Source organism: Trinickia diaoshuihuensis (assembly GCF_003390925.1).
Lineage (GTDB): Bacteria > Pseudomonadota > Gammaproteobacteria > Burkholderiales > Burkholderiaceae > Trinickia > Trinickia diaoshuihuensis.
Genome location: NZ_QUBS01000088.1, coordinates 57672 through 114820 on the forward strand (window position 1 = coordinate 57672; position 57149 = coordinate 114820).

The window sequence follows — 57149 nt, forward strand, 5'->3', positions numbered from 1 at the left end:
GGCGGCCGCATCGTCGGTCAATTCGCCGAAGACGAGCAAGACCACCTCCGTCTTTGCGTCCGCCAGGATCGCGGCGGCGGCCACGGCTTGCCGCGCGTGTTCGTCCAGTGCCCCGCGGTCGCTGTGCGCGACGGCCAGCAGCGTGCGCAGGCCCGCTTCGTAGACGCGCTTGGGCTTCGGCGCCGCCGCATGCGCGCCACGCAAGGCCGCGAATTCGGCCGCATCGACCAGGCCGGCGGCCCGCTCGTCCCCGAGCGTAATGCGCCTAAGCCCCGACGCGGCGATGACGAAAGGCCGGCGCGGATCGATTCGTTTGACGGTGTTCATCGGTCATCACTCCAAGGCGCTAGCCACGAGTTCGGCAACGTCGAGCACTTCCGGGCGCGGCCCCACGACGCCTTCGAGCATCGCCGTGCAGTTCGGACAGCCGACCGCGACCACTTCGGCGCCGACCGCGCGCGCATCGGCCATGCGGATATCGGGAATGCGCGCCTTGCCGGGGATATCGGTCAACGGTGCGCCGCCGCCTCCGCCGCAGCAGCGCCCCCGCATGCCGTGGCGCTCCATCTCGATCACCTTGATGCCGATCGATTTGAGCGCGCGCCGCGGCGCTTCGATTTCGCCGTTATAGCGCCCGAGGTAACAGGGGTCGTGATAGGTGATGCGCTTATCCGCCAATGCCGCCGATGCCTTCGGCGATACGCGCCCCGATTGCACGAGTTCCGCCAGGAGGCTCGTGTGGTGCTGAACCTCGTAGCGCGCGCCGAACGCGCGGTACTCGTTGCGCAGGCTATGCATGACGTGCGGATCGGCCGTGACGATCCGTTTGAAGCTGAGCGCGTCCAAGGTACCGATCATGCGCCGCGCCATCGCACGAAACGTCGCTTCGTCGCCGAGACGCCGCGCGACGTCGCCCGTGTCGGCCTCGTTGCCGCCCAGCACGGCGTAATCGACACCCGCTGCATTGAGGACCTTGACGAGCGCGCGTAGCGTGCGTTGGTAACGCATGTCGAATGCGCCTTCGCCCGCGATCAGCAGTACATCGACAGCGACGCCGGGTTGCGCCACGCGCGCGTTCAGGTCGACCGCCCAGTCGTAGCGCGCGGCGATGTCATAACCGCCAGCGCTGCCCGTCTCGCGCAGGTTGGCAAGCACCTCGGGCGCCTTGCCCGGGATATCGCCCTCGGTCAGCGTGCGATTGCGGCGCATGTCGACGATCGCATCGACGTGTTCGATCAGCATCGGGCACTCTTGTACGCAGGCACGGCACGTCGTGCACGACCAGATCGTGTCCGCCTCGATCAACCCCGACACGATCGGTCCGTTGGGGCCGCCGCCGTGACGGCCGACGGCGATACCCGGCGTCGGACTACCCGCATAGGCGGCATCGGTGCCGCCGACCATGCCGACGACGAGATCCTGAATCAGCTTCTTTGGATTGAGCGGCTGCCCCGCGGCGAACGCGGGACACGCGGCTTCGCATTTGCCGCATTGCACGCAGGCGTCGAAGCTGAGCAACTGGTTCCAACGAAATTCGACCGGCTTGGCGACCCCGTATTCGCGGTGCTCGAGGTCCGGAGCCTTCAGCGCGGTGGGAGGCGTGGCGTCGCCGCTACCCGTGTAAGCCGCGCGCGTGGCCGCGAACCGCTCCTGGCGCGGGTGAAACGCGAGATGCAGCAAACCGGCGATCGCGTGTTTCATCGGTCCGCCCTTTGCAGCGCCCAACGTCATCGCGAATGCCCCCATGCCGATCAACACCGCGCAAACCACGGCGAACGCACGCGACATCGCCGCGGCCGGCGCCACGGTGAACAGCAGCAATCCGAGCGCGAACGAGCCCAGCAGCCACGGTAACGCATTCCACGGGCCGCGGGAAAGCCGCGCCGGAGCTTGACCCGCCCGCCGGCGGCGCCATACGAACACCGCGCCGATCAACATCGCGAGCGCCGCGAGAAAGATGAGTTTATCGAGCCATGGCGAATAGATGGCTAGACCGTAGTTGACGAACACCAGCGCCAGCGCCGCGATCGCACCGCCCGCGGTGGCGACGTGGGTTTTGGCGATGTAGGGATCGCGCGCCACGACATGATGCAGATCGACGAAATACCGCTTGGGGATGGCGAATAGATTCGTCACGCCGAAAGCGCCGGGCGCCGTGGCCCGCCCGAGCCGCCAGTAGGCCGAGCGCTTGGCGACGGCAAACGCGAGCCCCGCCACCGAGAGCCACAGCAAGGCCGTGATCAGAAATGCCGGGCTCATGATTAGAAGTCCTTACAAAGCCGCAGCGCATCGTAAATCGCGCCGTGGATGTTATGCATGGAGATGCAATCGCCGACGCGGAACAGCAGAAAGCATCCGTTGCCGAGCGTCTCCGAAAGCCACGGCTGCGGCTCGGCGGCAAAGAGCTTGTGCACGTCGGTTTGCCCGCGATTGACCGATTCCGGCTTGAGCTTCCAATAAAGCGAATCGTTGGGCGTACTGCCGTTTTCGATCACGACTTGATCGACGGCGCGCTCCTCCTGCTCCTCGGTGTACTCGTTGCGCAGCACGGCGATCGTCTTGCCGTCTTCCTCGTAGACGCGGTCGAGCCAGTAGTTCGGCGTATGGACCACGCCCTGGGCATAGAGGCGTCGATAGAAAATCGGGAACGTCGTGCCGCCGCAATCGTCGGCAACCTTCACGTCGGGCGTCACGATCTCGACGTTCGACCCGCGGCTCGAAATGAAATCGGCGACGCCGGCGCCCGCGTGGGTGCTGACGCCGTCATAGACGAGCACGTTCTGCTTCGGCGCGACGCGGCCCGAGAGGATGTCCCAAGAACTGACCGCGATGCCTTCGGACACGCCCCAGGCGGCGACCTGATCGGAGAACGCGCGCCCTCCCGTGGCGAGCACCACGATGTCCGGCTTCTCGGCCATGATCGTATTCGCATCGGCTTGCATGCCGAGACGCCGGTCCACGCCGAGGCGCTTCGTTTCCATATCGAACCACCGCACGATCCCGGCCATCTGCTCGCGCTGCGGGGCCTTCGCGGCCAGATTGATCTGCCCACCCACCTCCGCGTTCTTCTCGAACAGAACGACGTCATGGCCGCGCGAACGCGCGACGCGCGCCGCCTCGAGTCCGGCCGGCCCCGCGCCGACGACCACCACCTTGCGCTTCGGCCCGCGCGATTTTTCGATGACGTGCGGCATCGTGGCCTCGCGCGACGTCGCCGCATTCTGCACGCACAGCACGTCCAGGCCGTTGTATTGCCGATCGATGCAATAGTTGGCGCCCACGCACTGTTTGATTTCGTCTTCACGCCCGTCGCGGATCTTGATGACCATGTGCGGGTCGGCGATCTGCGCGCGCGTCATGCCGACCAGATCGATCATCCCCGAGGCGAGCAAACGCTCGGCCTGCCCCGCGTCGCGAATGCTTTGCGCGTGCATGACCGGAACCTTCACGACCGATTTGATACCGGCCGCCAGGTGAACGAACGGCTCGGGAGGCAAGGCCATCGGCGGCATGCAGTTGGCCAGCGTGTTATGCGTATCGGCGCCCGATCCGATCACGCCCAGATAGTCGATGAGCCCGGTCTCCGACATCGCCTGGGCGATCTCCTTCAGTTGCTCGTGATCGAGGCCGTCTTCATGAAATTCGTCGCCGCACATGCGCAGCCCCACGACGAAATCGGGCCCCACCGCCTCGCGCACGGCCCTCAACACCTCGACGCCGAAGCGCAGCCGATTCGCAAGCGAGCCGCCCCATTCATCGGTCCGGAAATTCGTGCGGGGACTCCAGAATTGATCGATCAAGTGCTGATGGGCGGCGGAGATTTCGATACCGTCCATGCCCGCTTGCTGAACGCGCTTGGCCGCCGCCGCGAAATCGCCGATGATGCGGCGGATCTCTTCGACTTCGATCGTCTTCGCATTACCGCGGTGAACGGGCTCGCGCACCCCCGAGGGCGTCATCAAATGCGGCCAATGCTCGCCGTGAAAGGCGGAGCGGCGTCCCATGTGCGTCGCCTGAATCATGATCTTGGCGCCGTGGCGATGCATGGCCTCGGCGAGCCGGTTCAACGGATCGACGATGCGATCGGTCGAGAGATTGACCGACTTCCACCATCCCTGCGGGCTGTCGATCGACACGGGACTCGAGCCGCCGCATACCGCCAAGCCGACGCCGCCCTTCGCCTTTTCCTCGTAGTACCGGATATAGCGATCGCCGGGCAGCCCACCTGGCTCCGCGTAGACTTCCGCATGCGCCGTGCTGACGATGCGGTTGCGCAGCGTCAGCTTGTTCAGCGTCATCGGTTTGAACAAATGGGGATAGCGCATGTCGATCGACCTCGAACGTATTCTTTGACGAGCCGTATTGCTAAATCGCGGTGCGGCGTAGCGTTGCCGGCTAATCGGCCAGCGGCGAAACTTCGAATACGCAGTAGGCGTGGCCCTCGCCCGCGCACTGCGTTTCCTTCGATTGCGAACGCGGAGCGTGGCCGCCCGCACCCGCCGTATCGTTCACCCAGTCCATCGCGCCTGCGAACCAGCCGGCAAACATGTAGCAAAGCTTGCCTTCCTTCTCCGGCTGCGCGAGAACGAACGAGGAATGGCGCAACTCGATGCGCGCGTGCGCGCGCGCGGGGTCGGCCTCGGCAATCGTGAACAGCCCCCATCCGCGTTGCGAGAGGCGCTTCAGGTAGTGCTCGAACACGGCCATGCCCACGAGGCCGTGCTGCTTGGCTTCCTTATCGCACCAGTGGTAGGCCGATTTGTAGCCGGCGCGATAAAGAATCTCGGCATAGGCGTCGCGTCCGAGCGCTTCTTCCACGGCAACGTGGTTATTGGTGAAAAAATGGCGCGGCACATACAGCATCGCCAGCGCGTCGGTCGTCCATACGCCCGTGTTGGGATCGACGTCGATCGGAAGTTGCGGTTGCATCGGATGGTCCTCGTTCGAATTCAATTGCGGTGCGTTATGCGCCCCATACTTCGCCGAATACGCGCACCCAGTTCTCGCCCATGATCTTGCGGATGCGCGTCTCGCTCCATCCGGCGCGTTCCATCGCCGCCGTGAGGTTCGGAAACTCGCCGATCGTGCGAATGCCCTCCGGATTGACGACCTTGCCGAAGTTCGTCAAGCGGCGGTAACGGCCCTTGTCATGCGTGAGCCAATCAAAGAAATCGACGCTATAGCCTTGCGTGAAATCCGTGCCGATCCCGACGGCGTCCTCGCCGATCAGGTTCACGACGTAGTCGATCGCTTCGATATAGTCCTCGACGGTCGCATCGATACCGCGCTTCAGAAACGGAGCGAACATCGTGACGCCGACGAAACCGCCGGCATCGGCGATCTCTTTCAGTTGGGCATCGGTTTTATTGCGCGGATGCTCTTTGAGCCCCGACGGCAGGCAATGTGAATAGCAGACCGGTTTTTTGGAAAACGCGATCGCCTCCGAGGACGTGTTGCCACCCACATGCGACAGGTCGACCATGATCCCCACGCGGTTCATCTCGGTGATGACTTCACGGCCGAAGTCGGACAACCCGCCGTCGCGCTCGTAGCAACCCGTGCCGACGAGGTTCTGCGTGTTGTAGCAAAGCTGCACGACGCGTACGCCCATGTCGTGGAACGCCTCGATGTAACCGATGTTGTCCTCGAAGGCATGGGCGTTTTGAAAGCCGAGGATGATCCCCGTTTTGTTCTCTTGCTTGGCGCGCAAGATGTCGGCCGTCGTGCGCACGAGCGTCAGGATCTCGCCGTACTCGCGGATTTGCTGTTTCATCAGCGCAATGTTGTCGACGGTTTTCGGGAAGCTCTCCCAGACGGACACCGTGCAGTTCGCGGCCGTAATGCCGCCTTTGCGCATGTCTTCGAACACCGAGCGTTCGAATTTGGAGATATTCAGACCGTCGATGACGATACTGTTTTCGTGAAGAGTGGACATCGATTGCTCCTGGCGTGGATGATGGGTACCGGTCAATAGATCGGGAACCGCTCGCACAGGGCGAAGATCTCGCGCCGCACGCGTTGCTCCGTTTGCGCGTCGCCTTCGGGGTGACGCGTCAATGCCTCGAACACCTCGAGAATCAGCCTGCCGATTTGCTCGAATTGCGCGACGCCGAAGCCGCGCGTCGTGCCCGCCGGCGTGCCCAGACGAATGCCCGAGGTCACCGTCGGCTTCTCGGTATCGAACGGAATGCCGTTCTTGTTGCAGGTGATGCCCGCGCGTTCGAGCGCGGTCTCCACCTGCGTGCCCTTCAAACCCTTCGGCCGTAGATCGACGAGCAGCAAATGGTTGTCGGTGCCGCCCGTGACGAGATCGACACCGCCTTCGCGCAGCACGGCGCCGAGCGCCTGTGCGTTGGCCAGAACGCGATCGACGTAGCCCTTGAAGCCGTCTTCGAGCGCTTCGCCGAAGGCCACCGCCTTGCCCGCGATGACGTGCATGAGCGGCCCGCCCTGCAAGCCCGGGAAGACGGCCGAGTTGATCTTCTTGGCGACGTCTTCGTCGTTCGTCAGAACGAAGCCGCCGCGTGGGCCGCGCAGCGTCTTATGCGTCGTCGAGGTGACGACATGGGCATGTTCGATCGGGTTAGGATGGCGCCCGGCCGCGATGATCCCCGCGATGTGCGCCATGTCGACCATCAGCTTCGCGCCGACGCTGTCGGCAATGGCGCGAAAGCGCGCGAAGTCGAGGACGCGCGGATAGGCGGAGAACCCCGCGATGATCAAACTCGGGCGGTGTTCGGCGGCCAGCGCCTCGATCTGGTCGTAATCGATCCGCATCGTGTCCCGGTTCACGCCGTATTGCACGGCATTGAACCACTTGCCCGAGAGCGCCGGCTTGGCGCCGTGCGTCAAATGCCCGCCCGCATCGAGCGACATCCCCAGCACCGTATCGCCGGGCTTGGCGAGCGCGAGCATGACAGAACCGTTGGCTTGAGCGCCGGAGTGAGGCTGGACATTCGCATACGCCGCGCCGAACAGCCGCTTCACGCGCTCGATCGCGAGCGCCTCCACCTCATCGACGAATTCGCATCCGCCGTAGTAGCGCTTGCCCGGATAGCCTTCCGCATACTTATTGGTCAGCACCGAGCCTTGTGCTTCGAGCACGGCGCGCGAAACGATGTTCTCCGATGCGATCAACTCGACCTGCGACTGCTGGCGCTCGAGTTCGCGAAGCACAGCCGCGCGCACGGGGGCGTCGCGGTCGGCAAGCGTCTGCGTGAAAAACGGCTCTGAATTCGACATGGCGTATCCGTAGTGAGGGCGCGGCGCACTGTGCGGCTCGGCGCCGCCGGCGTTCGTTGGCGACGGCTCTATTCTTGTCTTTCGCCTTTTTTGCGGATTGACGAATTCAGACGCGTTCTTTACCTTTTCCGACACGCGCGTCCGTTTTGGACAAGTCGGATGCGCGACGCCGATGCGACGGCGGCAGCTACGCACGCGCCGAACGTGACGCGTTGCGCCGCCGTTCCGCCGTCGTATCGCAACGCAGCACGAACGCACCGTCGTCATGCCGGAAACGGCCCGGGTTGGGGCACGGCGCACGGCCGCGGTGCAATATCGGGCGCCGTATCAGCGCGGTATAGGGTTAAGCCGTATGGCATGCTTGTTGCCCTGGAATCCACAATGAAACGCGCCGGCTCGGCGGTAGCCGTAGCAGCTTTAGATCGGATTCCAAGGAACGCCCCATGTCCCCTGACCGCACTGCATCGCTGTCGAACTTCGCGTTCATGACCTTGCCGAACTTCACGATGATCGCGTTCTCGAATGCGGTCGAAGTGCTTAGGATGGCTAACTATCTGAGCGGACAGACGCTTTATCGATGGACCGTGGTCAGTCCGGACGGCGGGCCCGTCATGGCCAGCAACGGTCTGGCCGTCGAAACGGTCCCGGTGACGTCGCTGGAACAGCAACCCGACGTCGTCTTCGTTTGCGGCGGCATCGACGTGCAGCATTCGACGACGAATGCGCATTTGTCTGAACTGCGCCGCTTCGCGCGTTCGGGCATTGCGCTCGGCAGCCTGTGTACGGGCACCTATGCTTTGGCCCGAGCGGGTTTGCTCGACGGCTACGCGTGCGCGATCCACTGGGAAAACATGTCGGCGTTGAAGGAGGAGTTCCCCGGCACGCGCTTCCTGAAAGAGCTTTTCGTCGTCGATCGCGACCGCATCACCTGCACGGGCGGCGTTGCGCCGCTCGACATGATGCTCCACCTGATCGCGCCGCGTATCGGCACGCCTCGGGTCACCCAAATCGCGGAACAGTTCATCGTCGAGCACGTGCGCGATACGAGCGCTCAGCAGCGGATGCCGCTCGTCGCCCGCTTGGGCTCGGCGAACAAGTCGTTGTTCGAAGTCATCGCGCTGATGGAAAACAACATCGAAGAGCCGCTATCGCGCGAGGAGCTGGCGCGGCTCGCGAATATGTCGCAACGCCAGTTGCAGCGGCTATTTCGAGAGCATCTCGGCATGACGCCGACGCATTACTATTTGACGCTTCGCTTGCGCCGCGCGAGGGAACTGCTGTTGCAGACGGATATGTCGATCATGCACATCACCATGGCATGCGGCTTCCAATCGGCATGCCACTTCAGCAAGAGTTATCGCGATGCGTTCGGCACCGCGCCGACGCGCGAACGACGCAAGCAGGTGGCACCGCTCGCGCGCCCCGTGGCGGCGCCCGCGGTTCCCGCGTTGCATGTATGAACGCGGTTGGGCTTAAACCGTTTTTGGATTAGTGGACGAACTTAAGCAGGCCAACGATCAAACCTGTCATCCCGAGCATCGTACCGACGTACCACTTGATAAGCTCAGCCTTCGTTTCAGCCAATCGCACGGCAACGCTGGCATCGAGCGCGGCGATGTCCTGCTCCAGCGCTGCAATGTCTTGTTTGGTGGCGATCTGATTGTCGACGATCTCGCGCAGTGCGTGCGCCTGCCCCTTGGCTTGTTGGGGGGTAAAGCCCACCGACTCAAGCTTTTCAGCGTAAGCAAGGGTGTCAAAAACGATGGCGGTCATGCGTTGGCGAGAAAGGGCGTTGATGTGAGTCATCATATCGCTCGCTCAAAACAAATGCAATGCCTATGTTGCATTTCGCTGCACCGTAAGCACCAACCCTCGATAAGCGTCCGCTTCTTTCGGGGGAACGGTCGCGCCGGTTTTTTCATATCGGCCGATCTGCTGGCGCGTCAAGCCCCAGCGCTCCGCAAGCTCTGTCTGGGTCAATCCGGCTTTCTTGCGCAGGGCCTGCGCGTCTTCGCCGTAGAGCACGTCTACATCCCTCATGGTTCGTCGTCAGATGGAACGCGTATGTTCCATCCATCATACATCACGCTGTTTCAATAATGGTCGGGACCACACCGTCGTCAATCGGCGGCCCACGCCTCGCCCAGCCGCCGTACGATCGCGCCGGCCTCACGTAGCGAGGCCACGTTCGTAAATCCCATCAGTATGCCTTTCTCTCCAGCACGGGCGCTCGCATAGCGCTCCGACAGCGGCTGGCAGTTCAGCCCCGCCTGCTGCGCGCGGCGCGCAAGGGTTCGGTCGCTCACGCGCCCGCGCACGCGTACGATCAAATGCATGCCGCCGCGCGTCTGATCGATCTCGATCCGCTCGCCGAACGTGGTTCGTAACGCTTGAGCAAGCCAGTCGCGGCGTTTTGCGTAAAGCAAGCGCATCTTCTTCAAATGGCGCGCGAAGTGGCTTTGCGCGAGAAAATCGGCCGCGACCGCTTGCGTCATCCGTGCCCCGCACCCCGGCGCCGCGCGAACGGCTCTATCGACCCGAGGCACGAGCGCATCCGGCACGACGAGATACCCAAGCGATAGCGCGGGAAAAAGCGTCTTCGAAAAACTTCCCGCATAGAGCACCCGATCGCTCGAATCGAGACTCTTGAGCGCCGGCAGCGTCGGGCCCGCGTAGTGAAACTCGCCGTCGTAGTCGTCTTCGACGATCCAAGCATTCGCCTTCGCTGCCCATTCGAGCAACATCAGTCTGCGCGCCGCCGTCATCGAGACGCACAACGGCGCTTGATGCGAAGGCGTGACGACCGCCAAACGCGCATGCGGCGCGAGCGTTCTCCCCCGCGTTACGTCCAAGCCCTCTCGATCCACGGGAACAGGCGTCACCGCCATCGATGCGCATTCCAAAACGGCACGCGTGGGCGGATAACACGGGTCCTCGATCCATACCGCATCGCCCCGCTCGAGCAACGCAGCCGCTGCGAGCGCGAGGCTGGCACGATAGCCCGAGGTGACGAATATCTGCGCCGGCCGGCAAGCGACGCCGCGCGAGACGAGCAAATACGCGGCGATCGCCTGCTTGAGCGCGGCTTCGCCCGTCGGATCGCCATAGCCGAAATCGGCCGGCAGCGTAGCGCGAGCGCGGCGGCCCGCAAGCCTCGACCAGACCTTGCGCGGGAAAGCGTCCAAGGCAGGGATCCCGAGTTGAAGCGGCAGCGGGGGTGCCGATGCGACCGAGCGGGTCTCGCGTCCGTGGCTCGCGGCCGAAGCGCCGCCCAGGGCAAGACCGTGCACCTCGGGAACGCCGCGGGAGGATACCGGCAGGTTCGGCGAGACGATCGTCCCCGCCGGCCCGCGCGCCAATAAATACCCCTCTCCCGCGAGCCGTTGATAAGCCGCTTCGACCGTGCCACGGGCCACCCCCAGTTCGCTGGCCAGCACGCGAGCGGAGGCCACGCGCGCGCCGGGCATAAGCGCACGCGTATCGATGGCGGTGCGAATCCGATCGTAGATCTGCAGCGCGAGCGGGATCCGATTGCGCCGGTCGATGCGTGCGATCTGTCCGCTTTGGACCCCTGCGATTTTCGGCATCTTCGATGGCCTAGTCGTTTTCTTCATTTTTGGCTCTTCGCACTGGTGCATCCAAGCGACACACTGGCGCCAGTCTACAGCGGAGGATCCGACCATGAACGGAAAGGTACTTTTGGCCGGCGCGGCCGGAGCGATCGGCGTCGCGCTGACGCCGTTGCTCGTCAAGTTCGGCTACGAGGTCTACGGCACGACACGCCGACTCGAACGGATGGACGGCATTCGCGCGGCCGGCGCGCACCCCGTGCTCGTCGATATCTTCGACCGGGAAACCCTGACTCATGCGATCGAATCGATCGAACCGTCGATCGTCATTCATCAATTGACCGATTTGCCGCCCGGACTCGCGCCGCACTTGATGGGAGACGCGGTCGCCCGCAATGCGCGCATTCGCAGCGAAGGCACGGCCAATCTCGTCGCGGCCGCACGCGCGGCCGGGTGCGGCCACATCGTCGCCCAGAGCATCGCATGGGCCTATGCGCCGGGCGCCGCTCCCTATAGCGAATCGCAGCCGCTCGATCTCGATGCCCAGGGCGCGCGCGCCGTAACGGTGACCGGCGTGGCCGCGCTGGAACGCTGCGTACTTCAGATGAACGAAACGGGCGGGGTGGGCACCGTACTGCGTTACGGCAATCTCTATGGCCCGTGCACGGGGCGCGACGCCCCCGAAGGCGCGAGCCCCTTGCATGTCGAGGCCGCAGCGTGCGCGGCATTGCTCGCGGCGCAACGTGCCATAGGCGGCGCATTCAACTTCGCCGAAGACGGCGCGGAAGTGTCGAGCGAAAAAGCCAAGCGCGAACTGAATTGGCAGCCCGATATGCGCCTCTCCGGACTCGAACCGCCACGGGCGTACCACGCCGCCTAGCTCGCCCCGCTACTTCGGTTCGTGCCCGGGCATGCCGCCACCGCAAATCATCGCAACGGCGGCCTCGGCCATCGCTCGCAACTGGGCGCGATCGTCGCCGGCGCGGGCGCGCACCCCCATCGAATGCAGGATGGCCGATGCGATTCTCGACAGCAGCGCCGCGTCCGCATTCGCGGGCAACTCGCCGCTGCCCCGGGCACGCACGAGCCGCGCTTCGAACGCCCGGTCGAACACGCGCAATCCCTCGCCGAGAATCGTGCGTACTTGCTCGTCGTCGACCGCTTCGGCCACCGCCGTGCCGGTTAGGAAACATCCGGTCGGCGCGTCGGCCGAGCGGTAGTAGAGCGCCAAAGCAAGGTCGTATACGCGCACCAAAGCCGCCGCGAGCGGCAATTCGCTCGCGAGCACTTCGTTCATGGCTGCCTCGCTCACCTCGATATACCGCTCGAGCGTCGCCAAATAAAGCGCATGCTTATCGCCGAACGCGCCGTACAAGCTCGGCCGATTCATGCCCATGGCCGCGCCGAGCTCGTCTAACGTCGTCGCGCTATATCCGCCCTGCCAAAACGTGTCCCGCGCGCGGGCGAGCGCATCGGATGCATCGTAAGCACGCGGACGGCCGCGTGCGCGCCTGGGCACCGTCGTCTCGCCTTCCTTCTTTTTTTGTACCATATTGAACAAAAATTCTTGACCGCCAAATATTTTGTTCACTATAGTACAAAAACCAATCAACAGAGGGGATAGGAGATGGAACTGTACTTTTCGCCGCTCGCTTGCTCGCTCGCGACACGGATCGCGTTTTACGAAGCGGGTTATGACGCCACCTACCGGCAGGTCGACACCAAGCGCAAGCGGCTCGAGGACGGCAGCGATTTCCATGCGATCAATCCGCTCGGGCAAGTGCCCGTCTTACGCACCGACGACGGCGCGCTCTTGTATGAGAACGCCGCGATCCTGCCGTATGTGGCCGATCGGCTCGCTTCGGCCAATCTCGCGCCGGCTGGCGGGTTGGAGCGCGCTCGCTTGCATCAGTGGCTAGGCTTCATCGGCACCGAATTGCATAAGGCGATCTTCGTGCCGATGCTCGACCAGAATGCGAACGCCGAGGTCAAACGCTATGCGCGCGAGCACATTGCTCTTCGCATGCAGGCCCTGCAGGCGCATCTCGCGACGCGCGAGTGGCTGCTCGACGCCTATGGCGTCGCCGACATCTATCTCACGGTCGTGCTCAACTGGGCGCGCTTTTGCGAAATCGACCTGTCGCCCTGGCCCGCCGTCTTGGATTTGTTCAAGCGCGTATCGAAGCGCCCCGCCGTGACGCGCGCATTCGCCGAGGAATACGAGCTTTATCGCTTGCAATCGGAGCGCAGGGATCGTTAAGCGGTAATTCCCAAGCGGCGCAGGTGGGCGCCGTCGCGAATCAGTCGATCAGGTCTTGCACCGCGAGGCCGTGTGCTTCGCAGTACTGACGGTAGGCGGCCAATTGCGTCGCGGCGCCGACGCGGTTGCGCACGCTGCCGTCGGCGCCGATGAATTGGACCTCGCCGTACACGACGACCATCACGGTCAACGGCACGTCGCCCACGACCTTCCACCAATCGGTATTGCCCGGCGGCTCGAACACGTACTCGCCCGGGCCGATACGCTCCCCCGTGCAAAGCAAACGCTCGCCTTCGAGATTGAACGCGTGGATCGCGCCCGTGTGCCGATGCAGCGGCATGATCGCGCCCGGGCTCATCCGCATCAATTCCACGAAACCGCTGCCGTCGGAAAAAAACCGCAGCGGCTTCCACGACTTGACGGGCGATTCCGGTATCCAAGGCATATCGGGCGCACTCGCGATGCGCGCGGGAAGATACTCGATCGGCGATGCGGGCAAATTCGGCTCGACATAACTCATGACAGTAGCTCCAATGACGGCGAATATGAGGCCGTATGCAGCGTACTTTAACGGTACACTGGCTCTATATTCGATCCAGTTTCTATCCCATTTATGGAACCAGTTTTCGAGTTCCCGCTCGACCTTGGAAAGCTAGGTCCCGGGAGCCGAGTTCAGCGGCTGCATCAGCAATTGCGGGCCGCGATCGTCGAGCGGCGGCTTACCGCCGGCACACGCATGCCGTCCACGCGTCGCGTGGCGCAGGCCTACGGGGTTGCGCGCAACACCGTGATCGCCGCGTACGATTTGTTGCTGGCGGAAGGATTCATCGTCACGCGCGCCGGGGCGGCCGCCGAGGTAGCCGATGTCGCGACGCAATCGGTCACGAGCGGACGCAAGCGGCAGCCTCGGCTCGCACTGCGTGCGCCCGCGTACTCGTGGCACGAAGCCGCACCGGGCGAGGTTAGCCCCACCGTATCGATCGCGCGGAGCTTCGAATTAGGCATACCCGAACACCGCTGGTTTCCGTCGGACGTCTGGCGCCGCATGCTCCTGCGCTCGACGAGCCTTTCGCTTGCCGACGGCTTCGGTTACCCCGCCCCACAAGGACGGCCGCTGCTGCGCGCGGCGATCGCGCAGCACGCCGCCTACGCGCGCGCCGTCGTCTGCACCGCGAACGACGTGGTCGTTACCTCCGGTGCGCAGCAGGCGTTCGACTTGCTCGCGCGCGTGCTCGTCACACGCGGACAAACGAAAGTGGCTGTGGAGGACCCCGGCTACCCGCCGCTGCGCGCCGCGATGACGGCGGCCGGTGCGCAGCTCGTGCCGGTTCCCGTGGATGACGAAGGGCTCATCGTCGAACGATTGCCGTCCGACGTACGTATCGTCTGCGTCACGCCTTCTCATCAATTCCCGACCGGCGTCGCCATGTCGCTCGCGCGGCGGCGGGCGTTGCTCGAGTTTGCGCAACGCCATGGCGCCGTCGTCATCGAGGACGACTACGACGGCGAATTTCGTTATGGGACGCAACCGCTCGATGCCCTGCAAATGCTCGATCGCGACGATAAGGTCGTCTACGTCGGCACGTTTTCGAAAAGCATGTTTCCCGCGCTTAGACTCGGTTATGTCGTGGCGCCGCCATGGCTTATCGAAGCGCTGGTGGCCGCCAAACGAAGTGCCGACAATGGGAGCAACGTGGCTTCGCAAGAAGCACTGGCCCGCTTCATTCTCGACGGACACCTAGCCCGTTACACGCGGCAGATGCGCAAGCGTTATGCGCGGCGGCGAGATGGGTTGGTAGCCGCAATCGAGCGAGATTTGGGCGATTGGCTGGTACCGGTCGAGCCCAGCGCCGGCATTCATCTTTATGCCCGCTATCGCGACCGGCGCCACGCGAAGCGCATCGTGTCGCTCGCGGCGAACTATGCGATCGGCGCACAAGCTGCCGGCGACTTCCTGCTCGAGCGCCAAGCGCCCGCCCCGCTCGGCGCGGGCATCGCATTCGGGTTCGGTCGTATCGACGAAGATGAGATCGAGGCATCGATCGCGCACTTGGCTCGCGCGATCCAGCGCGCTTAAACGGCGCGCGGATCCGTTCGCAGCACGTCGCGCCAACTGACGATGCCAACGGGCCTGAACGCGCCGTCCACGATCGGGATGCACGAGATCGGATTGGCCAACAGCAGCGCGATCGCGTCGGCTACCGTCGCATCGGCCGTCAGCGTGACGGGTTTGCGCGACATGATTTGATGGACCCGCTTGCCGAGCGTGCCGACGTCGCGCGCGTTTTCGACGACGCTGTCGATGAACGGGCTCAGCGCCGACAGCAAATCGCGGTCGGATACCACCCCCTGCAGTACGCCGTCGTCCACCACCAATAGGTGATGGAAGTTCGCGTGATGAAAAATCTCGCGCACCGTCGCCAACGTTTCGTCGAAACCGACGGTCACGAGGCGCGTCGTCATCAATTCGCTTACGTACATGGTCATCGTCGTTCGTCTTCTCGCTCAATACGCGGATACCCGCACCCGGCGTGCGAACATTGTATCGCAGGCGTTTCGTCGCTCGATTCCTGCCATATTAGGATACCCCCCTACGGTATTTGCTATACTCCCGGCGACAGATGAAAGGGAGTCCCGGCATGAGCCATACGATTCGCGAAAAGCAAAAGCTGCTCAACCGCGTTCGCCGAATAAAAGGACAGATCGAGGCGATCGAACGCGCGCTCGAGGACGAACACGGCTGCATCGACGTACTGCAACGGATCACGAGTTGCCGTGGTGCGATGAACGGCTTGCTGGCCGTGGTCCTCGAAGACCACATCAGGACGCATCTGGTCGACGCGGAGCCTGCCGACGAACACGGCAGCGGCACCGAGCAACTGATCGAAGTCGTCCATAGCTATTTCAAGTAGAGCGAATATCATGAGTGAATTCGAGAACGTGGCGTTCGGCGCCGGGCATGACCATATCTTTTTGGGCGCGGCCCACGCCGAGAACGAACGCAGGACATGGATGGTCATCGCGCTATGCAGCGCGATGATGGTCGCGGAAATCGTGGGCGGAACGCTGTTCGGCTCGCTGGCGCTCGTCGCCGACGGCCTGCATATGTCCACGCACGCGGGCGCGATGTTGATCGCCGCGCTGGCCTATACCTATGCGCGCCGCCACGCGAGCGATCCGCGGTTCGCCTTCGGCACGGGCAAGCTCGGCGACCTCGCGGGCTTTTCCAGCGCCATCGTGCTGGCGATGATCGCACTGCTCATCGGTTACGAAGCCGTCGCACGCTTGTTCGCGCCTGTGCCGATTCGGTTCGGTCAAGCAATTCCGATCGCCGTGCTGGGTCTGCTCGTCAACGTCGCCAGTATTTGGCTGCTCCGCGGCGATCATCATGGGCATGGGCATCATCACGGACATGGACATGGACACGATCACGATCACGACGAACACGATCACCATGGCCATGAGCATGCCGACGAAATCCACGCGGCCACGATCCGCGATCACAACATCCGCTCCGCATACGTGCACGTAATTGCCGACGCCGCCGTCTCCGTGCTGGCGATCGTCGGGCTCGTCCTCGCGCGCGCATTCTCTTGGTACTGGATGGATCCCCTGGCCGGCGTGATCGGCGCGCTCGTGATCGCCAACTGGTCGTGGGGTTTGATGCGCGATACGGGCGGGATTTTGCTCGACATGAATCCGGACCGCCGCATGGCCGAGAACGTGCGCCGCGTCGTGGAAGAGCATGGCGACAGCGTGCTCGACTTGCACGTTTGGCGCGTCGGCCCGGGCCATCTCAGCGCGATCTTGTCGGTGACTACCTTTGATAACGCACGCACCCCGAGCTTCTATCACTCAGTGCTTACGAAATTCAGCGGGCTCTCCCATGTGACGGTGGAAGTCAACCGGAAACCCGAGCCCGCTTGATACGATCGTTGCCGCCGTTAGGCGGCCTTCAGCATTCCGTGCGGATCGATCACGAATTTGCGCGGCGCGCCGCCGTCGAACTCGCGATACCCTTCCGGGGCCTGCTCAAGCGAAATGACGGTGACGTTGACGATCTCGGCAATCGGCAACCGGTCCCACAAGATCGCTTGCATCAAGTTGCGGTTGTACTTCATCACCGGCGTTTGCCCCGTATGGAAAGAGTGCGACTTCGCCCAGCCGAGCCCGAACCGCAGACTCAAGCTGCCGCGCCGCGCGGCGGCATCCTTTGAGCCCGGATCGTCGGTGACGTAAAGTCCGGGGATCCCGATGGCGCCGGCCGGGCGCGTGATTTCCATCAGCGAGTTCAACACCGTGGCCGGCGCCTCTTGCGTATGGGCATCGCCGTGGCCATGCGCTTCGAAGCCGACGCAATCGACGGCGCAATCGATCTCCGGCTTGCCGAGAATTTGCTCGATCTGCTCGCCGAGCGACGCGTCGAGCGATAGATTCACCGTTTCGAATCCCATCGCCTTGGCGTGCGCGAGCCGCTGTTCGTTCATATCGCCGACGATCGTCACCGCGGCGCCGAGCAAGCGCGCCGACGCGGCCGCGGCCATGCCGACGGGCCCCGCGCCCGCGATATAGACGGTCGAGCCTGGCTTGACACCGGCCGTCACCGCGCCGTGATAGCCGGTCGGCAAGATGTCCGATAGGCAAGTCAGATCGCGAATTTTCGAGAGCGCTTGATCTCGGTCGGGAAACTTCAGCAGATTGAAATCCGCATACGGCACCAGCACGTATTCGGCCTGTCCGCCGATCCATCCGCCCATGTCCACGTAACCATATGCTCCGCCGGCCCGCGATGCGTTCACATTCAAACACACGCCCGTGTGCTGCTCCTTGCACATCGGGCAGCGGCCGCACGCGACGTTGAACGGCACGGAGACCAGATCGCCGATTTGCAGCGTCTCGACGTCGCGCCCTACCTCGATCACCTCGCCCGTAATCTCGTGGCCCAGCACGAGTCCTTCGGGCGCCGTCGTACGGCCCCTCACCATATGCTGGTCGGAGCCGCAAATATTGGTGCTGACGACTTTCAGAATCACGCCGTGCTGGATCGAGCGCCCGCTCGGATCGACCATTTTGGGGTAGTCGATCGATTGCACCTGCACCTTGCCCGCCCCCTGATACACGACACCTCGGTTGCTGCTCATCGTATGCGTCTCCTTTCATGTCTTGATCGCGAAAACGCGATCGCCGTTGCGGCAAGACCGGCGGCGCGGCGCGCTCGACGCGCGTTCGGCCGGTCTCATCGAGCTGCCGCTTGCAGCGTAGTCCGCAACGGCGGGCGGCGATCGTACAAAACGCGACACGCGCTTTGCTAGACCCGACAAGCAGGGCGCGATACCGCCCTTATCGATTGAACGCCGGCCGTAAAACGCCTATCGTTGGAGCCTTCGAATGACTGACGAAGCTTCTTGGAGAAAAGCCGATGATTCCGTCCTCCGTCTACGGTCCGCAGCGCCTGTTCATCGGCGGGGCCTACGTCGAAGCCACGTCGGGCGAGCACTTCGAGACGTTCGATCCCGCCACGGGCGAACGGCTGGCCGCCGTCGCGCAAGCGAGCCGGGACGACATCGAGCGCGCGGTGGCCTCGGCACGCGACGGGCAGCGCGAGTGGGCGGCCATGAGCGCCATGACGCGTTCGCGCATTTTGCGCCGCGCCGTCGAGTTGCTGCGCGAGCGCAACGATGAATTGGCCGAGCTCGAGATGCGCGATACCGGCAAACCCATCGCCGAAACGCGCGCCGTCGATATCGTCACGGGCGCGGACGTCATCGAGTATTACGCGGGCCTCGCCCCGTCGATCGAGGGACGCCAAATCCCACTGCGCGCCGACTCGTTCGTCTACACGCGACGGGAGCCGCTCGGCGTATGCGCGGGAATCGGCGCCTGGAATTATCCGATCCAAATCGCTTGCTGGAAGTCGGCGCCCGCGCTCGCCGCCGGCAACGCGATGATCTTCAAGCCCAGCGAGATCACGCCGCTCTCGGCGCTGAAATTGGCTGAAATCTACATCGAGGCCGGCGTGCCGCCCGGGGTATTCAACGTCGTTCAAGGCGGCGGTCAGGTCGGCGCCATGCTCGCCGAACATCCGGCCATCGCCAAGGTGTCGTTCACGGGCGGCGTGGAGACGGGTAAGAAGGTGATGTCGTTGGCGGGAGCATCGTCGCTGAAGGAAGTAACGATGGAGCTAGGCGGCAAATCGCCGTTGATCGTCTTCGACGATGCCGATCTCGAACGCGCGGCGGACATCGCGGTCACCGCGAACTTCTTTAGCGCCGGCCAGGTTTGCACGAACGGCACCCGCGTCTTCGTGCAACGCTCGGTCATGAAGCGCTTCGAGACGCTCGTCGCGGAACGCACGGGGCGCATCCGCATCGGCAAACCATCCGATCCCGATACGAACTTCGGGCCGCTCGCGAGCGCCGCCCAGCTCGACAAAGTGCTGGGCTACATCGAGAGCGGCAAGCGCGAGGGAGCCCGCTTGGTCGCGGGTGGGAAGCGCCTTATCGAAGGCCATTTCGCACATGGCCAGTACGTTGCGCCGACGGTATTCGCCGATTGCCGGGATGACATGCGCATCGTGCGAGAGGAAATCTTCGGCCCGGTCATGTGCCTGCTTGCGTTCGACCACGAGGAAGAAGTCATCGCGCGAGCCAATGCGACGCACTACGGTTTGGCAGCCGGTGTCGTCACCGAAAGCCTTGCGCGCGCACACCGCGTGATTCATCGGCTCGAAGCGGGCATTTGTTGGATCAATACGTGGGGCGAATCGCCGGCCGAAATGCCCGTAGGCGGCTATAAGCAATCGGGCGTGGGGCGCGAGAACGGCATCGACACGCTCGAGCATTACACGCAGATCAAATCGGTCCAGGTCGAACTCGGCCCCTACCGGCCCGTGTTCTGAAGGAGGTGCTCGTGAGTGCGAAGGAATACGACTACATCATCGTCGGCGCGGGGTCGGCCGGTAACGTGCTGGCCACGCGGCTAACCGAGGATGCCGGCGTCACGGTGCTATTGCTGGAGGCCGGCGGCCCAGACTACCGATTCGATTTCCGCACGCAGATGCCGGCGGCGCTCGCCTATCCGTTGCAGGGCCGGCGCTATAACTGGGCGTACGAGACCGAGCCCGAGCCGCATATGAACCACCGCCGCATGGAATGCGGCAGAGGCAAGGGGCTGGGCGGGTCGTCGCTGATCAACGGCATGTGCTATATCCGCGGCAATGCGCTCGATTACGACGGCTGGGCACAGAACAAAGGCCTCGAGAACTGGAGTTACCTCGATTGCCTGCCTTACTTCAAGAAAGCCGAAACGCGCGACGTGGGCCCGAATGCCTACCACGGCGGCGACGGGCCCGTCCACGTCACGACGAGCAAGCCCGGCAACAATCCGCTGTTCGGCGCGATGGTCGAGGCCGGCGTGCAAGCGGGCTACGCGCGCACCGACGATCTGAACGGCTACCGGCAAGAAGGTTTCGGCCCGATGGATCGGACGGTGACCGCGCACGGCCGCCGCGCAAGCACGGCGCGCGGCTATCTCGACCAAGCACGGCAACGGCCGAACTTGACGATCGTCACGCATGCGCAGACCGATCGCGTTTTGTTTTCGGGCAAACGCGCCGTCGGCGTGGCTTATCTGCATCACGAGACGCCCGTGACGGCCCATGCGCGGCGCGAGGTACTCGTCTGTTCGGGCGCGATCGCCTCGCCCCAATTGCTGCAACGCTCGGGCGTCGGCCCCGGCGAGTGGCTGCGCGAGCTCGACGTGCCGGTCCTGCTCGACCTGCCCGGAGTGGGCCGTAACCTGCAAGATCATCTCGAGATCTACATGCAGTACGAGTGCAAGGAGCCCGTCTCGCTCTACCCCGCGCTACAGTGGTACAACCAGCCCGCGATCGGATTGGAGTGGCTCGTCAACGGTACGGGCATCGGCGCGAGCAATCAATTCGAAGCGGGGGGCTTCATTCGAACGCGCGACGACGACCGCTGGCCGAACATTCAATACCATTTCTTGCCGATCGCCATCAACTACAACGGCTCCAACGCCATCAAGATGCACGGCTTTCAGGCACACATGGGATCGATGCGCTCGCCGAGCCGCGGCCGGATCAAGCTGCGTTCGCGCGATCCGCGCGCCCACCCGAGCATCTTGTTCAACTACATGGCCGAAGCGCTCGATTGGCGCGAGTTCCGCGACGGCATCCGCTTGACGAGGGAAATCATCGCGCAGCGCGCACTCGACCGGTATCGCGGACGCGAGCTGAGCCCCGGCGGCGAACTCAAAACCGATGCCGAACTCGATGCCTTCGTCCGGGCGCGCGCCGAAACGGCCTATCACCCTTCCTGCTCGTGCGCGATGGGATATGACGAGATGTCCGTCGTCGATAACGAAGGCCGCGTGCACGGTATCGAGGGGTTGCGTGTCGTCGATGCGTCGATCATGCCGCGTATCACGACCGGCAACCTCAATGCGCCGACGATCATGCTCGCCGAGAAAATCGCCGATCGCATTCGGGGCAGGTCGCCGCTGCCGCGTGTCGAGGTGCCGTATTACGTCGCGAACGGCGCACCCGCGCGAGCGGGGGGTTGCGCGCAGCCACGCAGTGCGCCCAATGCCGCGCGCTCGACTGCCCACGCCGCGGGCTAGCCCGTAGCGATTTTCATCGGCGTCTTACTCGGAGCCCATCATGCCGAAAGCCATATCCGCGACGCCGCTTCGCGCGAGCGCCGCCGCTCGCCTCGAACGTCTGCCGTTTTCGTCGTATCACCGCGTGATCTTCGTCGTGATCGCCCTCGCCTTTTTCTTCGACTCCGTCGATCTCGGCACGATGACGTTCGTGCTGGGCTCGATCAAAAAGGAATTCGGCTTGAGCAGCGCGGCGGCCGGTCTCGTCGCGAGTGCGAGCTTCTTCGGGATGGTCGCCGGCGCCGCTGTCGCCGGGTTGCTCGCCGACCGTTTCGGGCGGCGCCCCGTCTTTCAGTGGAGCATGGTGCTGTGGGGTGTCGCGTCCTATCTATGCTCGACCGCGCAAAGCGTCGATGCGCTGATCGTCTATCGCATCTTGCTCGGCATCGGTATGGGAATGGAGTTTCCCGTCGCGCAGGCATTGCTGTCCGAGTTCGTGCCGGCGGCCTCGCGGGGCCGTTTGATCGCGTTGATGGACGGCTTCTGGCCGCTGGGATTCATTACGTCGGGCATCGTCTCCTACTTCGTCCTGCCGAGCTTCGGTTGGCGTACGGTGTTCGCGCTGCTTGCGATTCCGGCCGTGTTCGTCTTGGTCGTCCGCCGCATCGTGCCGGAGTCGCCACGCTGGCTCGAGCACCGTGGCCGCCTGCGGGAAGCCGAGTCCGTGCTCGCGTCGATCGAGGCGAAAGTCATGCGTGCTTGCCGGCTCCGGTCGTTACCTGCACCGGTCGTCGAACACGTTGCCCCCGCGTTGCGAAACCAGGGCGCTTTCCGGGAAATTTGGAACGGCACCTACCGCAAGCGGACCATCGTGGTTTGGACGTTGTGGTTTTTCGCGTTGCTCGGGTTCTATGGCCTCACCTCTTGGCTCGGCGCGCTCATGCAGCAATCGGGTTTCGCCGTCGCCAAGTCGGTGCTTTATACGGTCTGGATTTCGCTGGCCGGCATTCCGGGGTTTCTTTGCGCGGCATGGCTCGTGGAACGCTGGGGACGTAAGCCGACCTGTGTGGCTTCGCTCGCGGGCGGTGCCGTGATGGCCTACGTCTACGGACAAACGGCGCTGCACGGCGCCGGCGTTGCGGTCGTGATCGGCGCGGGGCTCGCCATGCAGTTCTTTTTGTTCGGAATGTGGGCCGCGCTCTACACGTATACGCCCGAGCTTTACGGCACGGGAGCGCGCGCGACCGGCGCCGGGTTCGCTTCGGCGGTGGGGCGCATCGGGTCGTTGATCGGGCCGTATGCGGTAGGCGTCGTGCTGCCTACCTTCGGCCAAAGCGGCGTGTTCTCGCTTGGCGCCTGCTCCTTCGCGTTAGCCGCCGTCGCCGTTGCAACGATGGGCATCGAGACGAAGGGGCTCGCGCTCGAAGCGTTGGGGCGAAACGATGCTCGGGAGCAGGACGCCGACGGGTATGTCGCCGCGTTGGATGAGGCTCGGTGAGCCAGCGAACCGGTGGCGCCCCGACGCTAAGCGCCAGCGCTCTCTCTACCCGCCGCGCTTTCAGCCATAGGCCGAAATCCTTCATCACGGCCACCACGGGCTGAAGCCGCATGCCGTCTTCGGTAAGCTGGTATTCCACCTTCACGGGCACTTCCGGAAACACGGTTCGCCGGACGAGCCCGGCGTCCTCCAACGCCCGCAAATCGAGCGTCAACATCCTCTGCGAAATCCCAGGCACGTCCCTGCGCAACTCGCTGAACCGCTTGGGACCATCGAGCAAATAAGACACGAGCAGCAAACGCCACCGCCCACCCAACAGCCGCATTGCCTGCTCGACCGAACATCCGCTCACGCTAGTTTTCATCGGGTCGATTCATCTTCGGTATAAATTTCGGATCGGTTATGCATGAGGGTCCGGTGATCATGCAATATCTGACCGATCAACGCCCCGAGATCAGACTCGCGCCGCCGAACGGAACGATCGAGCGATACCGGTTGCAGGAACGGCTCAATTTCTTATCGACTGAAATTCATAAAGGATTCATTCCGCTTCTTTATGCCGTCGCCGCCGGGAAATACGTGGATACGCCAAGGCCCAAGCTCGAGAAGCGCTTCGAATGGATCGATCGCCAGCTCACCGATCGCCCGTATCTGATGGGCGATACATTTACGATCGCCGATGCCTATCTGTTTGCGCTGACCGGATGGGGCAAAGCAGCGTGGCTCAAGTCCGTCTATGGCGCCGAGATCGATTTGACCTCGTTCGATCATCTACGCGCGTGGTATGGGCGAGTCCGCGCGCGGCCGCACGTTCGAGACATACTGACGTCCGAGGGCCTAAACGAGTAAGTGTATGATCCTGGGCGTTAATTCATTAGCCGCTAGACGAAAATCCTTGTCTAACAGGGGCAATGCATGTCTGACACGCCACACACCAGCGCATCGACAGGCCGCGAAGCGTATTCTCAGTTCGCCGAGCGGTACGCCGAATTTGCGCCGACCAAAGCGCATAACGCGCTCTATGAGCGCCCCGCCACGATGGCGCTGCTTGGCGAAGTACGCGGATTGAGCGTGTTGGACGCGGGATGCGGTCCCGGCATCTGCAGCGAACATCTGGCGCGCCAAGGCGCATCGGTCCAGGCATTCGACGTCACGCCGGAAATGGTGGACCTTGCCCGAAAGCGGTGCGCCGGCCTGGACGTGAGCGTGGTCGAAGGCGATTTGTCCGCCCCGTTGACATGGCTCGCCGGCCAGTCGTTCGATAAAGTGCTCTGCTCGCTCGCCTTTGATTATCTAGAAGACCTGCGGCCCGCACTGAACGAGTTCCGGCGCGTTTGCAAACCGGGTGCGTCGCTCGTCTTCTCGATGGCGCATCCCATGCGCGACTGGATGGACGAACGCACGCGGGGCCACGGCACCTACTTCGACATATCCCGGTTCGGCCTTCATTGGGCGGGATTCGGCGAACCGAAACCCTACGTGCGGGCTTATCGCCGGCCGCTGTCGGATATATTGAATGGGCTCCTCGACAGCGGCTGGCAGCTCGACCGGTTCGTGGAACCCCGCCCGCTACCGGAAATGAAAGCAGCGTCCGAGCGCTTGTACGCCGAGCTTTCCAACGCTCCTGCGTTTATCTGCGTCCGCGCTCGGCTTTGAGAAGCAACGCGTATCTTTTTCCCGACTTCCTCGAAGCCAATGAATCAAGCCAATGTCCGGCCGAATAACGAGCATGGTCGTCGATGAGCATTATCGAGGGCGCGGGATCGGAAGTCGCTTGATCGCCCAAGCCGAACAGTGGTTCGACGCAGTGGGTTGCGTAAAGCTGGAAGTGACGAGCGCGGACTCGCGATTGAACGCACATCGCTTTTACGAACGGCACGGCTTTGTCCGCGACGGCCAGCGGCTATCCAAAGCCCACCATCACGCGCGCGAGGCCGCCGCGCGCATACAATTGAGCCGGACACATTCTGAGTGAAACGGCGATGCGCATTCTCGTGATCGAAGACGAGCCGAAAACCGGCGCCTATCTGAAAAAGGGCTTCGAGGAATCCGGCTACGCGGTGGATCTGGCCGCTGATGGCGCGCAAGGCCTGATCCTCGCGAAAGAAGCGGCGTACGACGTGATCGTGCTCGACGTGATGCTGCCCGTCATGGACGGCTGGACGGTACTCAAGACGCTGCGCGCCACACACAGCACGCCGGTGCTCTTCCTCACCGCGCGCGACGACGTCGACGACCGGGTGAAAGGGCTCGAACTGGGCGGCGACGATTACCTCGTCAAGCCGTTCGCCTTCGTCGAGCTGCTGGCGCGCGTGCGCACGCTGGCCCGCCGTGGACCGCCGCGAGAGACCGACGTGCTTTCGCTGGGCGACCTCGAAGTGGACGTTACGCGGCGGCGCGTGAAACGCGGCGCCGCTCGCATCGACCTCACGCCGAAAGAGTTCTCGCTGCTGCAACTGCTCGTGCGCCGCCAGGGCGAAGTGCTTACGCGCACGCAGATCGCCTCGTACGTATGGGACATGAACTTCGACAGCGACACCAACGTCGTGGAAGTCGCCATTCGCCGCCTGCGCGCCAAGATCGACGACGCGTTCGACGTCAAGCTGATTCACACCGTGCGCGGCGTGGGCTACGTCGCCGAGATAACCGACGATAAGCGGTCCGCCTGATGTCGCGGCTGACCGTGCGCTCGCTCACCGCCGGCCTCGCGCTCAGTTTCGCGGGCACGACGCTCGCGGTGTTCGCGCTCGTGGGCAGCACGCTTTATTTCACGCTCGACCGCGAAGTCAAGCAGCAGGATGATCTCGACATCGTGCTGATTTCGCGGCATACGCGGCGCCTCGCTCAGGAGCTGCACAGCGCGCAGGACGTGCGCGAGCACGCGCAACGGCTAACGAGCCAAGTGCTCGGCAACCCCGCCCTTTCGATGGAGATACTCGACGCCGCCGGCGAGCAACTCGTCGAGCACAACACCGCCGGCATCGCGGACACGACGTTCCCGCAAGCCGCCCTGGCCCGTCGCCTCCCCGCTCAGCAACGTATCACCGAGGGCGACGTGGTGCAGTGGCGCAACGTGCGCGGGGTGCCGGTGCGCGGCCTTGCCACCGAGGCGGCGCTGACCGACGGCACGCCCGTCACCGTCGTCATCGCGCGCGACATGACCGACCGCTGGCTGTTGCTCGACCACTATCGCGAGCGCCTTTACGCGTTCGGTCTAGCGGGTATGCTGCTCGCCTTCCTATTGAGCTGGCTGCTCGTGCGCGAGTCGCTCCGGCCGTTGCGCGAGATGGCCGCGCGCGCCGCCGCGATCACCGTCGAGCGCCTCGATACGCCCATCGAGATCGATGGCGTACCGAGCGAACTGGAAGCGCTCATGAAGTCGCTCAACGCCATGCTCGACCGGCTGCACGGCGGCTTCGAGCGGATGTCGCAATACACGGCCGATCTCGCGCACGACATGCGCACGCCGCTCGGCAATCTGCGCGGCGCGACCGAAGTGGCGCTCGCGCGCGAGCGCACCACGGCCGAATACGAGGCGCTGCTCGAATCGAATCTCGAGGAATGCGAACGGCTTTCCCGCATGATCGAGAGCGTGATCTTTCTGGCGCGTGCCGAACACCCGCAGTTCATGACGACGCTCGAACAGTTCGACGTGCCGGACGCGCTCGCGCAGATTGCCGACTACTTCGAAGGCCTCGCGGATGACGCGGGCGTGCGCATTCGCGTACGCGGCGAGGGGCGTCTGCGCGCCGACAAGGAGCTGTTCCGACGCGCCGTGGGCAACCTGCTCGCCAATGCGCTGCGCTATACGCCTCGTGGCGGCGAGATCACGATGGGCGTGCGAGAGACCGCGACGGCCGTCGAGGTCGAGGTGGCCAACCCCGGCCCACCGATCGACGCCGCGCTGCTCGAACGTATCTTCGACCGCTTCTACAGAGCCGACGCATCGCGCCACAGCGAGCCACGCACAGGCGCTTCGGCGGGACTCGGGCTTGCGATCGTGCGCTCGATCATGGCATTGCACGGCGGCTCGGCGCGCGCCGAAAGCGACGCCTCGGCCACACGCTTCATTCTGACGTTCCCCCGCTCGTGATGCCACGATCGCCCGGATCGCCGGGCGCGTTCGAGCCGCTCAGTGTCGCCCGGTCCCAGCCGCCGCCCAAGGCCTCGAGCAGATGCACGCTTGCGTCGAGCCTTCTGCCCGCGATCTGCTCCTCGTTGCGCTCGTTCGCGAGCGCGATGGTCTGCGCGGTCACCACGTCGAGATAGTTCACCGCCCCCGCCTGATAACGGTTGGTCGTAAGCTCGAGCGAGCGTCGCGCGGCAGCCGTGGCGCGTTGCTGGCTCCGCGCTTCGCCGGCCAGCGTGTCGAGTGCGCTCAAATTGTCCTCGACCTGCTGGAATGCCGTTAGCACGGTTTGCCGGTACCCTGCGACGGCCGCGTCGTATTGCGCGCTCGCGCCTTTGAGCGCGGCTCTGTGGCGGCCGCCGTCGAATAGCGTGCCCGCGAGCTGCGCACCGAGCGACCAGAAAAGGCTTGGCGCGCTGAGCCACGGCGCGAAGTAGGTGCTTTCCAAGCCCGCCGCTGCGGAGAGCGTGAGGTCCGGATAGAAGGCGGCACGAGCCTCGCCGATCGTCGCATTGGCCGCCGCCACGCGCCGCTCCGCGGCCGCGATGTCCGGGCGGCGTTGGAGCAGTGCCGACGGCACGCCTGGGGGAATCGACGGCACCACGACAGGATCCACGCGCGGCGGCAGCCTGAACGTCGAAGCGGGGACACCCATCAGCGTGGCGATGCCGTGCTCGAGCTGCGCGCGCTGCACGTCGATATCGCTGTCCATCGTGCGCGCGCTTTCGAGCTGCGTTTGCGCCTGAGCGACAGCCGAGGCATCGATTGCACCATCGGCGAGCTGCTGCTCGACGATGCGCAGCGCGGCCGCGTAGGCGGTCACCGTGTCGTCGAGCAGCTTCTTTTGCCGATCGAGCGAGCGCAGATCGAAGTAGTCGGTGGCGAGCTGGCTCGAGACGGCAAGGCGCACCGATTGCAAGTCGGCTTCGCTCGCCTGCGCATTGGCGCGCGCTTGCGTCGCCGCATCCTTCACGCGCCCGAATAGGTCGGGCTCCCAGCTCGCCGCCACCCCGGTGGAATAATCCGGCACCGTCTTGCCGGCCAGCGAATGGTCCACGAGATTGCGCGAAGTCCGATAACGCTGCGCCGTCACGCCGCCCGTCACCGTCGGCGCATAGCCCGCGCGCTCGTAGTCGACCATCGCGCGCGCGGCTTCGACGTTGGCGACGGCCTGGCGCACGGTCTGATTCGAGACGTTCACGAGCGCTTCGAGTTCGTCGAGTTCATGATCGCCGAAGAGGGTCCACCAAGGTCCACGCGGGTTCGCGTCGGCGGGTGCGGCGACGCTCCAACCAGGGATGGCCGGCCGTTGCCCCGCATACTGCGTGGGGACGTCCGTCGAGGGCGCGCTGTAAGGCGGCAATGTCGTGCACGCCGCGAGCGAGGCCACCGTGCAGCCCACGACGACCCGGCGCAGCGCCGATAAGCGATGTCCGAACATGACCGTCCTCTCATTCAATCCGTGCTCTTGGCTGCCGTGGCCGCAGCCGCGACACGCACCTGCTCGCCGCCGGCGAGGGAGTCGCCGGGATTGTCGATCACGCGATCGCTCGCCGTGAGGCCCGTGGCGATCTCGACGTACGTGCCGAAGTCGCGGCCGATCGTCACCTTACGCAACTGCACCTCGCTGCGCGCGTTCACCACGGCGACCGTCACGCCGTCCGGGCGAAACAACAGCGCACTCACGGGCAGCTCCAGCGCCGGCCAGGGGGCCGCGAGAGTAAGGTGTACCTGCGCGTAGGCGCCCGGCATCAGCGCGCCGTCGCGGTTATCGACGTCGACTTCCACGCGCAACGTGCGGCTCACAGGGTCGATGACATCCGAACTGCGCGCGACGCTCGCGTCGAAGCGGCGGCCGGGATATTGTTGCGTCGTCAACCATACGGACGTGCCCGGCGCGACGACGCCGGCATCCTGCTGCGGCACGTCCACGTATACGCGCAGGCGGTCGGTCTGCGCGATATGGAACAGCTCGCCCGGCATCGAGGCGAGGCCCGGCGTGCCGCCCGCGGTCACGAGCGCGCCCACTTGCACGTTGCGCGCGGTGATGACGCCGTCGAACGGCGCCGTCACGTTCTGATATGAAACGAGCTCCTGCAAACGCGCAACGTCCGCCTGCGCGGCGTGCAGCGTAGCGAGCTTGGCCGCGGCGTCGCTCGTCTTCGCCTCTGCGTCCTGTTCGGAAACCGACTGCGTCTGCAGCATCGTTTGCCAGCGCTGCGCCGTGCTGTTCGCGAAGCGGTAATTCGCCAGCGCCGTGGCTTCAGCCGCGCGCGCTTGCTGAAGTTGCGCGTCGAGCTCGGGCGTGTCGATCCGCGCGAGCGTCTGGCCGGCTTTCACACGCGCTCCGATATCCGCCGACCAGTGCTGCACGTAACCGCTCGTGCGCGCATAGATCGCGGCGTCGGCCCAGGCCATGATCGAACCGGGCAGCAGCAGGTCTTGGGTGGCGGGCGCGCGCGTCGGCGCCACGGTCGTGACAACCAATCGACGCTGCGCCGCGACCTGCCGCGCCTGTGCCGTGCGGGCCTGAAGGCGCGGCGCGATGCCGGCCGTAAGTAGGGACGCGACGATGGCGATACAGGTCAGGCCGACGACGAAGGCGCCTCGCTTGCGCGCGCGTCCGGCTTGCGCGGACGGCTCTGTCGCGGCATCGCGTTCCGCGGGCGGAGTCTGCGTATTCATAAGGAATCCTTATTCAATATGAGTGGTTGCTTCGGTCTGCATGCCTGCCGTGCCGGCGCGGCGTTTCGCGAGCCGGCCGTGAACCATGCCGAAGACGACCGGCACGAACACGAGTGTGGAAAGCGTGCCGAGCGCGAGGCCGCCGATCACGGCGCGCCCGAGCGGCGCGTTCTGTTCGCCGCCGTCGCCGAGCCCGAGCGCCATCGGCAGCATGCCGATCAGCATGGCGAGCGCCGTCATCAGCACGGGGCGGAAGCGGTTGAAGCCCGCGTCCAGCGCGGCGGCCAGCGGGGCGACGCCCGCGGCGAGCGACTCGCGCGCCGAGTTGATGACGAGAATGCTGTTGGCCGTGGCAATGCCCATGCAGAGAATGGTTCCCGTGAGCGCCGGCACGCTGAGCGTGGTTTGTGTGACGAACAACATCCAGGCGATGCCGGCGAGCGAGACCGGCAAACCGCTCACGATGATGAGCGGGTCGAGCCACGACTGGAAGTTCACGACCATCAGCAGATAGACGAGCGTAATGGCGAAAACGAGACCGGCCGCGAGACCGCCGAACGATGCGTTCATCGACTGCACCTGGCCGCGCACCACGATCGACGAGCCGGGCGGCAGTTGAGCGCGCGCTTCATCGACGAGACGGTTCACATCGGCGGCGACACCGCCTAGGTCGCGTCCCTGCGTCGAGGCGAAGATATCGAGCACGGGCTGCACGTTGTAATGCGAGACCACGGCTTGCTGCGAGCCGCGCGAGACGGTGCCGATCGTCCCGAGTTGATTTTGCGGCGTGGTCGAGCCGGATTGCGTCGTCGTTACCGGGATATTGGCGAGCGTTTGCAGCGAATGGATGTCGTACTGCGGCACTTCCGTCACGAGCGGATAGCTCACGCCGTTCTTCGGATCGAGCCAGAAATTCGGCGTCGTCTGGGCGCTGCCGGACAGCGCGATCAGCAGATTCTGCGCGACCTCGTGCTGCGTGAGGCCCGCTTGCAGCGCCTTCGTACGGTCGACGTTCACGTCGATCGTGGGTTCGTCGCCGGGCTGCTGGATACGCGCGTCGACGAGTCCGCGCACGCCGCGCATCTCGTCGAGCAGTCGATTCGCGACGACGCGGTTCTGCTCGAGCTTGTTTCCGACGATCTGCACGTCGATGGGCGCGGGCAGGCCGAAGTTCAGTATTTGGCTCACGATGTCGGCGGGTAGGAACGCGAAGGTCACGCCGGGAAATGACGCATCGAGCACGTTGCGCAGCTTCGCGACGTATTGCGCGGTGGGTTTATGCTTCGGCGCGAGGGTGACGAGGATGTCCGCATCTTCGGGGCCGATCGGGTCCGAGGAGTCGTAAGTGAGGTTGATGCCGCTCACGGGCACGCCGATGTTGTCGAGCACGGCGGCTTGTTCGTCATGAGGAATGACGCCGCGGATTTTCGCTTCGACTTCATCGGTGAGGCGAGCCGTTTGCTCGATGCGCGTGCCCGTGGGCGCACGCAGATGCAGGCGGATTTCGCCCGTATCGACCGCGGGGAAAAAGTCGCGGCCCGTGAAGGGAAAGAGCGCAAGAGAGCCGAGACACAGTGCGAGCCACAACAAGACGAAGCGGCGCCGGTGTTCGATGGCGGCATCGAGAAGCGCGCGATAGCGGTTGCGCACGGCTTCGAAGCGCCGCTCGAAGCCTGCCTGAAAACGCGCCAATGCACCGGCGATGCCGCGCGCCGGCGCCGCGTCCTTCGTTCGAGCGCGCAGCAGGTACATGGCCAGCGTGGGGATGAGCGTACGTGAGAAAAAGTACGACGCGCACATGGCAAATACCACGGCCTCGGCCATCGGTACGAACAGATAGCGCGCCACGCCCGAGAGCAGGAACATCGGCACGAATACGATGCAGATGGAGAGCGTCGAAACGAACGTGGGCACTGCGATTTCACCGGAGCCGTTGAGGATCGCATCGTGCAGCGGGGCGCCGCGCTCCAGGTGATGCGCGATGTTTTCGATGGCGACGGTGGCATCGTCGACGAGTATGCCGACGGCCAGGGCGAGGCCGCCGAGCGTCATGATGTTGATCGTTTGGCCGAGCGCGGCGAGCGCGATCAGCGACGTGAGCACCGCGAGCGGAATCGTCACGGCGATGATGAGGGTGGCGCGCCAACTGCCGAGAAAGAGCAGGATCATCGCAGCCGTGAGGCAAGCGGCAATGAGCGCTTCGCGCACGACGCCCGAGATCGCCGACTTGACGAACACCGATTGATCTGCAAGCGGCGTGATCTTGAGCGAATGGGGCAGGTCCGCGGCGATCTTCGGCAGCATCGCCTTGATCTGGTCGATGATCGTAAGCGTCGAGGCGCTGCCGGTCTTCTCGACGGTAAGCAGTGCGGCACGTTTGCCATCCGCGCGCACGATATTCGTTTGAGGCGCATAACCATCGATTACGTGTGCGACGTCGCGCACGTACACCACGCTGCCATTCACCGTCTTGATGGGCAGGTCGTTGAGCGCCGCCACCGTTCGCGTGCTGCCGTTCATCTCCACGTTGTATTCGCGTGAGCCGATCTTCGCCGTGCCACCGGGGAGGATGAGGTTCTGCGCGTTGACGGCGTTCACGACATCGGCGGGCGCGAGGCCCTTTGCCTGCAGCGCTTGCGGATCGAGCTGCACCATGATCTGGCGGATCTTGCCGCCATAGGGAAGCGGCACGGCCGCGCCTTGCACCGTGGCGAGCTGCGTGCGGATGAAACTGTTGCCGAGGTCGTAAAGCGACTGTTCCGGCAACGTCGCGCTTGAGAGGCCCAATTGCAACACGGGCACAGTGGACGCGTTGTACGTGATGATATTCGGCGGCAGCGTGCCCGGCGGCAGGATGCGCAGGATCGACGCGGAGTTCGAGGCGGCTTCGGCAATTGCGCGATTGATGTCGGCACCGGGATGGAAAAATACCTTCACTACGGAGACACCGTTCAGGGACTGCGATTCGATATGCTCGATATCGTCCACGTCGGAAGTCAACGCACGCTCGTAATTCGAGGTGATCCGATGCGCCATGTCCTCGGCCGAGAAGCCGTTGTAGGTCCAGACGATGCTGACCACGGGGATGTCGATGTTCGGGAAAATATCCGTGGGCGTGCGCATGATGGCAAGCGGCCCGAGGATGAACAGCAGCGCGGCGAGCACGATGAACGTGTAAGGCCGCCTGAGGGCCAGTTTGACGATCCACATGACGTTGTCCGGGTGTTAGCGGGGTTGGCGCAAGTATCGGGAGGGCGCGCTTACCCGCTGCTGACCTGGACATTACGGATTTGTCATCTTGGGGACGACGAGGCGGATGCGGTTATCGGCGCATTGGCGCAGATAACGAACTCGTAATCGACGAGTCAGCTTCGGGTCAGCGCCGCTCGACCAGAATCCAGTCAACCTTCGCGACACTGCCGGAGGGCGGCTGAAGCGGCATCATTTGACGATGCGGCGGCCATTCATTGAGAGGTGAACATCATGAAAGCATTCGTTTCCGCTTGGCTCGTTACCTGCGCCCTGGCCGCTCCGGCCGCCGCCTTCGCCCAGAGTGCCGTGACGGCCGCGAACGCGCCCGTCACGCGAGCACAGGTGATGGCGGATCTCGCGCGAGTGGAGCACGCGGGGTATCGTCCTTCGGGCGATGATCCCTACTATCCCGAAGACATCCAGCGCGCCGAATCGATCGTCGCGCAGCAACAAGCACAGAAAGCGCGGCAGGCACGGCAATAAAGCCGGGCGCCGCCGCGCATTTCGGTCGGCTCTAAGGATCGAGGGCGAGACGGCCCCGCCCTCTACGCATCAAGCCCGCTTCAACTGCGCTGCAACGGGCAGCTTGCGCACCCGCGTCCCCGTCGCCGCGAAAATCGCGTTGGTGACGGCGGGCGCGAGCGCCGCGGTCCCCGGCTCGCCAATTCCTCCCGGCGCTTCGGTGCTCTGCACGAGATGCACTTCGATCGGTGGAGTCTCGTTCATCCGCAGCACGCGATAGTCGGTGAAGTTCGATTGCTCGACGCGCCCGTCTTTCAGCGTGATCTCGCCATAAAGGACCGCGCTGATTCCAAACACGACGCCGCCTTCGATCTGCGCCTGCACGGTTTTCGGGTTCACCGTCATCCCGCAATCGACCGCGCAAACCACGCGCTTGACGGTCACTTGTCCGTCGGAATCGACCGCCACCTGAGCCACCATCGACAAATAGCTGCCGAATGCGTGCATCACCGACACGCCGCGCCCTTCGCCCTTCGGCAACGGCTCGCCCCAACCGGCCGCGCGCGTGGCTACCTCGAGTACGTTGGCTGCGCGCGGCGACTTGTCTTTCAACAGATCGCGCCGGTATTGCGCCGGGTCGATCCGCGCTTGCGCGGCCAACTCATCGATGAAGCTCTCCACGACGAAGGTGCCGCGCGTGGCGCCCACGCCGCGCCAGAACGCGGTCGGCACGGTCCGGGGCTCCTGACGAACGTAATCCACCCATTGATTCGGAATCGCATAGGGCAACTCGGCGGCCACCTCGACGGCATCGGAGTCCACGCCGTTCGCTACCGCGCCGGGTGCGAATCGAGAAAGGATCGAAGAACCGACGATCCGATGCTGCCATGCGATGGGCCGCCCGTTATCGTCGAGCCCGGCCGAAATGCGGTCGTAGTAGTACGGCCGATACATATCGTGCTGAACGTCTTCCTCGCGCGTCCAAAACACCTTGACCGGCGCATCCACCTGTTTGCCGATTTCGACGGCCTGCGCGATCATATCGACCTCGAGCCGCCGCCCGAACCCGCCGCCGATCAAATGGTTATGGACGGTAATCTTCTCGAGCGGCAAGCCCGTCGCCTTTTGCGCGGCTTGCGCGGCAAACCCAGGCACCTGCGTGCCCACCCAGATTTCGCATCCATCGGGCCGCACGTGCACCGTACAGTTCATCGGCTCCATCGTCGCGTGCGCGAGAAACGGCTGTTCGTACACCGCATCGATACGATGCTTTGCCGTCGCGAACGCATGCCGCGCATCGCCTTCCTCGTGTGCGAGCGCGCCGTCTTTTTGCGCGGCGCTTGCGAGATCGTCGACAATATCCTTCGTCGATAACGTCGCCCCCTCGCCACCATTCCACTTGACGTCGAGCGCCGCTGCTCCGCTCTTCGCCGCCCAGGTATGGTCGCCTACCACCGCGACGGCATTGTTCAGCTTGACCACTTGCCGCACGCCGCCGACTTTCTTGGCGCTCGCCTCGTCGACGCTCGCCAGCGTGCCGCCCAGCACGGGGCAATGCACGATCGCCGCATAGCGCATCCCGGGCAGATGCACATCGAAACCGAATCGGGCAGACCCGTCCACCTTTTGCGGCGAATCGAGCCGGTTAGTCGGCTTGCCCACGAGCGTGAATTGCGCGGGGCTTTTGAGCTTGACCTCCGCCGGGACCGGCATCTTCGCAGCCGTATCGACGAGTTCTCCGTAGCCGATACGGCGCCCCGACGGAATATGCACGACGGTGCCTTGCTCCGCCCGGCAGGTCGCGGCATCGACCTTCCATCGCTGAGCCGCCGCGGCGACGAGCAGCACGCGCGCGATCGCCCCCGCTTCGCGCATCGGCTGCCACGCATAGCGAATCGAAGTCGAGCCCCCGGTGAGTTGCCCGCCGCCGAGCAATGGATCGCCGTACAGCTTCGCGTTGGGCGGCGCGTGATCGAGCGCCACGCTTTGGAGCGGCACCTCCAACTCCTCCGCGATCAACATTGGAATGGCGGTATAAACGCCCTGCCCCATTTCGACCTTAGGCATGATCAGCGTCACCAAGCCCTGACGATCGATTCGAATGAATGCATTCGGCGCGAACACGCCGGCGCTCGGCGATGACGGGGCATCGCCGATTCTCACGCCGGCGCGATGCGCGGCTTGCGCCGCGGCCGGCACGCTGAACCCGAGCAATAAACCACCGCCCGCGGCCGCGCCAACCGTCACGCCGAACTTCAGGAACGTGCGGCGCGATACGCCGGCGCTTGACGACGCAAGCGCGCGCCCCGCTTCGAGGAGACCTTGCGACATATCAAGCCTCCGTGGCGGCATGCTTGATCGCCGCGCGAATGCGGTTATAGGTGCCGCAGCGGCAGATATTGCCCGACATGGCGGCGTCGATATCGGCATCGCTCGGATGCGGATTGGTCGCGAGCAGCGATGCGGCCGACATCACCTGCCCCGACTGGCAATAGCCGCACTGCACGACATCGAGCGCCGTCCACGCGGCTTGCACCTTACGGCCGGCGGGCGTTTCGCCCACCGCTTCGATCGTCGTTATCTTCTTGCCGACGACGGCCGCGACCGGCAAAACGCATGACCGAACGGCCGCACCATCCAAATGAACCGTACAGGCGCCGCATTGCGCAATGCCGCAACCGAATTTAGTGCCCGTCAGACCTACTAAATCCCGTAGCACCCACAGCAACGGCATATCATCCGGCGCATTCACTTCATGCGTCTTGCCATTGATCGTCAGCGTCGTCATGCACCCTCCGGCTATTGTTTGAGCGAATTGAGGTCGATTACGAAGCGGTACTTTACATCGCTCTTCAACATTCGATCGTATGCCTGGTTGATGCTTTGCATGGGGATGATTTCGATATCCGAGGTAATCCCGTGCTGACCGCAGAAGTCCAGCATTTCTTGCGTTTCGGCAATGCCGCCGATCAACGAACCGGCCAGACGGCGCCGCTTGAAGATCAGATTGAACACTTGCGGCGACGGGTGATCGTGCTCGGGTGCGCCGACCAGCGTCATCGTCGCATCGCGCTTGAGCAATTCGATGAACGGATTCAAGTCGTGTTGCGCGGCCACCGTATTGAGGATGAAATCGAAACTATTCGCATGCGCCTGCATTTGCGCAGGGTCTTTCGAAATCACGACTTCGTGCGCGCCCAGACGTTTCGCGTCTTCGACTTTCGAGGGCGAAGTCGTAAACAGGACGACATGTGCGCCCATTGCGCGCGCCAATTTCACGCCCATGTGCCCGAGACCGCCCAAACCGACGATGCCGACTTTCTTGCCCGGGCCCGCCCCCCATTGGCGCAACGGCGAATACGTCGTGATGCCCGCGCACAATAGCGGAGCCGCGCCGGCCGGATCCAGATTGCCCGGTACGTTCAGGACGAACGCTTCGTCCACGACGACGCTCGTCGAATAGCCGCCGTAGGTAACCTCGCCGCTGACGCGATCCACGCCGTTATAGGTGCCGACGAATCCGTTTTCGCAGTACTGCTCGAGTCCTTCCGCACAGCTTGCGCAGGTGCGGCAAGAATCCACGAGACAGCCGACACCGACCAGATCGCCGCTCTTATAACGCGTGACGCCGGCGCCGACCTTCGTCACGCGGCCGACGATTTCATGTCCCGGCACGACGGGGTAAATGGTATTGCGCCATTCGTTGCGGGCCTGGTGCAGGTCCGAATGGCAGACGCCGCAAAACAGCACCTCGATCTGCACATCATGCTCGCGCACGTCGCGGCGCTCGATGTCGAACGGGGCCAGCGGAGTGTTCGCGTCCTTCGCTGCGTATCCGTGAGTCTTGTACATGGTGATTCGCTCCTGCAAAATGCGCGCTCCGACATGGAGCTTCGCAGGTGCAAATGGTAGGAACTGCCCTGCCCTGACGCCAATGCCTGAATCTATCGAACGCTTGCCTTTTTCTCTTGGATGCCGGCGGCAAAGTGAAATCGGCGCTATATTTTCAGCCTGATTCTCCTAACGTTTGCGCCGCGCCGTCATGTCCGTTCACGCCTCGCTCTCTTCTATCGCCGATTCCGCTCAGGCCCGCATGGTTCAGTTGCTGGCTACCCTGGCCCCGGACGAGGGATATACCCAATCCACGCTCGACGGCGTGAAGTTCATGCGCACGAACGTTTCGATCCCGCGCGTGCCGGTGATGTACGAACCGTCGATCGTCATCGTCGCGCAAGGCCGTAAACGCGGCTTTCTCGGCAGCCAAGCATTCGTCTACGACGCCCAGCACTATCTCGTGCTTGCGGTGCCGCTACCGTTCGAGTGCGAAACCGAAGCGACGCCCGACGAACCGATGCTGGCCATCTCGATCCGGGTCGATCTCGCCGTCGTGGCCGAACTGCTGATGATGCTCAACGATACGCGCGGACCGATCGAGACGGAGCCGCGGGCCGTCTACGCCACGCCGCTCGACCCGACGCTGAGCGATGCCGTGTTGCGCCTGCTCGAATCGCTGTCCTCGTCGCACGACGCCCGTATCCTGGGCCCCGCGATCGTGCGCGAGATCTGTTACCGCGTCCTCACGGGGTCGCAGGGCGACATGATCCGGGCGGCGCTGACCCATCAAGATCATTTCGGCAGGATTGCAAAAGCCTTACGCCGCATCCACGCGGATTTCGCGGGCAACCTCGACGTCCCCACGCTCGCGCGCGAAGCGGGAATGAGTTTGGCCGTGTTTCACGCGCAATTCAAAGCCGTGACCGAGACTTCGCCGATGCAATACGTGAAAACGACGCGCTTGCACCACGCGCGCCTGCTGATGGTGCAAGATCGTTTGAACGTAAGCGCGGCCGCAACGCGCGTGGGGTACGAAAGCGCTTCGCAATTCAGCCGGGAATTCAAGCGATTGTTCGGTATGAGCCCGGCCGACGATCTCAAGCGCATGCGCGGCGCCAGCGATGCGAGAGCGAGCGTCGTCCCGCCCTATGCGAAGCCCGGCAGGCCGCGCTACGTCACTACCGACTGAACGGTCCGAGCCCGGCGGCGTTCATCGCGTAGCATCGCCGAAACGGTATTCGCGAGTGAGTTCGTCGAGCTGCGTTTTCAGTTGGGGATCGAGGGCGAAGTCGACGGCGGCCAACGTGTCGGCCAACTGCTCGGGGCGGCTGGCCCCCAATATGGCCGACGTAACGGAAGGATGAGCCAACACCCAAGCGACCGCGACGGTAGGCAGCGCGAGACCGGCGTCGGCGGTCAGCTTCTTCAGTGCTTCGATGGTATCGAACTCGCGCTCGTGCCAGTAACGCGCTTGGTAAAGCTCGCCTGCGGTGCCCACCGTGAACCGCCCCGCGGGCGGCGGCGCTTCGCGCCGATGCTTGCCCGTCAGCAGGCCGCCGGCAAGCGGGTTATAAGGTAGGACTGCTAAGCGTTCTTCCTCGGCGAGCGGCAGCAACTCGCGTTCGATCTGACGAAAGAGCAAGTTGTAACGCGGTTGAACCGAAACGAAACGCGCGGTGCGCAAGACGTCGGCTCTGCCTAGTGCTTTCGCCAAACGGTACGCGAGGAAATTGGAAACGCCCACGTAACGCGCGCGGCCCGAGCGAACGATGACGTCGAGTGCCTCGAGCGTTTCGTCGAGCGGCGTTTCCCGGTCGTCCGAATGCAGTTGGTAAAGATCGACATAGTCGGTACCGAGCCGCTGCAAGGACGCATCGATCGCATCGAGCAAGTGCTTACGGGAAGCGCCCTGCTCCCACGGCGCCTCTCCCATTTTGCCGACCGCCTTCGTCGCCAGCACGAAGCCATGGCGCTTGCCCTTGAGCCAGCGGCCGACGATTTCCTCGGTCCGCCCGACGCGCGCCTCGCCGCCTCCGAGCGGGTAGACGTTCGCCGTATCGAAAAACGTCACGCCGGCCTCGGCGGCGGTATCCATGATACGGACCGAGGTCGCCTCGTCCGTCTGAAAGCCGAACGTCATCGTCCCGAGGCATACGCGCGACACGCTTAGACCCGTTGCGCCGAACTTACGGTATTGCATCGATTTCTCCCAAGCACGCCGCCTTAGACGGCCAAAGCGAAAGGATAATCGCTCTTCGCAAACGGCGTGCGTGATGCACACAAGCGTGCGGCGGCATCCAAGAGAACCCGGCTGGCCTCACTTCGAGCCGGTGCTCGCCGACGACGGCTGCGCGGCGGCTTCGCTCGCGGCGCGATCTTTCTTCGCGGCTTCGTGATGGCCGATGGCGCAGCCGGCCGCGGCCCCCGCGACACCGTGCTTGCCCGCCACATGTCCCACGGCACCGCCTACCACGGCGCCCTTCATGCATCCCTTTGCCTGCGCCTGAGCGCCGCATAAGGCAACGACGAGGGCGGCACCGCACGCGATGATGGTTTTCATCTTGGCTCCTTTCGAGTGTATTGCTCCGACGATTGCAACGTTCGTACCCAGTTCGGCGGCGAGCCCAGGGCGGCACCTTCAATGCGGGGAAACGACGCCTAATGTTTGTCTTGTTCGGTCGATCGCGGGGCGAACCCGGACCGTATCCTCGACAAATAGAAAACGGCGCCCCGGGCGAGGCGCGTCTAATCAGACAAATGGAGCGATAGGAGCAACATGTACATCCCTGCTCATCCGTCGAACGAAGCTGCTCGAATTGCGCTCCTGCGATCGCTGGATATTCTCGATACCGCACCGGACGAACGATTCGACCGATTGACGCGACTGGCCAAGCGCGTGTTCGACGTGCCGATTGCGACGGTCTCGCTGGTCGATTCCGATCGGCAATGGTTCAAGTCGTGCGTAGGGCTTTCCGTCGACGAAACCGCGCGCAACATATCGTTTTGCGGCCATACGATTCTCGACGGCGACTTGCTCGTGGTCGAAGACGCCCAAACGGACCCTCGCTTTGCCGATAGCCCCTTGGTGACCGGCGATCCCGGCGTGCGCTTCTACGCGGGGTGTCCCCTCACGTTGAACAAGGCGATGCGCGTGGGCGCCTTTTGCATCGTGGATAAAAAGCCGCGTAAGCTCGACGCGCAGGAGCGCGGTCTACTGCGAGACCTCGCGCGTATCGCCGAACGCGAACTGGAAGTGCTGCAGCTCGTTGCGACGGACGACTTGACGGGTCTTTCGAATCGCCGCGGATTCGAGGCGCTGGGCAATCATGTGCTCGCGCTATGCAAGCGAGCCCGCTCGCGCGCGTCGGTGCTCTTCTTCGATCTAAACGGGTTCAAGCAGATCAATGACATGTACGGTCATGCCGAAGGCGACCGAGCGATCGTCGGGTTCGCGAGTGTGTTGCGTACCGCGTTGCGCGAGACGGACGTGTTGGCCCGTCTGGGCGGCGACGAGTTCGTCGCGCTCGTCGCGGGCGCGCAAGACGGTGACGAAGCGCGCATCATCGAGCGCGTGCGGCTGGGCGTTGCGGGTTATAACCGTGCCAATCAGCGCGGCTACGATTTGAAATTCAGCGTGGGTTTCGCGCCGTTCGAAACGAACGAGCAAGCGTCGATCGCCGAATTGATCGATATCGCCGACCACGCGATGTACGCGAACAAACGCGCCGTGCGCGAGCGCGGCGCTCGCGCCGCGTCCGGCGAGTTCGCCATGGCGCAGTAAAACAGCGCACGCCGAAGCTCGGCGCTCGGAACGAAGTAAACTATCGCCCGCCCGGCGCGCCTGCCGGGCGCGAAGCCGATTGGTACTTTTCGAAAAGCGCACCGTGCAAGCACAAATCCAACCGCCCGCCGTCGACTCCCCGCTCACGTCGTCCCCATCCTCGTCCTCGTCCTCGCGCTACGCGCGCAAGGCGCTCGTGGGCTCCGCCCTCGGCTACGCGATGGACGGCTTCGATTTGCTGATCCTCGGTTTCATGCTGCCCGCCATCCGCGCGGCGCTCCATCTATCGCCGGAACAAGCGGGCGCGCTCGTGACGTGGACGCTCGTCGGCGCCGTCGCGGGCGGAATCGGCTTCGGGTTGCTCAGCGACCGTTTCGGGCGCGTACGCGTGCTCAGTTGGACGATCACCCTATTTGCACTCTTCACGGGCCTATGCGCGCTTGCGCGCGGGTTCTCGGATCTGCTCGCGTACCGCACGCTCGCCGGCGCGGGCCTCGGCGGCGAATTCGGGATCGGTATGGCTTTGGCGGCCGAAGCATGCCCCCCGCAAGCGCGGGCACGTTTCTCTTCGTACGTGGCGCTCGGCTGGCAGGCCGGCGTGCTCGCCGCGGCACTGGTGACGCCCCCGCTTCTTCCGCTCGTAGGTTGGCGCGGGATGTTCGCCATCGGCCTGGCGCCGGCGTTCGTCGCGTTCGCGATGCGACGCGCGCTGGGAGAGCCCGAGGCGTTCGTTCGACAAACGCATGCGCGCGCCGGACTGAGCGAGCGGCTCAAAGACTTATTCGGCAACGCTCAGGCGGTCCGCTCGAGCGTCGCGCTGTTCGTGCTCTGCTCGGTCCAGAACTTCGGCTACTACGGCATCATGATCTGGATGCCGACATTCCTTTCAGCCAAGCTGGGATTTTCGCTGACGCGCTCAGGCGTCTGGACGGCAGTGACGGTGCTCGGGATGATGGCCGGCGTTTGGTGTTTCGGTCAGCTCGCCGATCGACTCGGCCGCAAGCCGACGTTCGTGCTTTATCAGATCGGCGCCGCGATGATGGTCCTCCTATATGCTCGTTTGGCGCAGCCCCTATCGATGTTATGGGCCGGCGCGATCATGGGCGCCTTCGTCAACGGGATGGTCGGCGGCTACGGGGCCTTACTTTCCGAGCTGTATCCGACTCGCGCGCGTGCCACCGCGCAAAACCTGTTGTGGAACGCCGGGCGGGCGGTCGGCGGGTTCGGCCCGCTAGCAGTCGGCGCGATCGCCGGCCGATACGCCTACCCCGTCGCCATATCGGCCCTCGCGGGGCTTTACGTCCTCGACATCATCGTCACGGTATTGCTGATTCCCGAACGCAAGGGCCATACGCTCGACTGAAGCCTCCCCCACGCGCACTCAGTCAATATTTCACCTATTTAACTTCAAACGGAATCAATTACCACAAAAAATATACAGACCAATCTACTATCAATCGTAGTAAAAAAATGTCTTTTCTTTCAAAAAATAAAAAATCGAAATGAAGTTGACATCGCACGGCTTACCCACCTAATCTTTCTCGCATCGCCGCCGAGTCCTCGGTCACGCAGCAGCCGATTGGCGCTTCCGGGCGCGGCCGGCGATCTCCCCGAAAGACAGGCCTGTCCAAAGCCGTTCTTTCGATTGCATGTTTTTCTTAGCACTCCTAACTAGAAGATCGTTTTTCGGAGACTTGGAAAAATACCAAACCCGAATAACGCGGATCATCGTTTCGCGCGCCTTTTATCGCGCGCCATGGCTTCATTTTGCCTTTCTTCGAGATAGCTGGAAATACGTTTCTCCCGTAAGTGAACGAAACATTCCCATTCGAGGGTTGAAAATGCGCATTCCATTCAATACGAAATTGAACTGCATTTCGTTGGCCGCCGCCATTGTGCTGGCGGGATGCGGCGGCTCGGACGGCGGGTCATCCGCCGGTGCTCGCGCGGGGGCGGCAGCATCGCCGTCCGCATCCCCCGCGGCCATGGCTCCGGCACCCGCCGTACCGGCCGCCGCGACGCCCGGCATCGACAAGACGGTGTCGCCCGTCGAAATGCCGGACACCGTGACGCCTGTGAACTACAAGCTATGGTTCCGGCCGAATCCCGCGCTCAATGCGTTCGACGGCCGAGCCGACGTCGAGATCAAGGTGCTGCAGCCGGTCAATGCGATCGTCGTGGCCGCGCATCGGCTGACGTTCGTCAATGGCAGCATCACGCTGCAACCCGGCAACATCGCGCTCATTGCCAATCCGCAAGACGACGGCGACTACTATCAGCTCCGCCCGCAAAGCGGTCAGATCGCGCCGGGTACCTACTCGCTGCATATGGAATGGAAAGGCATCATCAACTTCAAGACGTACGACGACCCCGCGACGAAAACCGGCGGCAGTTGCGGTAACGACAACTACCCCGGCTGCTCCGCCGCCGAAGGCGTGTTCCGCGTCGATTTGAAATCGCCGGAAGGAAAAACGAGCGGTGCGATTCTGACGCAAGGCGAGTCCGATCTCGCGCGCCAATGGTTCCCGGGCTGGGACGAGCCGGCCTTCCGTCCGACCTACGAAGTGAGCGCCGACGTGCCGCAAAATTGGCGCGTCGTATCGAACGCAGCCGAGAAAGACGAAGTCAACGTCGATCAGGGGTATAAGCGCGTGAGCTTCGAGAAGACGCCGCCGATGCCCTCCTACCTCCTGTTCTTCGGCGGCGGCCAGTTCGAAACATACGAAGACGATTTCTCGAGCCCGCTGCCGGACGGCAAGGGACTCCATCTGCGCGTGTTCACGCCGCCCGGCATGAGGGAGTGGGCAAAGCCCGCGATCGAGGAAACGAAGCAGGCGCTCGATTTCTATTATCGGTACACCGGTATCCCGCTGCCGCTGAAGAAATTCGACACCATCGCAGCCAACGATGCATTCAAAGCCGAGAAAGATTTGAACTTCGGCGGTATGGAGAACTGGGGCGCCATTCTGGAATTCGCCGACGACATCCTGCCGCCGCCCGGCACGACGATGTCGAACTATGGGGTCACGGTCCTGACGCACGAGGCGGCCCACCAATGGTTCGGCGACCTCGTTACGCTCGATTGGTGGGACGATGTATGGCTGAACGAATCGTTCGCCACGTTCTTCGAGAACAAGACGAAGATCGCGTTCTTCCCCGATCGTTTCAGCTTGGCGGGCCAAGTCAAGAACAAGTATCAGGTCATCGCGGGCGACTTGTCGTCCTCCTCGTACCCGGTGCAGCCCAACTTCAATGCCTGGGCGTCGAACGATTTCGTCATCAACGCCGCGTCGTTCGTCTATGACAAGGGTGGTCAGGTACTCAAGATGATCGAGGGCTACCTGGGCGAAGACGTCATGCGCAAAGGTCTGCGGCAATACCTGACCGACTATTCGTTCGGCAACGCCACGCCGAAGCGGCTATGGGACGAACTCGCTCGCGCGAGCGGCCAGCCGATGAACGCGATCGGCGACAGTTTCGTGCGTCAAACGGGCGTACCGCTGATCTCGCTGGAAACGCAATGCGACCTGACGACCAACCAGACCGTCGTCTCTCTGAAGCAGCAACCGTTTCCGAATCACAACACTTATCCGGGCTCGCAATGGACGATTCCGCTCACGCTCGGCTATGGCGAGAGCCTGAGCAGCCGGCAAACGGTGGCGATGAAGGACACGAGCATGCAGGTGCGTCTGCCCGGTTGCGGCGCCGTGCTTGCGGATCCCAGCGGTCAGGATTATTACGTCGTCAATTACGGCAACAATGCGTGGGGCCAGTTGCTTGCGCAAAGCAACGCCCTACAAGATCCGCCGCGGCTGACGAACCTGAAACTCGAAGCGCACTTGCTCGTCAGCGCCGGGCTCGCGGATCCGTCGCGCGAGCAAAGCATCGATTCGATCGCAACGTCGCCGAGCGTCGTCGCGCGGATGATGATGCTCGATCGGACGCCGACGGAATCGGTCGTTCGTAGAATGCCGTTCTATCAAGGCCAATTGAAGGCGGCGCCCAAGCCGAAGTTGAACTGACCCGGATGACCGCTCTCTTGTTCGACCAGCCGGAAAAAGGTGGGGCGTACTAGAGCGCGCCATCGTATGATCGCGCGGCCCGACAGTGCGCTTCGTAGTCGGGCCGAGCCCACGCCAGTTCGATACCGATCCGCTGCGTGCCCGGCCGGATCTTCGGTTTATACAACCTCAGCGAAACGGTATCGAGTGCGCCCCAATCCTGGAACGACAGCACCGCGAGTTCGACCGCCAGCGTCTCCAGCAAGCGCGTGTGCGGCTTCGTTTCGAGAAACCGCGTCAACCGCTCGCAATACCGATCGTAGTCGATCCACTCGCTCGCGTCCGTTTCCGCGGGAGCACATCGGTAGCCGAGCCGGGCGTCGATGACGACGGGCTGCGGCGCCTCGTGCTCGTGCGGATGAATCCCGACCCGCGTGAGCACCTCGAGTCCGTCGACGAACACAGTCCATCCGCGCCCGGCGCGCGCCGACGTATCGGCAGTGCGCCACAGCGCTTCGTCGACGGCGAACGGCTCGCTCGGCTTCACGATACGATCGGCGCGGCCGCGTCGAGCATGATGCGGCAGAAGTAATCGGCGAAGCTGCGGCGCACGATGATTTCGAAGGTGTCCTCATCCGTCGGAATCAGAACGATCGACGCCTTGAAAAAATGGCTTTGCGCGCACTGCCCGCGTTGCAGCATCTTCGGATGCAAATCGAGCGGGCACCCGCGCGAAAGGACTTCGCGCACGCGCTCTCCGCTTGCCTCGAGCACCGTATAGCCGCTGCCCACATCGACGACGGAGGCGAACAACGCGCCCAACGCCGTACGCATTTTTCCTTCGAGCTCCGGTGTGCGTGCTTCGTTGGAGCGGATGAGCCACTCGTCGGGGCCCAGCCACAGAGCCTCGTACTCGGTGCCCCGCGCGACCGTGTTGGCTTCGGTCGGCAAGCGCGCGCCGAGCACGCTTTGGACGGCCGCGGCGATCGCACCGTCGCTCGCGTCCCCGCGCAGATTGACGAGTTCGAGGAACGGGCGCTCGCGCAGCCGAAAGCGTTTCGACTGTTGCGCGAGATGCTCATCGAGCAATGCCTGCGCACCGACGAGCGGCGATTCGAGGCGCACGCCCGCGCCCGCCAGGGCGCCACTGCTTCTATTCTCATTCCACATGCTGACGCACTCCTTCGACGTCGTAGAAGACGGGGCTCGCGATCGTCGCAGCCATCGATTTTCCGTTCAGATCCACCGAGACCTTCTCGCCCATTTTGCCGAGACCGCCCTTCACGACCGCCATGGCGATCGAACGCTTCAGGATCGGGCTGTAATAGCTCGACGTGACGTGGCCTAACATCGGAACAGGCGTATCCGCGATCTGGTCCTTCGCCGGGCCGCTCACGTCATTTGCGAGGATTTGACTGCCCTCGGGCAAGACATAAGCGGGGTCGTCGGTCAGCAGACCGACCAATTGCTTGCGCCCTTCCTTTACCGTATCGGAGCGCGTCAACGATCGCTTGCCGAGACAATCCTTCGTCTTCGCCACGAGCCCGCCCATGCCGAGATCGAACGGCGTCATCGAACCGTCCGTGTCTTGGCCGACGATGATGTAGCCCTTCTCCGCGCGCAGCACGTGCATCGTTTCGGTCCCGTACGGCGTAATGTCGAATTCTTCCCCCGCGGCCATCAACGCTTCCCAGACCGCGCGGCCCGCATTGGCCGGCACGTTCACTTCATAGGCCAATTCGCCGGAGAAACTGATCCGCATGATGCGCGCGGGCACGTCGGCCACGGTGCCTTCCCGGAACGACATGAACGGGAATGCCTCGTTCGAAAAATCGACGTCGCGGCAAACCTTGCGCAGGACCTTGCGGCTATTGGGCCCCACCACCGCGAACGTCGCGAAGTGGTCCGTCACCGACGTGAGCCGCACTTTCATATCGGGCCATTCCGTTTGCAGCCAACGCTCGAGCCAGGTCAGGACGCGTGCCGCGCCGCCTGTCGTCGTCGACATCAAATAGTGCTGCTCGCCCAGGCGCACCGTCACGCCGTCGTCGAAGACCATGCCGTTTTCGTCGAGCATCAGGCCGTAGCGGCACTTGCCGACTTCGAGTTTCGACCACGGGTTCGTATAAACCCAATTGAGCAGTTTGGCCGCATCGGGACCTTGAACGTCGATCTTGCCGAGCGTCGAGGCATCCATAATCCCCACGCTCGTTCGCACGGCCAAGCATTCGCGCGCGACGGCCGCATGCAAATCCTCGCCCGCCTTCGGGAAGTACCAAGGGCGCTTCCAATTGCCGACGTCCTCGAACAACGCACCGTGTTCGACGTGCCATTCATGAATGCACGTCTTCCGGATCGGATCGATGAAGTCGCCGATTTCGCGCCCCGCGATCGCACCGAAAGTCACGGGCGTATAGTTCGGGCGGAACGTCGTCGTGCCGGTCTCGGGAATCGTCTTGCCGAGCGCCTGCGCGAGAATCGCCATGCCGTTGATGTTGCCGAGCTTGCCTTGATCGGTGCCGAAGCCCATCGCCGTGTAGCGCTTCACATGCTCCACCGATTCGAAACCTTCGCGTGCGGCGAGCAAGATGTCCGCGGCCGATACGTCGTTTTGGAAATCGACGAATTGCTTGGGCCCGCGGGCCGCCCGCTCGTGCGTCCCGACGAGCCACAGCGGCAACAACGGCGACTCCTTGATATCGGCCACTTGCGGCGAGGCGGGCCGCGACGCCGCCTTGAATCCGAGCGAATGCACGGCCTCGACACCCGCATCGAGCGCCAAGCGCAGTCCCCGCGCCAAGCTGAACTCGCCCGCCGCCGCCCCTACGCTCACCTCGGGCTGCATGCCCTTGCCAGGCACGAAGCACGCCTTTTCGTCATGCCAATGAGCCTTGCCGCCCGATTGCGCGAACAAGTGCAATACCGGGCTCCATCCGCCGGACATGGCGACGAGGTCGCAGGAGAGCGTGGCCAGATGCGCCCCGACCGCGCCCTTGGCGAACGAGGCCACCTCCACCGACGACACGCGCCACTTGCCGTGCGCCTCGTTGATCACGGCCCCGTTCATGACGACGACGCCATGCCGGCGCGCCGCCGCGGGCAGCGCCCCGTCGCTTTGCGGACGCGGATCGACGACCGTGACTTTCGCGCCGCAGGCTTTCAGATCGAGCGCGCTTTGATAGCCGTCGTCGTTGTTCGTAAAGACCACCGCTTCCCGACCCGGGAGCACGCCATAACGCTGAATGTAAATCGATACGGCCGACGCAAGCATGACGCCGGGCAAGTCGTTATTGCCGAACACGAGCGGCCGTTCATGCGCGCCCGTCGCCAAGATCACGCGCTTGGCGCGAATCTTCCAGACGAGTTCGCGCGTGCCCTTGCGCATCGACACCGGCAGGTGATCGGTCAAACGCTGCACCACCGTGACGAGGTTATGGTCTTGATAACCGAACGCCGTGCTGCGCGAGAGAATCTTGACGTCCGGCATCTGCGACAGGGCAAGTTCGATCTTCTCGACCCATTGCATAGCGCTTTTCCCGTCGATTTGCGCGCGGCACGACAGCAACGAGCCGCCCAGTTCGCGTTGATCGTCGACCAGAATCACTCTCGCACCCGCGCTGCCCGCCGCATAGGCGGCCGCCAGTCCGGCCGGACCGCCGCCCACGACGAGCACGTCGCAGTGCGCGAAACACTTGTCGTAACGATCGGCATCGCGTGTATCCGGCGCCTTGCCAAGCCCGGCCGCCTCGCGGATTTTCTCTTCGTACTTCGGCCACCATTTACGCGGCCACATAAACGTCTTGTAGTAAAAACCGGCGGGAATGAAACGCGCGATCTTCTGGTTGACGGCGAGCCGGTCGTTCTCGATCGAAGGCTCCGCATTGACGCTCGTCGCCACGAGCCCTTGATAGAGTTCGACTTCGGTCGCGCGCGCATTGGGCACGGTGTACGCGCCGCTTTCGAGCTGAACGATCGCGTTCGGCTCTTCGACGCCCGCCGTCATCACCCCGCGGGGCCGATGGTATTTCCAGCTACGGGCGACGAAATGCACCCCATTGGCCAGCAGCGCCGAGGCGAGCGTATCGCCTTGATAGCCTTGATAGGTGCGGCCGTTGAACGTGAACGTCAGCGGGATCGCGCGATTGATACGCCCGCCCGAACCCAAGCGATCTTTCTGATTGCTCATGTTATTTGTCTCCTTGCGTGGGCTTACGCGAAGCCGCGCCGCCGAAGGTTTCGTAGCCTTGGAACGCGTAGGACACGGTATCGCGCGTCGCCATGAACCAGCGGCGGCAACCCTGCGTGTGCAGCCATTGTTCGCGATGCACGCCGCGCGGGTTCTTGCGCATGAAGAGGTACTCGCCCCACTCGCGGTCGGTCAATTTTTCGGGTTCGAGGGGACGTGCGATATCGGCCTCGCCGCCGCAGGTGAACTCGCTTTCGGCGCGCGGCCCGCACCAAGGGCATTCGATCATCAGCATGTGAGTCTCCGTGCGTTAATGCGCGACAGCGGCGGCGCCGTGTTCGTCGATGAGATGGCCCGTATAGAAACGATCGAGCGAGAAAGGCGCGTTCAATGGATGCGGCTCGTCCTTGGCGATCGTATGCGCGAATACCCAGCCCGAGCCCGGGGTCGCCTTGAAGCCGCCCGTCCCCCATCCGCAATTGAAGTACAGCCCTTTCACGTCGGTCTTGCTGATGATTGGGCAAGCGTCGGGCGAGACATCGACGATGCCTCCCCACTGACGATTCATGCGTACGCGCGAGAACACGGGGAACATCTCGACGATCGCTTGCAACGTGCCTTCGATGATGTGGAAGCTGCCGCGTTGACCGAAGCCCGTGTATTGGTCGATACCGGCGCCGATCACGAGGTCGCCCTTATCGGATTGACTGATATAGGCATGCACGGCGTTCGACATCACGACCGTATTCACCACGGGCTTGATCGGCTCCGACACGAGTGCTTGCAGCGGATGGCTTTCGAGCGGCAGACGCACGCCGGCCATATCGGCGAGCGTGGTCGTATTGCCGGCCGCGACGACGGCCACCTTCTTCGCCTTGATAAATCCCTTCACCGTCTCGACGCCGACGACTGCGCCTCCATTGCGCCGAATGCCCGTGACCTGGCAGTTCTGAATGATGTCGACGCCATGCGCATCCGCGCCGCGCGCAAAGCCCCAAGCGACTGCATCATGACGGGCGACGCCGCCGCGGCGCTGAAACGAGGCGCCGAGCACGGGATAACGCGCGTTGAGATTGATGGTCGGCTCGATTTCCTTGATCTGCTCCGGCGTGAGGAATTCCGCGTCGACTCCGTTCAGGCGGTTCGCATTGACGCGCCGCTGCGTGTCGCGCACGTCCTGCAGCGTATGCGCGAGATTCATCACGCCGCGTTGACTGAACATGACGTTGTAGTTGACGTCTTGCGAGAGCCCTTCCCAGAGCTTCATCGCTTTTTCGTAGAGCGCCGCCGATTCGTCCCAGAGATAGTTCGAGCGAATGATCGTCGTATTGCGGGCCGTATTGCCGCCGCCGATCCATCCTTTCTCGAGCACGGCGATGTTGCGCACGCCGTGCTCCTTGGCCAAGTAGTAGGCGGTGGCTAGGCCATGCCCGCCTCCCCCGACGATCACGACGTCGTATTCGCGCTTCGGCTCGGGACTGCGCCATTGGCGTTCCCAGTTCTCGTGATACGACAACCCGTTGCGCACCAAACTGAATATCGAAAAGCGGCTCATAGCGGTGGATCCGATGGGTTGATTAGCATTCGATGACGTTCACGGCCAACCCGCCGCGAGACGTCTCCTTGTATTTCGTTTTCATGTCGGCGCCCGTCTCGCGCATCGTCTTGATGACGGAATCGAGCGAGACGTAGTGAGCACCGTCGCCCTTGAGCGCCATTCTCGACGCGTTCAGCGCCTTGATCGCGCCCATCGCATTGCGCTCGATGCAGGGAATCTGCACGAGGCCACCCACGGGGTCGCAAGTCATGCCGAGGTTGTGCTCCATGCCGATCTCGGCCGCGTTCTCGACTTGGGCGGGCGTGCCGCCCATGACCGCCGCAAGGGCCGCGGCGGCCATCGAGCACGCCACGCCCACTTCGCCTTGGCACCCCACTTCAGCGCCTGAAATCGAGGCGGTTTCCTTGTAGATAATGCCGATCGCGGCCGCCGTCAGCAGGAAATCGACGATGCCGTGCTCGTTGGCGCCCGGGACGAACTTCACGTAGTAGTGCAGCACCGCGGGAATGACGCCCGCTGCGCCGTTCGTCGGCGCGGTGACGACGCGCCCGCCCGCGGCGTTCTCCTCGTTGACGGCCATCGCATAGAGATTGACCCAATCGAGCATCGAGAGCGGATCGCGCAGCGACTCCTCCGAGCGCGCGCGCAGATGCTTCGCGAGTTCGGCCGCGCGACGCTTGACGCGCATCGGTCCCGGCAATTCGCCTTCGGTCCGGCAGCCGCGTTCGACGCATCCCGCCATGGTTCGCCAGATCGCGAGCAAGCCCTCCCGCACTTCGGCGGGCGAGCGCGTGGCGCACTCGTTCTCGAATGCCACCTGCGCGATCGACAACCCGCTCGCTTGGCAGGCACGCATCAAATCGGCGCCGGTGCGGAACGGATGCGGCACCTCGCCACCGGCGCGCACGCCGTTGACGCGATCGCCGTCGCGGTTGACGACGAAGCCGCCGCCCACCGAGTAATACTCTTTCTCGACGAGCAATTGCCCGTTTTCATCGAAGGCCTGAAACCGCATGCCATTCGGATGCACGACGCTCGTGCCGCTCATGAGCTTGCGGTAGAACGCGAGATCGTCTTTTTCATCGAAACGGACGGGCGCACGGCCCATCAGCGCCAGCGATTTGGTCGAACGAATCTCGGCGAGCCGCGGCTCGATGAGGTCGGGATCGATCGAGTCGGGCAGATTGCCTTCGAGGCCCAGCAATACCGCCTTGTCGGTGCCGTGCCCTTTTCCCGTCGCGCCGAGCGACCCGTAAAGCTCCGCTTTGACGCGCCGCACGTAGGTCAGGAGATTGGCATCCTCCACATGCGAGACGAAGCGGCATGCGGCGATCATCGGTCCGACCGTATGAGAACTCGACGGGCCGATGCCGATCTTGAACAGATCGAAGACGCTGACGTTCATTGGGGCAGCCTCGCGATGACGGTGAATGGGGTTGGGGTTCGTTGGAGCTTGGACGCCAGTACACCAAAGCGTAAAATCCGCCGATAGAACAAAAACGGCATCGCCGTGGGATGCCGCCGCCAATCGGCCCTTTCGGCGTGCCTCGCGGGCGTTTGCGCGATGATTGGCGACGGAAAATCACAAGCGCCCCGCACGGCCATCGGCGAACCTCGGGATACCCCCTGTCGCGCCCTACCTATTGCTGAGCAGCATGAACGCAGTCGAAACGTTACCGCCGGTCTCTCCCGCCTCGCGCACCCGTATCCGGTTCGGCGTCGTGCTGCTGCCGAATTTCACGCTGACAGCGTTTTCGGGATTCGTCGACATGCTGCGGCTCTCGGCCGACGACAGCGACTTCAGCAAACCGGTGCGGTGCGCCTGGAGCGTCGTGGGCAAGACGTTGGCGCCGGTTCGGGCAAGCTGCGGGATTCAAATTACGCCGTGGGAGACGTTCGACGAGGCGGAGCCGTTCGATTACGTCGTCGTCGTGGGCGGGCTTCTGCATTCGGGCCCCCAGGCGGACGAGGAGACGTTGGCGTTCATTCGTCGCGCCGCCGGCAACGGCGCGACGATCGTCGGCATTTGCACGGGCGTGTTTACGCTGATGCGGGCCGGCGTACTCGACGGCCACCGCGTATGCGTCAGTTGGTTTCACTATTGGGATTTCATCGAGCGCTTTCCAAACGCCAACGCGCAGATGCTCGTGGCCGACCGGCTCTTCGTCATCGATCGGCGGCGCATTACGTGTTCGGGCGGGCGGGCGTCGATCGACGTGGCCGCCGCTATTTTGCTGCGGCATTTCGATCATGCGACGGTGCAAAAGGCGCTGCGGATCTTGCTCGTGGCGGAAATGCAGAACGGCAACGCGCCGCAGCCTCATCCGCCTGGGCTCGAGCCGGCCACGCACCCGAAGATCAAGCGCGCGATCTTACTAATGGAGCAGCATTTGGGGCGTGCGTTGACGCTCGAGGAATTGGCCGGCAAGCTCGATCTATCGCCGCGGCAGTTGGAGCGGCTGTTCAAGGCGCAAACCGGGAAGACGCCGCAGACGTTCGCCAAGCATGTTCGACTGCGCACGGCGGCTTGGTTGCTGACGAGTTCAGATCGCAGCGTGGCCGATATCGCGTTGAGTTGCGGTTTTTCGGATGCCTCGCATTTGGGGCGGGAGTTTCGCAAGCAGTACGGCATGCCGCCCGTGGCGTTTCGCGAGCAGCGCGCCGGGAATGCGCCCGACGAACAGGTTTGCGACGAGTACTTCTTGGCGTCGGGGGCGATGTCTTGAGGCGGAAGGTGGGCTGAACGCTGGGCGCGCCTCCCTGACGCAAGGAAAACTCTCCCGTCTGAGCGCCGTACGCCCGACGACAGAGACCTCTTATGCTTGCTCTTTCGGGCTTTCGAGAGGGGGACGACCGGAGCGACGCTTCGCCATCACCTCACCAAATGGCCGTAGCCGTTTGAATTCCTCATCACTTAGCCCACGCGTGCCAGGGTCCGCAGCGATACCACGCCGGATCGCCGCATCTTCTTCGGTCGGATACACGAATTTACGCTTGCTGCTCATAGCGTTGAACCTCTCTACGGTTGGCCTTTCGCAAGCTGATGATTTGAATTGCATCGCCTCGAGTTGTGAACGCTACGCACAAACCGCAGATCTCGGAACCCCAGGTCACCGTCCAGCCGTTCCGTGCCAAAAATCGGAACAAATTACGGCTCAGCGCCGTGCTCGCAACACCCGATGTGCGGCGGAGAAGCCGAAAGTTTGGCGAGCAAGCTGCGGCTTGAACGACGCCTCGCATTTGGGTGCAAATTCCGCAAGCACCGTCACGGTCTTCCCTGCCACGCACGCAATCGATGGCTAGCTCGTTAGTTGCGTGCGCAACAACATATGTCCCCTCACCAGTCGTGGGCGGGACTCCAACGCCAGTTTTGCAGGATGGCGAGGTAATCGATTTAGATGACGGTGTCACCGGCTCCGTATTGAAGATATCCTCTAGAATCATGAAATTCAAATCGCATACATCGGCATAAGATCCAATCACGGTTCTGGCGTTTTAATCACGTATTATGGGAGTGTCACCCGTCAAATTATTCGTCGAACAGTTCAGACAGTTCTTTCTACCAGACATGCCGAACGCGAGGCGATCGCCCGCGCCAGTTCTCGCGTCGACAGCGGAAAGATAACGTCCTGCCGCATCAGCACTCGAAACTCCGAGACGGATATTCTGAAAATTTCATTTAGCTTGGATTGGAAAAATCCATACAACGCGTCACTCCATGAATTCGGAACCAGGACTGGAATCAAGCCAAAGATGTTAGTTCTGGATGCCTTCAACCGGATAACCGCAAAGTTGTCCACTCGCTTGAGATGAGGAACCATGGTTACGCCTGAAATGTTCGACCGAGCCCACATTGACGATATCGAAGAGGTCGAGGCTGCACCCGGCATTTTCATCAAGACGCTACACAACACCGACGAGGGCGTGATGGTTCGCCTGATTCGATTCGTTCAGGGCGCAGTCCTCCCCATGGAGGACAGTCACGACCTCGGCCTGGAAATCGTCTACGTGCTCGACGGCACGCTCACCGATAACGCGGGAAGTTATCCAGCAGGCTCGATTCTGTATGGCAAGAAGGGGTCTTCGCACATTCCGGCGAGCCCCGAAGGATGCACGATTTTCTCCATCAATTTCGTCGACTAACTGACGGGAGTGCCATGAGCGCAGACAGCATCATCGAGTTCTTACGCTGGTACGCAAGCGAGCGACTCAACTCGCGCCTCATCGACGAACACCGGCGGCCACCGGCCTCGCTGCCGGCCGAGCTCGCTTCCGGAGGGCTGCTCGGCCTAAGGGTCGGCGCGGAGCACGGCGGCCAGGGGCTGTCCGCGCGCGACACCGCGCGCGTCCTGGAGCAGCTTGGAGCAATCGACGGCAACGTGTCGCTGCTGACGACAGTGCACAACGCGGTGGGAGTCGATCCCATCCTCGCTTTCGCCGACCAGGACATCAAGGACAAGGTCCTTCCTGTCTTAGCCTCCACGGGGGCGCTGGCGGGCGTGGCGGCGACCGAGCCGGAGGTCGGCACGAACTTCCAGGCGATGACGTCGCGGGCGGTGCGCGATGGCTCCGGCTATGTCATCAACGGTAGAAAATCAATGATTTCGCTGGGCGGCTGGGCCAAGTACATCAACCTCACGGTGCGCCTTGACGACAGCCTGACAACCTTCCTGGCGCCGACCGCGACTCCAGGGTGGGTGCCTGTCTCCGAGGCCCTGACGGTGGGAATGAGGGCCGTGCCGCAGAATCACATCGAGATGCGCGACATGCGGCTCGACGCCGATGCTGTACTCGGCGGGGTGGGCAATGGCGCGGCTGTTGCGACGCACGCTTTCCAGACTGGCCGATGGATGCTCGCGGCTGGCATCGTCGGAACGATGAAACGGTGCCTCCAACTCGCCACGCGTTACGTCTCGTGTCGTACCGTGGCAACCGGCTCGCTGTTGAGCAATGGCAGGATCGAGCAAATCCTGAGTGATTGCGTGGCTTCCGTCGAGGCTGTCGATGCGGTAACACGCTTGATCTATGACGGCCTAGACGAGGGGCGCGTCATTGATCCCACGTACTACACGGTATGTAAGATCGTCAGCGGCGAACTGTCATGGAGCGTTATCGACACTTGCGTGCAGCTCATGGGGTGGCGCGGGTTCCTTGACTCGAACCCCGTCACGCAGAACTTCAGGGATTACCGAGTGCTTAGGGTCTTCGAGGGCTCCACGGATGGGATCTCCGGCTACCTCGGACGTTCGGTGCTGAAGAACCCAGGAAAGCTGCACACCCTGTTGACGGAGGACTTCCCGGATGCACATTTTCTTGCACCCCTCTGGTCGGTTCTTCAGGAAGCGTCTGGAACATTCCCGTCACTTTCCCCGCAGCATCAACACCGTCTCGCCGCTCGCACGGCTAATGCCGTGTCGTGGGCGGTGACCGCGGCAGCGCTCCAAAAGGAAGGCGGCGAAGTTCGCGCTCACAGTTCCGAGTGGGCCGCTCATAGCCTGACGGATGCAGTGCATGCCATGCGGCGATCGCACCACCAAGACGATCGCGTAGTCGCGTCCGCGAGGCTGTCGCAGCACATCGGTTCCTACGAGTATCAGATCGGCGACATCGAGCAGACGTACGGTGGTGAGGTACACACGCTCGATCCGCTCTTGCGGCGCGCCTTGTAGGAGTCTTTGTGCTGTACCTTCTCGACTAACAGCTCCACATCTGGCGATACGACCTCAGAGTCTAGCCTGCAATAGAAAGCAATTTGTAACTGGAATCGGTTTCAATTACATTGAATCATGGAGTAGTCTATCCCGGCAACTCGCTGAGCGTCACTTTCTACAAAGTGACGCTCGAGCCGACCGCTGCAACTCGGCCCTATCACCTAGGGATTACTTAGCTTTGTGCACAAGGCGTTCAAGTTCCCGACCGATTAGTTCGCGCATCCAATCGGCGATCGTGATTTCGCGTTCCACGCATATATATCGAATCCTCTTATGAATCGCCGGGTCGATGTCAAAGTTTAGTCTGATGCTGTCCACGCGCCGGGTTGGCATGCCTGATCCGCTCGCAAGCGCCTTCTTCG

The 57149-nt window shown here is 63.3% G+C and carries 49 protein-coding genes and 3 pseudogenes (2 of these 52 cut by a window edge); 23 read left to right on the forward strand and 29 right to left on the reverse strand.

The genetic code is table 11. From position 1 onward, the window contains the following. The 6 genes from DXT59_RS26460 to DXT59_RS26485 form a co-directional block, all read right to left on the reverse strand. Positions 1-327, reverse strand: partial view of an electron transfer flavoprotein subunit alpha/FixB family protein gene (locus DXT59_RS26460; protein WP_116140875.1) — the 5' portion only. It extends 858 nt beyond the left edge of the window; 327 of the gene's 1185 nt are visible here — the first part of the coding sequence; the start codon lies at positions 325-327; its stop codon lies beyond the left edge, outside the window. Between the two features lie 6 nt (positions 328-333). Further along, on the reverse strand, positions 334-2259 hold the full coding sequence (locus DXT59_RS26465; protein ID WP_116140877.1) for a (Fe-S)-binding protein: 1926 nt from the start codon (positions 2257-2259) through the stop codon (positions 334-336). Positions 2260-2261: 2 nt separating this feature from the next. After that, entirely contained in the window at positions 2262-4325 is a 2064-nt protein-coding gene (locus DXT59_RS26470) for an NADH:flavin oxidoreductase (RefSeq protein WP_116140879.1), read from the reverse strand. 70 nt (positions 4326-4395) lie between these two features. Next, positions 4396-4929: a DUF5943 domain-containing protein gene (locus DXT59_RS26475; RefSeq protein WP_116140881.1), complete on the reverse strand. Its 534-nt coding sequence runs from the start codon at positions 4927-4929 to the stop codon at positions 4396-4398. A gap of 34 nt (positions 4930-4963) precedes the next feature. Then, positions 4964-5935 (reverse strand): dipeptidase, encoded by a 972-nt coding sequence (locus DXT59_RS26480; protein WP_116140883.1) that lies wholly within the window; start codon positions 5933-5935, stop codon positions 4964-4966. 32 nt (positions 5936-5967) lie between these two features. After that, complete coding sequence (locus tag DXT59_RS26485; RefSeq protein WP_116140885.1) at positions 5968-7242, reverse strand: serine hydroxymethyltransferase; 1275 nt, start codon at positions 7240-7242, stop codon at positions 5968-5970. A 443-nt stretch (positions 7243-7685) separates the two neighbouring features. On the opposite strand from DXT59_RS26485, the gene DXT59_RS26495 reads away from it, so the two are divergent. Then, the gene (locus DXT59_RS26495; RefSeq protein WP_116140889.1) at positions 7686-8702 is read left to right on the forward strand and encodes a GlxA family transcriptional regulator; all 1017 of its coding nucleotides are present in this window, start codon (positions 7686-7688) and stop codon (positions 8700-8702) included. Between the two features lie 28 nt (positions 8703-8730). Here the strand turns inward: DXT59_RS26495 and DXT59_RS26500 are convergent, their stop codons facing one another. The 3 genes from DXT59_RS26500 to pdxR (DXT59_RS26510) all read right to left on the reverse strand — a co-directional run bounded on the left by DXT59_RS26500 (position 8731) and on the right by pdxR (DXT59_RS26510) (position 10856). Continuing rightward, entirely contained in the window at positions 8731-9051 is a 321-nt protein-coding gene (locus DXT59_RS26500) for a CCDC90 family protein (protein ID WP_205417483.1), read from the reverse strand. A gap of 27 nt (positions 9052-9078) precedes the next feature. Continuing rightward, positions 9079-9267, reverse strand: coding sequence for a helix-turn-helix transcriptional regulator (locus DXT59_RS26505; RefSeq protein WP_240324688.1), 189 nt, complete (start codon positions 9265-9267; stop codon positions 9079-9081). 95 nt (positions 9268-9362) lie between these two features. Next, on the reverse strand, positions 9363-10856 hold the full coding sequence (gene pdxR, locus DXT59_RS26510) for a MocR-like pyridoxine biosynthesis transcription factor PdxR (protein ID WP_240324689.1): 1494 nt from the start codon (positions 10854-10856) through the stop codon (positions 9363-9365). Positions 10857-10923: 67 nt separating this feature from the next. Here pdxR (DXT59_RS26510) and DXT59_RS26515 point away from each other — a divergent pair, with 67 nt between their 5' ends. After that, the gene (locus DXT59_RS26515) at positions 10924-11691 is read left to right on the forward strand and encodes an NAD-dependent epimerase/dehydratase family protein (protein WP_116140895.1); all 768 of its coding nucleotides are present in this window, start codon (positions 10924-10926) and stop codon (positions 11689-11691) included. A gap of 9 nt (positions 11692-11700) precedes the next feature. Here the strand turns inward: DXT59_RS26515 and DXT59_RS26520 are convergent, their stop codons facing one another. Then, complete coding sequence (locus tag DXT59_RS26520) at positions 11701-12363, reverse strand: TetR/AcrR family transcriptional regulator (protein ID WP_116140897.1); 663 nt, start codon at positions 12361-12363, stop codon at positions 11701-11703. A 75-nt stretch (positions 12364-12438) separates the two neighbouring features. On the opposite strand from DXT59_RS26520, the gene DXT59_RS26525 reads away from it, so the two are divergent. Beyond that, the gene (locus tag DXT59_RS26525; protein ID WP_116140899.1) at positions 12439-13071 is read left to right on the forward strand and encodes a glutathione binding-like protein; all 633 of its coding nucleotides are present in this window, start codon (positions 12439-12441) and stop codon (positions 13069-13071) included. A gap of 40 nt (positions 13072-13111) precedes the next feature. Here DXT59_RS26525 and DXT59_RS26530 read toward each other — a convergent pair whose 3' ends face one another. Next, positions 13112-13591, reverse strand: a complete 480-nt coding sequence (locus DXT59_RS26530) for a cupin domain-containing protein (protein ID WP_116140901.1) — start codon at positions 13589-13591, stop codon at positions 13112-13114. Between the two features lie 93 nt (positions 13592-13684). Here DXT59_RS26530 and pdxR (DXT59_RS26535) point away from each other — a divergent pair, with 93 nt between their 5' ends. Next, entirely contained in the window at positions 13685-15148 is a 1464-nt protein-coding gene (gene pdxR / locus DXT59_RS26535; RefSeq protein ID WP_116140903.1) for a MocR-like pyridoxine biosynthesis transcription factor PdxR, read from the forward strand. Here the strand turns inward: pdxR (DXT59_RS26535) and DXT59_RS26540 are convergent. Beyond that, entirely contained in the window at positions 15145-15552 is a 408-nt protein-coding gene (locus DXT59_RS26540) for a CBS domain-containing protein (protein WP_116140905.1), read from the reverse strand. The genes pdxR (DXT59_RS26535) and DXT59_RS26540 overlap by 4 nt on opposite strands. A gap of 158 nt (positions 15553-15710) precedes the next feature. On the opposite strand from DXT59_RS26540, the gene DXT59_RS26545 reads away from it, so the two are divergent. Both DXT59_RS26545 and dmeF read left to right on the forward strand, forming a co-directional pair. Then, positions 15711-15983: a metal/formaldehyde-sensitive transcriptional repressor gene (locus DXT59_RS26545; protein WP_116140907.1), complete on the forward strand. Its 273-nt coding sequence runs from the start codon at positions 15711-15713 to the stop codon at positions 15981-15983. 10 nt (positions 15984-15993) lie between these two features. Further along, a complete protein-coding gene (dmeF, locus tag DXT59_RS26550; RefSeq protein WP_116140909.1) occupies positions 15994-16998 on the forward strand; it encodes a CDF family Co(II)/Ni(II) efflux transporter DmeF in 1005 nt (334 codons plus the stop codon). A 17-nt stretch (positions 16999-17015) separates the two neighbouring features. On the opposite strand, the gene fdhA is transcribed toward dmeF, so the two are convergent. Then, on the reverse strand, positions 17016-18212 hold the full coding sequence (gene fdhA / locus DXT59_RS26555) for a formaldehyde dehydrogenase, glutathione-independent (RefSeq protein ID WP_116140911.1): 1197 nt from the start codon (positions 18210-18212) through the stop codon (positions 17016-17018). 278 nt (positions 18213-18490) lie between these two features. Between fdhA and betB the strand changes: the two genes are divergently transcribed. Genes betB through DXT59_RS26570 form a run of 3 tightly spaced genes read left to right on the forward strand, consistent with a single transcriptional unit; the run spans position 18491 to position 23188 of the window. After that, positions 18491-19969, forward strand: coding sequence for a betaine-aldehyde dehydrogenase (gene betB / locus DXT59_RS26560; protein WP_116140913.1), 1479 nt, complete (start codon positions 18491-18493; stop codon positions 19967-19969). An 11-nt stretch (positions 19970-19980) separates the two neighbouring features. After that, on the forward strand, positions 19981-21711 hold the full coding sequence (betA, locus tag DXT59_RS26565; protein ID WP_116141157.1) for a choline dehydrogenase: 1731 nt from the start codon (positions 19981-19983) through the stop codon (positions 21709-21711). 40 nt (positions 21712-21751) lie between these two features. Then, positions 21752-23188, forward strand: a complete 1437-nt coding sequence (locus DXT59_RS26570; RefSeq protein WP_116140915.1) for an MFS transporter — start codon at positions 21752-21754, stop codon at positions 23186-23188. Positions 23189-23240: 52 nt separating this feature from the next. Here DXT59_RS26570 and DXT59_RS26575 read toward each other — a convergent pair. Further along, positions 23241-23552: pseudogene (locus DXT59_RS26575) on the reverse strand (winged helix-turn-helix transcriptional regulator); the annotation flags it as partial. Between the two features lie 29 nt (positions 23553-23581). Here DXT59_RS26575 and DXT59_RS26580 point away from each other — a divergent pair. The 5 genes and pseudogenes from DXT59_RS26580 to DXT59_RS26600 all read left to right on the forward strand — a co-directional run. After that, positions 23582-24037, forward strand: a pseudogene (locus tag DXT59_RS26580) (glutathione binding-like protein); the annotation flags it as partial. Between the two features lie 66 nt (positions 24038-24103). After that, complete coding sequence (locus DXT59_RS26585) at positions 24104-24844, forward strand: class I SAM-dependent methyltransferase (protein WP_116140919.1); 741 nt, start codon at positions 24104-24106, stop codon at positions 24842-24844. A 52-nt stretch (positions 24845-24896) separates the two neighbouring features. Then, complete coding sequence (locus DXT59_RS26590) at positions 24897-25163, forward strand: GNAT family N-acetyltransferase (protein WP_116140921.1); 267 nt, start codon at positions 24897-24899, stop codon at positions 25161-25163. 7 nt (positions 25164-25170) lie between these two features. Continuing rightward, positions 25171-25857 (forward strand): heavy metal response regulator transcription factor, encoded by a 687-nt coding sequence (locus DXT59_RS26595; protein WP_116140923.1) that lies wholly within the window; start codon positions 25171-25173, stop codon positions 25855-25857. Positions 25858-25865: 8 nt separating this feature from the next. Then, a complete protein-coding gene (locus tag DXT59_RS26600) occupies positions 25866-27281 on the forward strand; it encodes a heavy metal sensor histidine kinase (protein WP_116141159.1) in 1416 nt (471 codons plus the stop codon). Here DXT59_RS26600 and DXT59_RS26605 read toward each other — a convergent pair. Genes DXT59_RS26605 through DXT59_RS26615 form a run of 3 tightly spaced genes read right to left on the reverse strand, consistent with a single transcriptional unit; the run spans position 27256 to position 33212 of the window. Beyond that, a complete protein-coding gene (locus tag DXT59_RS26605) occupies positions 27256-28758 on the reverse strand; it encodes an efflux transporter outer membrane subunit (RefSeq protein WP_116140925.1) in 1503 nt (500 codons plus the stop codon). The two genes, DXT59_RS26600 and DXT59_RS26605, sit on opposite strands and share 26 nt — an antisense overlap. A gap of 14 nt (positions 28759-28772) precedes the next feature. Continuing rightward, positions 28773-30002: an efflux RND transporter periplasmic adaptor subunit gene (locus tag DXT59_RS26610; RefSeq protein ID WP_116140927.1), complete on the reverse strand. Its 1230-nt coding sequence runs from the start codon at positions 30000-30002 to the stop codon at positions 28773-28775. A 9-nt stretch (positions 30003-30011) separates the two neighbouring features. Then, entirely contained in the window at positions 30012-33212 is a 3201-nt protein-coding gene (locus DXT59_RS26615) for an efflux RND transporter permease subunit (RefSeq protein WP_116140929.1), read from the reverse strand. A 273-nt stretch (positions 33213-33485) separates the two neighbouring features. On the opposite strand from DXT59_RS26615, the gene DXT59_RS26620 reads away from it, so the two are divergent. Continuing rightward, positions 33486-33737 carry a DUF4148 domain-containing protein gene (locus DXT59_RS26620; protein ID WP_116140931.1) on the forward strand — a complete coding sequence of 84 codons (252 nt, stop codon included), beginning with the start codon at positions 33486-33488 and terminating at the stop codon, positions 33735-33737. Positions 33738-33806: 69 nt separating this feature from the next. On the opposite strand, the gene DXT59_RS26625 is transcribed toward DXT59_RS26620, so the two are convergent. From DXT59_RS26625 to DXT59_RS26635, 3 genes are read right to left on the reverse strand one after another with little or no spacing between them, the layout of a single operon-like run. Next, entirely contained in the window at positions 33807-36047 is a 2241-nt protein-coding gene (locus DXT59_RS26625; RefSeq protein WP_116140933.1) for a xanthine dehydrogenase family protein molybdopterin-binding subunit, read from the reverse strand. A 1-nt stretch (position 36048) separates the two neighbouring features. Further along, positions 36049-36504 (reverse strand): (2Fe-2S)-binding protein, encoded by a 456-nt coding sequence (locus tag DXT59_RS26630; protein WP_116140935.1) that lies wholly within the window; start codon positions 36502-36504, stop codon positions 36049-36051. Between the two features lie 11 nt (positions 36505-36515). Next, positions 36516-37568: an NAD(P)-dependent alcohol dehydrogenase gene (locus DXT59_RS26635; protein ID WP_116140937.1), complete on the reverse strand. Its 1053-nt coding sequence runs from the start codon at positions 37566-37568 to the stop codon at positions 36516-36518. Between the two features lie 190 nt (positions 37569-37758). On the opposite strand from DXT59_RS26635, the gene DXT59_RS26640 reads away from it, so the two are divergent. Continuing rightward, positions 37759-38739, forward strand: a complete 981-nt coding sequence (locus DXT59_RS26640) for an AraC family transcriptional regulator (RefSeq protein ID WP_116140939.1) — start codon at positions 37759-37761, stop codon at positions 38737-38739. Positions 38740-38760: 21 nt separating this feature from the next. Here the strand turns inward: DXT59_RS26640 and DXT59_RS26645 are convergent, their stop codons facing one another. Continuing rightward, a complete protein-coding gene (locus DXT59_RS26645; RefSeq protein ID WP_116140941.1) occupies positions 38761-39750 on the reverse strand; it encodes an aldo/keto reductase in 990 nt (329 codons plus the stop codon). A gap of 117 nt (positions 39751-39867) precedes the next feature. Next, complete coding sequence (locus DXT59_RS26650) at positions 39868-40110, reverse strand: hypothetical protein (RefSeq protein WP_116140943.1); 243 nt, start codon at positions 40108-40110, stop codon at positions 39868-39870. A 216-nt stretch (positions 40111-40326) separates the two neighbouring features. Between DXT59_RS26650 and DXT59_RS26655 the strand changes: the two genes are divergently transcribed. From DXT59_RS26655 to DXT59_RS26665, 3 genes are all read left to right on the forward strand, one after another. Further along, positions 40327-41331, forward strand: a complete 1005-nt coding sequence (locus tag DXT59_RS26655) for a sensor domain-containing diguanylate cyclase (RefSeq protein WP_116140945.1) — start codon at positions 40327-40329, stop codon at positions 41329-41331. Between the two features lie 220 nt (positions 41332-41551). After that, a complete protein-coding gene (locus DXT59_RS26660; protein ID WP_116141161.1) occupies positions 41552-42694 on the forward strand; it encodes an MFS transporter in 1143 nt (380 codons plus the stop codon). Between the two features lie 478 nt (positions 42695-43172). Continuing rightward, complete coding sequence (locus DXT59_RS26665) at positions 43173-45353, forward strand: M1 family metallopeptidase (protein WP_116140947.1); 2181 nt, start codon at positions 43173-43175, stop codon at positions 45351-45353. A gap of 49 nt (positions 45354-45402) precedes the next feature. On the opposite strand, the gene DXT59_RS26670 is transcribed toward DXT59_RS26665, so the two are convergent. Genes DXT59_RS26670 through DXT59_RS26695 form a run of 6 tightly spaced genes read right to left on the reverse strand, consistent with a single transcriptional unit; the run spans position 45403 to position 52481 of the window. Continuing rightward, positions 45403-45879, reverse strand: coding sequence for a dihydroneopterin aldolase (locus DXT59_RS26670; RefSeq protein WP_116140949.1), 477 nt, complete (start codon positions 45877-45879; stop codon positions 45403-45405). Next, positions 45876-46502, reverse strand: a complete 627-nt coding sequence (locus DXT59_RS26675; protein ID WP_116140951.1) for a sarcosine oxidase subunit gamma — start codon at positions 46500-46502, stop codon at positions 45876-45878. Before DXT59_RS26675 ends, DXT59_RS26670 begins: the two co-directional genes overlap by 4 nt. After that, on the reverse strand, positions 46492-49518 hold the full coding sequence (locus DXT59_RS26680) for a sarcosine oxidase subunit alpha family protein (RefSeq protein ID WP_116140953.1): 3027 nt from the start codon (positions 49516-49518) through the stop codon (positions 46492-46494). The genes DXT59_RS26675 and DXT59_RS26680 overlap by 11 nt, the downstream gene beginning before the upstream one ends. 1 nt (position 49519) lies before the next feature. Beyond that, positions 49520-49813, reverse strand: coding sequence for a sarcosine oxidase subunit delta (locus tag DXT59_RS26685; RefSeq protein WP_116140955.1), 294 nt, complete (start codon positions 49811-49813; stop codon positions 49520-49522). Between the two features lie 15 nt (positions 49814-49828). Further along, positions 49829-51073 (reverse strand): sarcosine oxidase subunit beta family protein, encoded by a 1245-nt coding sequence (locus DXT59_RS26690; RefSeq protein ID WP_116140957.1) that lies wholly within the window; start codon positions 51071-51073, stop codon positions 49829-49831. A 22-nt stretch (positions 51074-51095) separates the two neighbouring features. Next, entirely contained in the window at positions 51096-52481 is a 1386-nt protein-coding gene (locus DXT59_RS26695) for an L-serine ammonia-lyase (protein WP_116140959.1), read from the reverse strand. Between the two features lie 250 nt (positions 52482-52731). Here DXT59_RS26695 and DXT59_RS26700 point away from each other — a divergent pair, with 250 nt between their 5' ends. Beyond that, entirely contained in the window at positions 52732-53802 is a 1071-nt protein-coding gene (locus DXT59_RS26700; RefSeq protein ID WP_116140961.1) for a GlxA family transcriptional regulator, read from the forward strand. 197 nt (positions 53803-53999) lie between these two features. On the opposite strand, the pseudogene DXT59_RS31665 reads toward DXT59_RS26700, so the two are convergent. Next, positions 54000-54081: pseudogene (locus DXT59_RS31665) on the reverse strand (BrnA antitoxin family protein); the annotation flags it as partial. Between the two features lie 814 nt (positions 54082-54895). On the opposite strand from DXT59_RS31665, the gene DXT59_RS26710 reads away from it, so the two are divergent. The 3 genes from DXT59_RS26710 to DXT59_RS30820 all read left to right on the forward strand — a co-directional run. Beyond that, entirely contained in the window at positions 54896-55219 is a 324-nt protein-coding gene (locus DXT59_RS26710; RefSeq protein WP_116140963.1) for a cupin domain-containing protein, read from the forward strand. A gap of 14 nt (positions 55220-55233) precedes the next feature. Beyond that, positions 55234-56745, forward strand: coding sequence for an acyl-CoA dehydrogenase family protein (locus DXT59_RS26715; protein ID WP_162878255.1), 1512 nt, complete (start codon positions 55234-55236; stop codon positions 56743-56745). A 331-nt stretch (positions 56746-57076) separates the two neighbouring features. Then, a protein-coding gene (locus DXT59_RS30820; RefSeq protein ID WP_162878256.1) for a hypothetical protein crosses the window boundary here: on the forward strand, positions 57077-57149 show its 5' portion. Its footprint extends 71 nt past the window's final position; only the first 73 of its 144 coding nucleotides appear in the window; the start codon lies at positions 57077-57079; its stop codon lies beyond the right edge, outside the window.

Coding starts and splice junctions, on each gene's coding strand:
- DXT59_RS26465 (WP_116140877.1), bottom strand. CDS start 2,259: ATGAGCCCGGCATTTCTGATCACGGCCTTGCTGTGGCTCTCGGTGGCG.
- DXT59_RS26470 (WP_116140879.1), bottom strand. CDS start 4,325: ATGCGCTATCCCCATTTGTTCAAACCGATGACGCTGAACAAGCTGACG.
- DXT59_RS26475 (WP_116140881.1), bottom strand. CDS start 4,929: ATGCAACCGCAACTTCCGATCGACGTCGATCCCAACACGGGCGTATGG.
- DXT59_RS26480 (WP_116140883.1), bottom strand. CDS start 5,935: ATGTCCACTCTTCACGAAAACAGTATCGTCATCGACGGTCTGAATATC.
- DXT59_RS26485 (WP_116140885.1), bottom strand. CDS start 7,242: ATGTCGAATTCAGAGCCGTTTTTCACGCAGACGCTTGCCGACCGCGAC.
- DXT59_RS26495 (WP_116140889.1), top strand. CDS start 7,686: ATGTCCCCTGACCGCACTGCATCGCTGTCGAACTTCGCGTTCATGACC.
- DXT59_RS26500 (WP_205417483.1), bottom strand. CDS start 9,051: ATGATGACTCACATCAACGCCCTTTCTCGCCAACGCATGACCGCCATC.
- pdxR (WP_240324689.1), bottom strand. CDS start 10,856: ATGAAGAAAACGACTAGGCCATCGAAGATGCCGAAAATCGCAGGGGTC.
- DXT59_RS26515 (WP_116140895.1), top strand. CDS start 10,924: ATGAACGGAAAGGTACTTTTGGCCGGCGCGGCCGGAGCGATCGGCGTC.
- DXT59_RS26520 (WP_116140897.1), bottom strand. CDS start 12,363: ATGGTACAAAAAAAGAAGGAAGGCGAGACGACGGTGCCCAGGCGCGCA.
- DXT59_RS26525 (WP_116140899.1), top strand. CDS start 12,439: ATGGAACTGTACTTTTCGCCGCTCGCTTGCTCGCTCGCGACACGGATC.
- DXT59_RS26530 (WP_116140901.1), bottom strand. CDS start 13,591: ATGAGTTATGTCGAGCCGAATTTGCCCGCATCGCCGATCGAGTATCTT.
- pdxR (WP_116140903.1), top strand. CDS start 13,685: ATGGAACCAGTTTTCGAGTTCCCGCTCGACCTTGGAAAGCTAGGTCCC.
- DXT59_RS26540 (WP_116140905.1), bottom strand. CDS start 15,552: ATGTACGTAAGCGAATTGATGACGACGCGCCTCGTGACCGTCGGTTTC.
- DXT59_RS26545 (WP_116140907.1), top strand. CDS start 15,711: ATGAGCCATACGATTCGCGAAAAGCAAAAGCTGCTCAACCGCGTTCGC.
- dmeF (WP_116140909.1), top strand. CDS start 15,994: ATGAGTGAATTCGAGAACGTGGCGTTCGGCGCCGGGCATGACCATATC.
- fdhA (WP_116140911.1), bottom strand. CDS start 18,212: ATGAGCAGCAACCGAGGTGTCGTGTATCAGGGGGCGGGCAAGGTGCAG.
- betB (WP_116140913.1), top strand. CDS start 18,491: ATGATTCCGTCCTCCGTCTACGGTCCGCAGCGCCTGTTCATCGGCGGG.
- DXT59_RS26570 (WP_116140915.1), top strand. CDS start 21,752: ATGCCGAAAGCCATATCCGCGACGCCGCTTCGCGCGAGCGCCGCCGCT.
- DXT59_RS26585 (WP_116140919.1), top strand. CDS start 24,104: ATGTCTGACACGCCACACACCAGCGCATCGACAGGCCGCGAAGCGTAT.
- DXT59_RS26590 (WP_116140921.1), top strand. CDS start 24,897: ATGTCCGGCCGAATAACGAGCATGGTCGTCGATGAGCATTATCGAGGG.
- DXT59_RS26595 (WP_116140923.1), top strand. CDS start 25,171: ATGCGCATTCTCGTGATCGAAGACGAGCCGAAAACCGGCGCCTATCTG.
- DXT59_RS26605 (WP_116140925.1), bottom strand. CDS start 28,758: ATGTTCGGACATCGCTTATCGGCGCTGCGCCGGGTCGTCGTGGGCTGC.
- DXT59_RS26610 (WP_116140927.1), bottom strand. CDS start 30,002: ATGAATACGCAGACTCCGCCCGCGGAACGCGATGCCGCGACAGAGCCG.
- DXT59_RS26615 (WP_116140929.1), bottom strand. CDS start 33,212: ATGTGGATCGTCAAACTGGCCCTCAGGCGGCCTTACACGTTCATCGTG.
- DXT59_RS26620 (WP_116140931.1), top strand. CDS start 33,486: ATGAAAGCATTCGTTTCCGCTTGGCTCGTTACCTGCGCCCTGGCCGCT.
- DXT59_RS26625 (WP_116140933.1), bottom strand. CDS start 36,047: ATGTCGCAAGGTCTCCTCGAAGCGGGGCGCGCGCTTGCGTCGTCAAGC.
- DXT59_RS26630 (WP_116140935.1), bottom strand. CDS start 36,504: ATGACGACGCTGACGATCAATGGCAAGACGCATGAAGTGAATGCGCCG.
- DXT59_RS26635 (WP_116140937.1), bottom strand. CDS start 37,568: ATGTACAAGACTCACGGATACGCAGCGAAGGACGCGAACACTCCGCTG.
- DXT59_RS26640 (WP_116140939.1), top strand. CDS start 37,759: ATGTCCGTTCACGCCTCGCTCTCTTCTATCGCCGATTCCGCTCAGGCC.
- DXT59_RS26645 (WP_116140941.1), bottom strand. CDS start 39,750: ATGCAATACCGTAAGTTCGGCGCAACGGGTCTAAGCGTGTCGCGCGTA.
- DXT59_RS26650 (WP_116140943.1), bottom strand. CDS start 40,110: ATGAAAACCATCATCGCGTGCGGTGCCGCCCTCGTCGTTGCCTTATGC.
- DXT59_RS26655 (WP_116140945.1), top strand. CDS start 40,327: ATGTACATCCCTGCTCATCCGTCGAACGAAGCTGCTCGAATTGCGCTC.
- DXT59_RS26660 (WP_116141161.1), top strand. CDS start 41,552: ATGGACGGCTTCGATTTGCTGATCCTCGGTTTCATGCTGCCCGCCATC.
- DXT59_RS26665 (WP_116140947.1), top strand. CDS start 43,173: ATGCGCATTCCATTCAATACGAAATTGAACTGCATTTCGTTGGCCGCC.
- DXT59_RS26675 (WP_116140951.1), bottom strand. CDS start 46,502: ATGTGGAATGAGAATAGAAGCAGTGGCGCCCTGGCGGGCGCGGGCGTG.
- DXT59_RS26680 (WP_116140953.1), bottom strand. CDS start 49,518: ATGAGCAATCAGAAAGATCGCTTGGGTTCGGGCGGGCGTATCAATCGC.
- DXT59_RS26685 (WP_116140955.1), bottom strand. CDS start 49,813: ATGCTGATGATCGAATGCCCTTGGTGCGGGCCGCGCGCCGAAAGCGAG.
- DXT59_RS26690 (WP_116140957.1), bottom strand. CDS start 51,073: ATGAGCCGCTTTTCGATATTCAGTTTGGTGCGCAACGGGTTGTCGTAT.
- DXT59_RS26695 (WP_116140959.1), bottom strand. CDS start 52,481: ATGAACGTCAGCGTCTTCGATCTGTTCAAGATCGGCATCGGCCCGTCG.
- DXT59_RS26700 (WP_116140961.1), top strand. CDS start 52,732: ATGAACGCAGTCGAAACGTTACCGCCGGTCTCTCCCGCCTCGCGCACC.
- DXT59_RS26710 (WP_116140963.1), top strand. CDS start 54,896: ATGGTTACGCCTGAAATGTTCGACCGAGCCCACATTGACGATATCGAA.
- DXT59_RS26715 (WP_162878255.1), top strand. CDS start 55,234: ATGAGCGCAGACAGCATCATCGAGTTCTTACGCTGGTACGCAAGCGAG.